General features: G+C 72.7%; 25 protein-coding genes (1 of these 25 only partly in view). 10 read left to right on the top strand and 15 right to left on the bottom strand.

Annotated elements, in window-relative coordinates; genetic code table 11:
- Positions 1 to 99: 99 nt before the first annotated feature.
- The gene (locus ACFVU7_RS17900; protein WP_074006051.1) at positions 100 to 579 is read left to right on the top strand and encodes a hypothetical protein; all 480 of its coding nucleotides are present in this window, start codon (positions 100 to 102) and stop codon (positions 577 to 579) included.
- 205 nt (positions 580 to 784) lie between these two features.
- On the opposite strand, the gene ACFVU7_RS17895 is transcribed toward ACFVU7_RS17900, so the two are convergent.
- On the bottom strand, positions 785 to 2,992 hold the full coding sequence (locus ACFVU7_RS17895) for a M4 family metallopeptidase (protein ID WP_388045906.1): 2,208 nt from the start codon (positions 2,990 to 2,992) through the stop codon (positions 785 to 787).
- 336 nt (positions 2,993 to 3,328) lie between these two features.
- On the opposite strand from ACFVU7_RS17895, the gene ACFVU7_RS17890 reads away from it, so the two are divergent.
- Positions 3,329 to 3,844: a DinB family protein gene (locus ACFVU7_RS17890; protein WP_074006049.1), complete on the top strand. Its 516-nt coding sequence runs from the start codon at positions 3,329 to 3,331 to the stop codon at positions 3,842 to 3,844.
- A 35-nt stretch (positions 3,845 to 3,879) separates the two neighbouring features.
- Here ACFVU7_RS17890 and ACFVU7_RS17885 read toward each other — a convergent pair whose 3' ends face one another.
- Positions 3,880 to 4,473 carry a DUF4291 domain-containing protein gene (locus ACFVU7_RS17885; RefSeq protein WP_388045893.1) on the bottom strand — a complete coding sequence of 198 codons (594 nt, stop codon included), beginning with the start codon at positions 4,471 to 4,473 and terminating at the stop codon, positions 3,880 to 3,882.
- A 147-nt stretch (positions 4,474 to 4,620) separates the two neighbouring features.
- Between ACFVU7_RS17885 and ACFVU7_RS17880 the strand changes: the two genes are divergently transcribed.
- Positions 4,621 to 5,319: a hypothetical protein gene (locus tag ACFVU7_RS17880; protein ID WP_388045891.1), complete on the top strand. Its 699-nt coding sequence runs from the start codon at positions 4,621 to 4,623 to the stop codon at positions 5,317 to 5,319.
- Positions 5,316 to 5,690, top strand: a complete 375-nt coding sequence (locus ACFVU7_RS17875) for a winged helix-turn-helix domain-containing protein (RefSeq protein ID WP_388045890.1) — start codon at positions 5,316 to 5,318, stop codon at positions 5,688 to 5,690. The genes ACFVU7_RS17880 and ACFVU7_RS17875 overlap by 4 nt, the downstream gene beginning before the upstream one ends.
- Before the next feature lie 85 nt (positions 5,691 to 5,775).
- Here the strand turns inward: ACFVU7_RS17875 and ACFVU7_RS17870 are convergent, their stop codons facing one another.
- From ACFVU7_RS17870 to ACFVU7_RS17835, 8 genes are all read right to left on the bottom strand, one after another.
- Complete coding sequence (locus tag ACFVU7_RS17870) at positions 5,776 to 6,549, bottom strand: hypothetical protein (protein WP_388045889.1); 774 nt, start codon at positions 6,547 to 6,549, stop codon at positions 5,776 to 5,778.
- A gap of 3 nt (positions 6,550 to 6,552) precedes the next feature.
- Positions 6,553 to 13,077, bottom strand: coding sequence for an RHS repeat domain-containing protein (locus ACFVU7_RS17865; protein ID WP_388045887.1), 6,525 nt, complete (start codon positions 13,075 to 13,077; stop codon positions 6,553 to 6,555).
- An 88-nt stretch (positions 13,078 to 13,165) separates the two neighbouring features.
- Entirely contained in the window at positions 13,166 to 17,563 is a 4,398-nt protein-coding gene (locus ACFVU7_RS17860) for a LamG-like jellyroll fold domain-containing protein (RefSeq protein WP_388045885.1), read from the bottom strand.
- A gap of 644 nt (positions 17,564 to 18,207) precedes the next feature.
- Positions 18,208 to 18,900 (bottom strand): formyltransferase family protein, encoded by a 693-nt coding sequence (locus tag ACFVU7_RS17855; RefSeq protein ID WP_049651695.1) that lies wholly within the window; start codon positions 18,898 to 18,900, stop codon positions 18,208 to 18,210.
- Positions 18,897 to 20,129: a cytochrome P450 gene (locus ACFVU7_RS17850; protein WP_388045883.1), complete on the bottom strand. Its 1,233-nt coding sequence runs from the start codon at positions 20,127 to 20,129 to the stop codon at positions 18,897 to 18,899. The genes ACFVU7_RS17855 and ACFVU7_RS17850 overlap by 4 nt, the downstream gene beginning before the upstream one ends.
- 2 nt (positions 20,130 to 20,131) lie before the next feature.
- The gene (locus ACFVU7_RS17845) at positions 20,132 to 21,913 is read right to left on the bottom strand and encodes a beta-ketoacyl synthase N-terminal-like domain-containing protein (RefSeq protein ID WP_388045881.1); all 1,782 of its coding nucleotides are present in this window, start codon (positions 21,911 to 21,913) and stop codon (positions 20,132 to 20,134) included.
- A gap of 51 nt (positions 21,914 to 21,964) precedes the next feature.
- On the bottom strand, positions 21,965 to 23,794 hold the full coding sequence (locus ACFVU7_RS17840; RefSeq protein ID WP_388045880.1) for an amino acid adenylation domain-containing protein: 1,830 nt from the start codon (positions 23,792 to 23,794) through the stop codon (positions 21,965 to 21,967).
- Positions 23,791 to 29,817 (bottom strand): acyltransferase domain-containing protein, encoded by a 6,027-nt coding sequence (locus tag ACFVU7_RS17835; protein ID WP_388045878.1) that lies wholly within the window; start codon positions 29,815 to 29,817, stop codon positions 23,791 to 23,793. Before ACFVU7_RS17835 ends, ACFVU7_RS17840 begins: the two co-directional genes overlap by 4 nt.
- A gap of 954 nt (positions 29,818 to 30,771) precedes the next feature.
- On the opposite strand from ACFVU7_RS17835, the gene ACFVU7_RS17830 reads away from it, so the two are divergent.
- The gene (locus ACFVU7_RS17830; RefSeq protein ID WP_049651517.1) at positions 30,772 to 32,118 is read left to right on the top strand and encodes an MFS transporter; all 1,347 of its coding nucleotides are present in this window, start codon (positions 30,772 to 30,774) and stop codon (positions 32,116 to 32,118) included.
- Positions 32,119 to 32,205: 87 nt separating this feature from the next.
- Here the strand turns inward: ACFVU7_RS17830 and ACFVU7_RS17825 are convergent, their stop codons facing one another.
- Positions 32,206 to 33,198 carry a LacI family DNA-binding transcriptional regulator gene (locus tag ACFVU7_RS17825; protein WP_049651518.1) on the bottom strand — a complete coding sequence of 331 codons (993 nt, stop codon included), beginning with the start codon at positions 33,196 to 33,198 and terminating at the stop codon, positions 32,206 to 32,208.
- Positions 33,199 to 33,323: 125 nt separating this feature from the next.
- Between ACFVU7_RS17825 and ACFVU7_RS17820 the strand changes: the two genes are divergently transcribed.
- The 5 genes from ACFVU7_RS17820 to ACFVU7_RS17800 all read left to right on the top strand — a co-directional run bounded on the left by ACFVU7_RS17820 (position 33,324) and on the right by ACFVU7_RS17800 (position 37,700).
- The gene (locus tag ACFVU7_RS17820; protein ID WP_082345694.1) at positions 33,324 to 34,304 is read left to right on the top strand and encodes a ribokinase; all 981 of its coding nucleotides are present in this window, start codon (positions 33,324 to 33,326) and stop codon (positions 34,302 to 34,304) included.
- A gap of 75 nt (positions 34,305 to 34,379) precedes the next feature.
- Complete coding sequence (locus ACFVU7_RS17815) at positions 34,380 to 35,726, top strand: NtaA/DmoA family FMN-dependent monooxygenase (RefSeq protein ID WP_074006037.1); 1,347 nt, start codon at positions 34,380 to 34,382, stop codon at positions 35,724 to 35,726.
- 37 nt (positions 35,727 to 35,763) lie between these two features.
- Positions 35,764 to 36,309, top strand: a complete 546-nt coding sequence (locus ACFVU7_RS17810; RefSeq protein ID WP_388045876.1) for a flavin reductase family protein — start codon at positions 35,764 to 35,766, stop codon at positions 36,307 to 36,309.
- A complete protein-coding gene (locus ACFVU7_RS17805; protein WP_074006036.1) occupies positions 36,302 to 36,727 on the top strand; it encodes a riboflavin kinase in 426 nt (141 codons plus the stop codon). Before ACFVU7_RS17810 ends, ACFVU7_RS17805 begins: the two co-directional genes overlap by 8 nt.
- Before the next feature lie 244 nt (positions 36,728 to 36,971).
- Positions 36,972 to 37,700, top strand: coding sequence for a nicotinamide riboside transporter PnuC (locus tag ACFVU7_RS17800; RefSeq protein ID WP_388045874.1), 729 nt, complete (start codon positions 36,972 to 36,974; stop codon positions 37,698 to 37,700).
- A gap of 80 nt (positions 37,701 to 37,780) precedes the next feature.
- Here ACFVU7_RS17800 and ACFVU7_RS17795 read toward each other — a convergent pair whose 3' ends face one another.
- The 4 genes from ACFVU7_RS17795 to ACFVU7_RS17780 all read right to left on the bottom strand — a co-directional run.
- Positions 37,781 to 39,478, bottom strand: coding sequence for an ABC transporter ATP-binding protein (locus ACFVU7_RS17795; RefSeq protein ID WP_388045904.1), 1,698 nt, complete (start codon positions 39,476 to 39,478; stop codon positions 37,781 to 37,783).
- A 71-nt stretch (positions 39,479 to 39,549) separates the two neighbouring features.
- Positions 39,550 to 40,539 (bottom strand): ABC transporter permease, encoded by a 990-nt coding sequence (locus tag ACFVU7_RS17790; protein ID WP_049651523.1) that lies wholly within the window; start codon positions 40,537 to 40,539, stop codon positions 39,550 to 39,552.
- Positions 40,536 to 41,600 (bottom strand): ABC transporter permease, encoded by a 1,065-nt coding sequence (locus ACFVU7_RS17785; RefSeq protein ID WP_387823752.1) that lies wholly within the window; start codon positions 41,598 to 41,600, stop codon positions 40,536 to 40,538. The genes ACFVU7_RS17790 and ACFVU7_RS17785 overlap by 4 nt, the downstream gene beginning before the upstream one ends.
- A 32-nt stretch (positions 41,601 to 41,632) precedes the next feature.
- Positions 41,633 to 42,159: the final stretch of an ABC transporter substrate-binding protein gene (locus ACFVU7_RS17780; RefSeq protein ID WP_388045872.1), read on the bottom strand. The gene runs 1,195 nt beyond the window's last position; 527 of the gene's 1,722 nt are visible here — the last part of the coding sequence; its start codon lies beyond the right edge, outside the window; the stop codon is at positions 41,633 to 41,635.

The raw sequence follows: 42,159 nt of genomic DNA, 5'->3' as shown, positions 1-42,159 counted from the left end.
CACGGACGCGGCAATGACATGACAGCCACACCCGGCATCCCTGGGTGCCCTGATCTTACGAATGACCAGAACGATCCCACGAAGAAAGGTATGGAAGACATGTCCGTCGCACGAACCGTACGTACCGCACGCACCGCGCTGCTCGCCGCCTTCGCCGCGCTCACCCTGCTGCTCAGCGGGGCCGTCACCGCGGCACCGGCCACCGCCGCCACCACGGGGCTCGACGACACCTGGGCCTGCTCCGTCCCCTCCGGCTACGTCTACGAGGGGGTCGTCTTCAGCCGGACGTGTAGCGGCGGCGGCAGCTGGAACTCGCCGCAGTACCACCTGCGCACGCCCGTCGACGGCCTCACCGCCTGCTCGACCGCCCCGGGCTTCACCTACGACGCCGCCGGCTCGTCCACCACGTGCAGCCTGACCCAGGGCGTCCCGTCCACCACCTTCCACCTGCGCGTCCCGGTCAGCGGCATGTGGGCGTGCAGCGTCCCGAGCGGCTTCACCTACAGCGCCACCACGTCGAACCTGGACTGCGCCACCGTCCGCAACGTGCCGACCACCAAGTTCCTCCTGGCCCGCTGACCCCAGGCCCGCCGACCGGCTGACCGGCTGACCCGCTGACCCGCTGACCCGGACCGTCCGTGGGTGGCGGTCCGTGCCGCACGTGCAAGAGGTGATCCGGTCGGCGAGGACGTGCTCTCGCCGACCGGATCACCTCAGGGGTCCGTGCTCAGGGGGCCGTGCTCAGTGGTCCGTGCTCAGTGGTCCGTGCTCAGTGCGGGGGCGGTCAGAAGATGAGCTTCCAGCCGTCGAGGTGGCCGGAGTCGCCGCGGTACGTGTCCTGCATGCGGAGGCGCCAGGTGCCCTTGGCGGGCTGGGCGGAGGCGTCCACCGTGTAGGTCTCGATGACGTTCTCGCCCGAGTCGCTGAAGCTGCCCTTCTTCAGCGAGTACACCGTGCCGTCCGGGCCGACCAGGTCGATGACCAGGTCGCCGCGCCAGGTGTGCTTGATGTCCACGCTCACCTTGAGGTCGCTCGGCGCCTGGCCCTGGAGCCGGTCGACGACGATGTCGGAGAAGACCGCCGGGCCGCCGTCCGGGATCGGCAGGGAGGTGCTGTTCGCGAAGATGCCCGGGGAGACCCGCCAGGTGAACGTCGTCGACGTCCTGCCGCGGTGGGAGCTCTGGGCGGTCACGGTGACCGTGTAGGTGCCCGGGAGGGCCGGGACGCCGGTGACGCGGCCGGTGACCGGGTGGAGCGTCAGGCCCAGCGGGAGGCCGGTCGCGTGGTAGGTGACGATGCCGGGGTTGAGGTTCGAGGCCTCGATCCCGAGGTCGGCGGAGGTGCCGATCGCGGTGATCTGGTTGGTGACGGGCTCCAGCAGGAGGCCGTCGACGACGCGCGGGCCGACGTTGATGGCCGCCCAGGCGTTGGCGGTGTTCTGGTACGTCGTGCTGTTCTTCCCGTACAGGTCGGCGGCGGCCTGGAGGGTGGCGGTGCGGGCGGCCGCGTAGTTGGTCGACGAGGTCATATAGGTGGTGAGCGCCCGGTACCAGATCTTGGCCGCCGCGTCCCGGCCGATGCCGGTCACCGGCAGGCCGTCGGAGGTCGGGGAGTCGTAGGCCACGCCGTTGACGGTCTTGGCGCCGCTGCCCTCGGAGGCCAGGTAGAACCAGTGGTTGGCCGGGCCGGAGGAGTAGTGGACGTCGACGGAGCCGACGTCGGCCGACCAGTAGTCCCTGGAGCGGCCGTCCTTGGAGGGCTTGTCCATGTAGCGCAGCGGGCTGCCGTCGCCCCGGATGTCGATCTTCTCGCCGACCAGGTAGTCGCCCTTGTCCTCGGGGTTGTCGGCCCAGAACTCGATCGCGGCGGCCATGATGTCGGAGGTGGCCTCGTTCAGGCCGCCGGACTCGCCGCTGTAGACCAGCTTCGCGGTGGCGGAGGTGACGCCGTGGGTCATCTCGTGGGCGCCGACGTCGATCGAGGTCAGCGGCTTGACGTTGCCCGCGCCGTCGCCGTAGGTCATGCAGAAGCAGGCGTCGGACCAGAACGCGTTGACGTAGTTCTTGCCGTAGTGGACCCGGGTGTAGGCGCCTACGCCGTCGTCCTTGATGCCGTTGCGGCCGTGGACGTTCTTGTAGTAGTCCCAGGTGAGTTGGGCGCCGTAGGCGGCGTCGACGGCCGCGGTCTGCCGGTTGGCGACGGTGCCGTCGCCCCAGGTGTCGGTCGGGTTGGTGAACAGCGTCCTGGTGCCGCTGGTGCCGTTCAGGTCGTAGGTGCTGTGGCCGCCGCGGGTGTTGTCGGTCATCGCGAAGCCGCCGGCGACCGCCGAGGTGCCGATGGTGACCTGGCCCGAGTACTTGCTGGTGCCGACGCCGGTCTCGATGCCCTGGTACTCGAAGATCTTCTTGCCCGTGTCGGCGTCGGTGATGACGTGCAGTTCGGACGGCGTGCCGTCCTCCTGCGTACCGGTGACCACCGTCTCCCAGGCGAGCCGCGGGGTGCCGGACGCGGCCCAGACCACCTTGCGGGCGTCGTCGGCCGCGGCCTCCGTGACCTTCGCGCTCCCGGCGCTGTCGAGCGCGAGGCCCTTCGCCGCGTCAGCGCTCTCCTTGGGGGTGGTGTCGACGGCGATGTCCGCCTCGGTGGCCTTGATGACGCCCCTGGTGGTGCCGTCGGGGGCGGTGTGGACGACCAGGTCGCCGCCGAGCACCGGGAGTCCGTCGAAGGTCCGCTCGTAGCGGGTGTGCAGGCTGCCGTCCGCGTCCTTGGTGACGCCCTTGACGACCAGTGCCTCCTTCGCGTCCAGGTTCAGCGACCTCGCGGTCTTCGCCAGGGACGCGTCCGCGGAGGCCAGCAGCTCGCCGCGCTGCTCGGGCGACAGCTGCACCGGCATCGCGCCGGCGAAGGCCTGGACCCCGGCGGGGGCCTCGGCGGGAGTCCCGGCAGGAGTGTCGGCGGCGGCGACGCCGGGCGTCAGGGCGGCCACGACCATCGCGGCGCCGACTAGCAACGCGCCCGCGGCGGTGGACTTTCGGGGGGATCGAGTCACACGGAACTCCTTCTGCGACGGCCCGGGTTCGGGGGCCGGAGTCAGCCGGGCGGCCTGGGGTGACGCCGCCCGGTAGAGCTGGTGGTTCGAATGAGATGGGAAGGAACAGTGTCATTTTTGGTCTGAACGCGTCACCCTTTGTGCAACAAGTTGGCCGAATACCTTCGCCAATGACGTAATGGGGAGGTAATTCTTCGCCAGAAGGCGAGCAATGCGGGGGGAAAACCGGTGCACCGCGCTGTCGTGGGTACCGGCACGGCGCCGTGGCAGACTCGGCCCATGACGATCTCCCTGCCCGAGCCCGACCAGCAACTCTCCGACCCCAGCGAGCTGTTGCTCGACTACCTCGACTACTACCGCTCCGTGATCGGCGCCAAGACCGAGGGGATGTCCGACGCGGAGCTGCGCGCCAGCCGGCTCCCCTCCGGATGGACCATGCTCGAACTGCTGAAGCACCTCGTCCACATGGAGCAGCGCTGGCTGCGCTGGGGCTTCCGCGCCGAGCAGGTCCCGGCGCCCTGGGGCGACCGGGGCCCGGAGGACCGCTGGTACGTCGGACCGGAGGAAACGGCCGCCGAACTCCTCGCCGCGCTGCACGCGGGCGGCGAGCACACCCGGGCCGTCGTGTCGGGCACGCCCCTGTCCACCGTCGCCGCACCCGGCGGCCGCTTCCCCGACGACGGCACCCCGCGGCCCACCCTGGGCTGGATCCTGTTCCACGTCCTCCAGGAGTACGCCCGCCACGCGGGGCACCTGGACATCGTCCGCGAGCTCACCGACGGCGCCACCGGCTGACGCCCGGAGCCGGCGGGCGGGGTGCGCCCGCCGGCTCACCCGGCCAGGTGGGCGAGCAGCGCGTCGCCCGCCGGGTAGGGGCGTTCGGCGGGGAGGAGCTGCCGGGCGGCCTCCAACTCCCCGTCCCGCACCCGGTCGTGGACCGCGTGCGCGAGCGCGGTGACGTCCTCGACTGCGACGATCCACTCCTCCGCGTAGCGCGCGGCCGCCTCCCCGGCCAGGCCGAGTTGCAGCGACCGGTGGGGCAGTGGCTGAAGGTGCAGATCGCGCTCCGGATCCCACTGCACCCGCGCCGGGGACCTCTTCAACCGGCGCTGCCAGGAGGCCCGGTCGGGGTGCAGCCCGCGCTCGTAGTGGGACAGGCAGCTGTTCCGCAGCGCCCATTCGAAGCCCTCGCGGGTGATCTCGACCGCCAGGACGGTCTCTTGGCCCTCCTTCCTCGCCCACCCGCAGCGGTACATCATCCAGAGGAACGACGGCTTGATCCACGTCATCCGGTCCCGCTTCCACGCCGCCGGGAAGCGGCCGTCCCGAGCGCTGGGCAGCCCGATCTCCGGCGCGTACGCCTGGTAGACGGTCACCGTCGAGTCGGTGTGGAGGGCACGGATCTGGTGCTTCGGTTCTGACACGGTGACCAGGGTCGGCCTTCAACGCACCTCGCGCCAGCGATTTTCCCAGCTCGGCGGGGGTGTGTGCCCGTCAACCGCCCGCCGCGTACGGCCAGTTCGCAAACTGATCTCTGGACACAATTAGTTTGTCATGCAAACCTGGTCCTCATGGCGACTCAACCCGTTCAGCCCTCAAGCGACCCCCGGCACCTCCTGGCAGCGACCGGCGCCGTGATCCAGCGCGTCCGCCGTGAGCAACGCGGCGCGTGGTTCCCGCTCCTGGCCTTCGCCGCCGTGAGGTTCGGCGCGATACCGATCGTGCGGTACGGCCAGGGCCCCTGCGACGCGCCCCGCTACGGCCTGGGTGGAGTCTGCGTCAACTCCCTTCCCCCCGCCATGTGGTACTGGCCGGTGGCGCTGCTGCTCTCCTACGCCGCGATCAGCTGGTTCTACCTCCGCCGGTCCGCCCGGCTCGGCCTGGGCACCCGGATCCGGCCGTACCTCGTGCTGGGCGTCGTCCTCGCCCTGCTCATGACCGCCGACCAGGTGTGGACGGTGTCCCACCCGGGCTTCCTCGCCGACCTCTACGGGCAGCCGGGACCGCTCTCCGCGGTCGCCGACACGCTGATGAGCCCGGCCGGCACGATCGGTCTGGCGCTGCTGCTGCTCGCCTGGATCGAGCGCAGCTGGCCGCTCCTCGCCGTGACCTGCGGATACCTGATCGCCATGCTTTCCTCCGACGACCTTCCCAGCTTGTCCCCGTGGTCCTTCCTCCCCGGCGTGCTGCTGGAAGGCGGCGTGCTGCTGCTCGGCGGGATCGCCCTCGCCCTGCTGCACCACCGGGCCCAGGGACGGTCGGCCGCATGACCGAGCACCCCACCAGCGGCCTCGACGACGTCGTCCACCAGCGCGTCCGCCTGGGCATCCTCGCGGTCGCCAAGGAGGCCCGGCGGGTGGAGTTCACCTTCCTGCGCACCACCCTCGGCCTCACCGCCGGCAACCTCTCCCAGCACCTCGGCGTTCTGGAGAAGGCCGGCCTGGTCACGATCGACAAGGGCTACGAGGGCAAGCGCGCCCGCACCTGGATCCAGCTCACCAGGGCCGGCAAGAAGGCCCTGCACGACGAGATCGCGGCACTCCGGAGCCTGATCCACCGCCTCGAAGGAGCCGAGGAACCCGACGGGGGAGCCACCGGGACGACCGACCCCGGCCCCGCGGCCGCCCCGGCGCCCCACTGAGATCACTCCGGGAGGCCCCCGGACGTGCCGCAGGGCGGCAGCACCGGTTCGGCCGGTGCTGCCGCCCTGCGTGTTTCCCGTCCGGTCAGCCGAGCGGGGTCAGCTCCACCTCGTAGCGGTAGAGCCGGTCGTTCACCCAGCACGCCAGGTCGGCGCCGGCGGTGTGCCGGGCGAGTTCGGCGAGCAGGCGCTCGGTGAACCCGTCCAGCTGCCGGGCGTCGACCGGGGCGGCGCCGGAGCGGGCCCCGGCGGCGAAGGGGAGTTCCTCCGCACGGGACGACACGGTGTAGGTCACCGAGTCACCCGCGTCCTCCGACGGGGCGAGGTGCCGGCCGGGCTCGTCCTCGGTGAAGACCAGTCCGGTGCCCGAGGCGGCGCGGTTGGCCGCCTCGACCAGGGAGAAGCCCGGTGCGGTCAGTGGAGCCTCGCTCCCGAGCCGCAGGTCGACGACACCTTCCGACAGCTCCGGGAGGATCCGGTAGCTGTAGGCGTCATCGACCTCGAACGCCGATTCCGCCTCCGGCCACGCGCCGTGCAGTTCGGCGACGAGGGACCGGCAGAACGCCCGCAGGGAACCGAGGCTGTCGTCGGTGTCCTCGGTCGTCCAGTAGATGGAGACGTGGATGAAGCAGTCGTAGTCACGCTGCCCGTCGCCGGGAGGCCCGGCGACGGCGGGCCCGGCGAGGTCACCGGGATCGGCGCTCAGCCGGATCCGGAACTTCGATCCGTCCGTGCCCACGCGGTGGTGCCACGGTGCCGTGAGCGGGTCGCTGACCGGCACCAGGACGTCGGCGATCTCCTGGGCGGTGAGAGCGGGACCGGACGGTCGTCTCACCAGGATGGCGGCATCAGTCGACACGGCTCAGCACCCGTGGCCCTTGCACTTGTAGTCGCCGCCGATCCTGCCGTCGATGTGCCAGCCCCCCGGGTCTCCGGCCGCCCAGATGTGGTACTCCTGGAAGTCCGAACTCCGTCTCCGCAGGTAGTCGTCCAGGCTTGCCATGGCCGTCTTGGCGGAGTAGTCGTCCGGCATCTTGATGTAGGTGCGTACGGCGCCCTTCCCGTTGGACTTCCTCATGTTGTCGTGGACCGCGGTCGGTCCGGGCTTGGTCTCCTTGAACTCGGACGGCACCCCGTCGACCCAGGCGTCGAAGCCCTTGCCGGACTTTCCGCCGTCGTCCAGCGTCGCCTTGACATGGGAGCCGCCTCGGGCCAGTTCGAAGGCTATCGCGTACTCGCTGTTGCTGAGCGACCAGGTGGTGAGGTTGCTCCCCTTCTTGGTCAGCGTCTTGAACCGCTGCTCGTCGAAGGGGGTTTCGGACTCGTCGATCCGGCCGGCGATGTCCTCGACGTAGTTCTTGTCGACGATGTCCTGGGCCAGGTTGGCCCACTGGCAGCCGTCCCGGGCCGAGCGGTGGCAGTACTTCTTGTTGATCTCCCGGATCTTCTCCAGGTACTCGCCGATGATCGGGTTGTCCGGCTGCATCAGCCAGGCCACCCGGGCCTCGTGCCACTTCTTGCGGTTCTCCGGGCTGCCCGAAGTGGTCTTGCTCGGGGACGTCGATCCACCGCCGCCACCGCCGCCGCCACCGCCGCCACGGGTACTGGGAGCCTCGTCGTCGTCACCGCCGTCGGTGCAGTTGGTGACGCACTGGTCGCCCATGGTCGGCTCGTGGAACGTGCCGTTCATGCCGACCCAGCCGTGCAGCGCCATGTCGTTGCCGGAGCAGTCGTCGGCGCACATCTTGCGGCCGTCGGGGTCGCTGGTGCTGGTCGGGTTGCCGCCCGAGTAGGCGTACCCGTTCAGCTCCTTGGGGCTGGCCGGGTCGAACACCGGGTCGATGCTGAGGAACCGGCCCAGGGACGGGTCGTAGTCACGCGCTCCGAGGTGGACCAGCCCGGTGGGCTCGGTGACACCGCCCAGGAAGCCGTGGCTGCCCGACCAGGTGGCCGGTGCCGCGCCGCGCTGCTCGCCGTACGGCGTGGTCCGCTTCTGGGCGACCGCGCCGGTCGACGCGTCGACGTTCAGCTCGGCGGTGGAGTGGTGGTCGGCGACCTGGAAGGCGACCTTGTTGTCGTCGGTCCGGACGGCCGAGGCCTGCCCCAGCGAGTAGTACCTGGTGGCGACGGGCTTGGCCGCGCCCTTGGTCAGGGTCAGCTCGGTGGTGCCGAGGTAGAGCGTCCAGTTCTCGGCGCCCGGGTTGGCGCTGTCCAGGACGTGCGAGGTCAGCCGGCTGCCGCTGGGGTCGTAGAGGTACTCCGTCGTCCTCGTGCTGGTGACGGGCCCGTTCTTGACGGTGTCGACGACCTTGCCGAGCTTGCCCTCCGCGTCCCAGGTCAGCGCCTGGTCGCTGGTGGCTCCGGCGGCGAGGTCCCGGTGGCGGGCGATGGTGTTGCCCGCCGGGTCGTAGCCGGCGGTCTCGGCGAGGACGCCGGCGCCGCTGGTGCCCTTCAGGGTGTGCGGCTGGGCGGCCGTCGCGCCGGGGTAGTTGTACTTGGTGGTGACGTCCTTGGCGGGGTCTCCGGTGGTGTCGTGCCGGGTCTGGGTGTCCCGGGTGCTGTCGGGGTTGAACTGCCAGCTGGTCCAGTACGGGGCCGGGCCGCCGAGCGCCTTGGCGTCGGGCGTGGCCGGGCAGCCGGTGCCGCTCGGGGTGAACGCCTCGGTGAGCCGGGCCAGGTAGTCGTACTGGAAGCACTGCCGGTCGGTGCCGGCGCGCGAGGTGTCGCTGATCGACGTGACGTTGCCGACCTGGTCGTAGGTGTAGGCGGCAGCGCGCAGCGGGCTCGCCACGCCGTACTGGTCGGTGCGGCTGGACGCCAGCCGCTGGGTGCCCCACTCGTAGGCGTTGGTGAGGTAGAGCTGCTTGTTCGCCGTCCCGTCGGACAGCGTGCTCTGCAGCGGCTTGCTGGTCAGGCTGTAGGTCTGGCCGGTGAGGTAGCTGCTCAGACCCTGGGCCGTGGTCATCCGGGTGAGGGCGTCGTAGCCGTAGGCCACCGACTCGGCGGCGAGGTTGCCGGCCGCCGGGTAGCTGACGCTCTGCTGCTTGCCGTCGAGCCGGTAGATCGTGCCGCTGACGTAGCTCCCGGCGAGGGCCTCCTGGCCGGGGACGGACGGAACGCTGAGCGTGGTCCGGGTCGGGCGGCCCAGCGCGTCGTACAGCGACCAGGTGGTCGTGTACGGGTAGGTGGTGCCGCCGACGGTGGAGTACCGGGTCGCCGAGGAGATCAGGCCCTTGTTGCCGGACGGGTCCCAGGTCTGCGAGGTGAGCAGCGGACCCGACACGGAGCCGGAGTGCAGCTCGGTCTGCCGGTCGAGGTTGTCGTAGGCGTACGCCAGGGTCTGGTTGTTGCCGTCCCGGCTGGTGGCCAGCCGGCCGCGGTCGTCGTAGGTCTTGACCGAGGTGCCGGAGTCGGGGTCAACGGTCTTGACCTGACGGCCCTGCTGGTCGTACGTCCAGTTCCACTGCGTCCCGTACTGGTCCGTCAGCTGGGTGGTGTGTCCGGCCGGGTCGTAGCCGTACCGGATGGTGTCGTAGGCGCCGCTGGGGGAGCCCCCGCGGTACTGGCGGATCTCGCTGGTCCGGCCGCGGGCGTCGGTGACGGTCGTCGCCGGCGTGCCGCCGGTGGGCGGGGTGACGGTGACCCGGTCGCCGCCGTACTCGGTGAGCGTGGTGGCGATCGGGGTGCCGACGCCGTTGCCCGCCAGGGTGGTGGACTTGACGACGCGGCCGAGGCCGTCGAAGGCGACGGCGGTCTGGGTCTCGACGCCGGTGGCGTCCTCGACCTTGAACAGGGTGCCGGAGGCCGCGCCGGTCGCGTAGTAGCCGGCGTAGGCGAGCGCGGCCTGCCCCTGCTCGTCGTAGAAGGTGTCGGTCAGGACCCGGCCGCCGTTGTCCCCGGGGGACTGGGTCTGACGGGCCCGGCCGAGACCGTCGTACAGGGTGTACGCGGTGGCCTGGGAGCCGTCGGCGTTGAGAGCCTTGGTGGAGACGACCCGGATCTGGCCGTCGTTGTCGGTGTAGCCGAACTCGTGGTTCGGGGTCTGGCCGGTCCCCTTGGACCGGTTCGGCAGCCAGATCTTGAGGGTGCGGCCGAGCGCGTCGTACTGGGAGTCGGTGCGGCGGTTGTTGGCGTCGACGGTGTCGACGGCCTGGCCGCGCAGCAGGTCGAGGTCGGTGACGGAGACCATGGCGGTGGCGGGGGTGCCCGCGACCACCGGAGGCCCGGTCGTGGTGACCTTGGTCGGCCGGCCGTTCGCCGGGGCGAAGCCGGTGGTGGTGGTCTGCGCCAGCGGGCTGGCGGTGGTCACCGGTCCCGTGGCGCCCGTGGTGTCGAACACCGTGGTGGACGCCAGCTTGGTGGTGCTGTCGGCACGGCCGTAGGCGTCGTAGTGGGTCGTCCCGTCCAGGTAGGTGGCGCGGTTGCCGGAGCGGGACTTCAGGGCGTGCACGGTGGTGGCGTCGCCCTTGACGGGAGCCGCGCCGTAGGCCTGGCCGTCGTAGCGGGTGCGGATGTCCGACAGCACCGCGGAGGTGCCGTCCGCCTGGGTGTCGCGGTTCACGGCCGCCGAGCAGTTGGCGGCGACCATCTCGATCTGGATGCTGCCGGTGAGGATCCAGGCCGCGGTGTTGTCCGCGTACGTCGTGCGGGTGCAGGTGTCGTCGGTGCCGACCGCGACGTCGCCCAGGTCCTCGGTCTGCGTCGTACGGCCGTAGCCGTCGAACGAGGTCGCGGTGCGGGTCTCGCGCCAGGAGGCTCCGGCGCCCTTGTCGAGGGAGGTGAAGGACCGGGTCGCCTGGGTGCCGGTGAGGTTGGCGGTGGTGGTGCCCCAGTCGTTGGAGCGCTTGGCGGTCTCCTTCTTCCACGGGGTGCTGACGGACTTGGAGAGGATCACGCCGCCGGGCTTGTCGTACTGCTCGCTGCGGTACTCGTAGCCGGCCCAGGCCTGGTCGTCGGTCAGGACGGTGCCCTGGCCGTCGTCCACGGTGACGCCGCGCTTGCTGTTCTTGTCACCGGGGTTGTCGCGGTCCTGGTCCATGCCGCGCAGGAAGTAGTGGTCGGCCTGCGTGGTCATGCCGGTCACGCCGCCGGTCTCGACCCGGGCGTGGGCGTAGCCGCGCCACTGGGACCAGGTCTTGAGCTTGGCCGGGGTCAGGCCGTCCTCGTCGTCGAAGTGCCAGGCGGCGTCGCCGAGGTAGCTGTAGTGGGTGACCATGTCGGGCGCGCCGCCGGTGCGGTCGGTGGCGATGACCGCTTCGACGACGTACTTGTTGAACCACTCCGTGGTCACCGGCACGTCGTTGGACGGCTGGTACATCTGCGGGAAGCAGCGGGTGGTGTTGGTCTGCGGCGTGGGCAGGGCGTTCCAGTCGCAGGCCGCGGCCGAGTAGTTGACGTCGAGCTGGCCGCCCTGCTCGTCGGTGATGGTGCCCAGGCGCTGCTTGATGAACGGCATGCGGCCGTCACCGACCCTGTCGAGCCGGTTCGCCAGCTGCTTGTAGGCGAAGCCGGTCTTCGGCAGGGTGAGCGCCGGGGTGGCGGACGACCCGGTGTGCTGGATGGAGTCCAGCAGCAGCTGGTAGTCGAAGTCGGCGGTGCCCCACTTGTGGTTCAGGGTCCACGTGTCGACCGCGGCGTAGTTCCCGTCGGCCTGGAGCGTCCTGGCGGTGACGGAGGTCAGCCGGGTCCGGGTGAAGTAGGTCGGCGAGGACTGGCCGGTGCAGTCGGTGCCGTCCTTGCAGTTCTGGTCCCACGGGGTGTCGTACCAGTACTGCCGGTTGGCGTCGATCTTCGCCGGGTCGCAGAGCGCGGCGTTGGTCTCCAGGCAGCGTTCGGCGGTGCCGAAGTCGACCCGGCCCATCGGCTTGACGGTGGCCGAGTAGACGTCCTGCTGCTGGCCGTACTCGATGTGGTCCAGACGGCCGCCCCGGATGTAGGGGGTGCGGTCGGAGGCCTTCAGGTTGCGGCCGTAGTTGTTGGTCTCGGGGGTGTACCAGTAGGTGATGTCGTTGCCGTGGGCGTCGACCACCAGGTCCAGGTTCCACCGCCAGCCCTGCTGGCACCAGGAGGACGCGAAGTCGGCGCCGTTGCACGGCTCGCCCGCGTTGTTGCCGTACACCGGCACGGTGTAGACGGACTTGGTCTCCGGCTTGCCGGCGCCCCAGTTGGGCAGGCGGTTGTAGCCGAAGTAGTAGTTCGTGCCGTCGGCGGTGGTGGCGCGGAAGTACTCGCCGTCGTTGTCGCCGTTGCCCCGGCCGGTGTCGCGCAGGCGGGTGACCTTGGTGTTGTCGTCGCCCTTGATCCGCCACTCGTCGCCGGAGACCGGGATCAGCTCGCCGGAGTGGCCGCCGAAGCTGATGGTGCCGTTGTCGGTGCCCCAGCACAGGTCGCCCGGGCTGTTGGTGCCGGTCTTGGGCGCCCCGTCGTCCGCGCAGGCCTTGTAGCTGCGCTCGACGAAGCCGGGGGAGAGCTCGAAGCCGTCACCGGCCCAGGAGGCCTGGTTGTTGCTGTTGGCCGTCCGGCCGTCGATCGCGCCGGAGTTGTAGGACAGGCCGATCTTCGGGGTCAGCCCGCCGGGCATCGTGGTCAGCGGCATGTCGTACGACCAGCTGAACGACCCGCTGTTCAGCGAGGTCGACCAGGAGGACGCCGGGGTCAGCGGCGTGGCCTTGTAGTCGCCGCTCGGACCGGCGCTGCCGGCCGTGGCGGCCAGCACCATCGCGCCCGGCGCGGACGCCAGCCGCATCGACCCGGCCGGGGCCGTGGTCAGGGCGTCGGCGGCGACGGTCTGCTTCGCCACGTCGTTGCCGCCCGGCAGCGGGGTCTGCACCCGGCACTCGGGCAGGTCGGGCGTGGTCAGCGCGCACTCGGGCAGGCGGACCAGCTTCAGCCGGGAGCCGAAGCCGGAGCCGGCGGCCTGGGCGAAGGACGAGTAGTCGACGGCCAGGCCGCTGTTCTCGTCGGCGCCGGAGACGGTCAGCAGCAGGCCGTTGATCCCGGCCTTGGCGGCGGCGTCCTGGCCGAGCAGCTCGACCTTCGCCTTGCCCGCCGCGCCGGCGGAGGAGAGGGCGACGGGCAGTTTGTCGGCCTTGACCGCCTTGCCCTTCTCGCCGGGGACGTCGACGGTGGCGCTGCCCGCGCCGGGCAGGGCGCCGTGCTTGCCGTCGACCGTGCTGACGGTGGTGTCGGCCTTGCGGCCCTTGGTCTTCGCGTCCGAGCCCTTGACGGGCTTCTCGGGCGAGACCGCCGAGGGCTTGGTGTACGGTTCCGCGGCCGCCGCGACGGCGGCCAGCGGCAGTGCCGGCAGCAGCGACCCGACCAGCGTGCCCGCGATGATCGCGGACACTCTGGTGCGGGTCGGCCTCGGCACCGACCTCTTCCTGCTCATGTGGGGAACAACTCCTCAGGGGAAAACGGGTGTGACGGACCGTGGGCCGGGCGGCAGGAAGCCGCCCGGCCCACGGAAGGTTGGGGAATCAGACGCCGGTGGAGGTGCCCAGCTCGACGTTGTAGTCGGCCAGCTTGGCGATCTGCGCGGGGCTCAGCACGCCCTGGTACAGCCAGACGTCGTCCAGCTCACCGGAGAAGTACTCGCCCCAGGCGCCGGACGCCCTGGTACGGCCGAACTGCACGCCGCCGCCCGCCTCGTAGGGCTGCGGAGCGCCCGTCCAGGAGATGTGCGGGGTGCAGGACTTGTCACCGTCCGCGCAGCCCTGGTTCTCGACCTGGCCGTTGACGTACAGGGCGAGCCGGTCCGCGAAGGCGTCGTAGCTGACCGCCAGGTGCGTCCAGTTCTCCATGACGGAGGTGGCCGGAGTGTGGGTCGTCAGGGTGCGCGCCGCGCCGTTGGCGTCGGAGTCGCGGACCTCGGCCTGCCACTGACCGGTCGGCTGGCCGTTGGCGTCGTTGCCCAGCGGGTGCCAGCGCAGGGTGACCGCGCTGTTGTTGGCGCCGGCCACGGACAGCACCGTCATGTCCCGGGTCGGGACGCCCGCCGTGTTCGCCCAGCCGGCCAGGGTGAAGCTCTGGCCGGTGTGCAGCGGGACGGAGCCGGTGGCCGCGTAGCCGGTGGAGCCGTTCAGCAGCAGGGTGCCGGGGGTCTGGAACAGGCCGCCGTCGGCCTTGATCGAGGCGCCGCCGCCGAGCTGGGCGCCGGCCTTGGCCGGGCCCTCGTCGGGGGTGACGGCCGGGGCATCGGCCGGGGTGCTGGTGGCGGTGTTGAGCTTCCAGCGGCCGGCCAGCTGCGGGCGCTGCTGGACCATGGCGCCGGCCTCGGGGCCGGTGACGACGCGGTCGTAGATCCGCACGTCGTCGATCTCGCCGCCGAAGAACTCGCCGTTGGCGCCCTCGCGGTTGACGGCGCCGATCTGGATCGGGCCGGGGTTGGCCCACGGCGCGTTCTGGGTGTAGTCGGACTGGCCGACCAGGAAGCCGTTGATGTAGAAGCGCAGCTTCTTCGCGGCGGTGTCGGAGACGCCCAGGAGGTGGGTCCACTCACCGGTGGTGCCGGTGAAGCACGGTACGCCGTTGATCTGGCTGCCCGCGGTGCAGGCGTCCTGCCAGGTGCGGACCAGGGTGTCGGCGGAGCTGTCCTCCTTGTAGCGCCCGAAGATCCAGCGGCCCCAGTAGGGCGAGTAGTACAGCGAGAACTCGTTGTTGTGCTGGCCGATCTGGGTGACCGCCATCTTCGGGGTGGTGTCACCCGGCGTCGGTGCGGGCAGCTTCACCCAGGCGGAGACCGAGAAGTCCCGGCTGCCGTCGACCTGCGGACGGGTGCCGCGCAGGTAGTCGTCGACGCCGTCCAGGTGGATCGCCTTGTCGGCGATGCCGGGGCGGCCGAGCGCGACGCCGTTGTAGGCGGTCAGGTTGTCGGTCTCGGTGGTGCCGACGGGCTTGGCGGAGCTGCCGTCCAGGTGCCAGACCGCCTTCGCGGGGCGGCCGGTGGCGAGCTGCTTGTCGGCGGCCACGTCGGCGGCCTCGGCCTTGCTCAGGGAGCGGTCCCAGAGCCGGACCTCGTCGACCGAGCCCGTCCACGGGTCGGTCCAGTTGCCGTGCCACTTGGAGCGGCCGAACTCCAGCGGGCCGCGCGCGTCCCAGGTGGCGGTGACGGCCACCGGGGTGCCGGGCACGCCGTTGACGTACAGGGTGCTGGTCCTGGCGGTCGGGTCGTAGACGCCGACCAGGTGGGTCCACTGGCCGAGCACGACCGGGGTGTCCGAGCTCGCGGGCTCCAGGGTGTAGACGGCGTTGGTGTCCTGGGTGGAGGTCCACATCGTCCACTTGCCGTTCATCAGCCCGAGGGCGAAGCGGGCGGCCCAGTTGCCGTTCTCACTGAGCGCGACCCGGTTGCGGCTGGTGTCGCCGGTGAGGTTGACCCAGGCGGAGACGGCGAAGCCGCGGGTGGTGTCCAGCACGTTGCCCTGGGTCTCGGCGTAGCCGTTGGCGGTGCCGTCGAGGGCGAGGCCCTCGGCGAGGTGGCCGGGGGCCCCCGCGGTGGCGCCGGAGCCGAGGGTCGCCTCGAAGCCGCCGCCGGTGCCGGTGACGCTGGTGCCGCTCGGGTCGTCCATCGACCAGCCGGTGCGCTGGGCCTGCCCGGTGAGCACGTTGAAGTAGTACGTCTCGGGCTGGGAGGCGTTGCCCGCGCCGTCGACGGCCCGGGCGGAGATGAAGTGGACGCCGGCGGTCTGCGGCTGGATGCGGACGGTCTGGCCGGCGCCGCCGCTGGTGGCGACCTCGTTCGCCGCGGACGGTGAGGTGTCCAGGCCCCACTGGTACTTGACCACGTCGGTGGCGGCGGACTTCAGGGTGAACTGGCCGCTCTTGCCGACGCCGTCGGTCCACGGGAGCGCCGCGGTGGCGTCCTTGGAGCCGGGGTAGGCGTCCGAGGTGATCGCCGGGCCGTCCGGTGCGGAGGTGTCGACGATGAAGTAGCAGCCGGTCGGGTCACCGTCGGAGGACCACGGCCCCCACTGCGCGCCGTCCCAGGCGCGGGCCTCCCAGTCGAGCTGGAGGTTCTTCGGCAGGTCGGTCGGCAGCGGCCAGGAGAAGATCGAGCCGGAGGCCTTGAAGGTGTTGCCCCCCGGTGCGGCGTCCTCGGAGCCGGTGGACCACCAGCGCCGGCGCAGGCCGGTGCCGTCGTCCCAGCCGACCGCGAACTGCACGCCGATGGCCTCGCCGTCCGGGTCGGTGGCCCGGGTGGTGACCTGCGGCATCTTGTTGATCTTGATGCCCGGGTACTGGCAGACCGAGCCCGGCGACATCGTCATGTCGGACATCGGGATCTGGTTCGGCCGCAGGTTGTAGTACACCGACAGGTAGGCGTCGTCGGTGAAGCGCTTCCAGGCGAGGGTGTCGCCCTCGTTCTGGGCCTTCAGGCCGAAGGTGATGGTCGGCCAGCCCCAGTTGGCGGCGTCCTGGACGAGGTTCTTCACCGCGCCGGTCTCGCCGTACTCCAGCCAGCCGCCGGGGCAGTTGCCGCTCCAGCCCTTGGCGGTGTTGATGGTCTGCAGGTAGCGGCTCCAGAACCCGGAGGCGTTCTGGGCGTTCCAGTTCAGGCCGGGGGAGATGTAGCCGGTGCTCCACAGCTCGACGGGCCGGGCGTCGCAGGAGTACGACCAGCTCTCGTAGGTGCCGAAGGTGGCGCCGAGGATCTGCTTGCCGACGAACGGGTTGGACACCTGGAAGAAGGCGCGCTTCACGTCGGTCGGCGCGCAGCGGGAGGTGTCGCCGCAGTAGCCGACGCCCCAGTCGTGGACGTAGCTGCTGTTGTACGTGAAGTGCCAGTACGCCTGGCTCGGGTAGGTGCGCGAGACGCCCGCCCAGTCGCCGGCGTGCGGGGTGTTCCACGCCGGGTCGATCATCACCGGGTAGACCGTGTCCGGGGCGTCCAGCATCGCCTGGTCGGGCGAGAGCAGCAGGGCGTCCTTGGGCAGCTCGACCTTGAGGCGGGTCATCTTGGCGCCCTCGCCGGGCAGGTCGCCGTAGCCGGCGACGGCCGGGTCGGTCGGCGCGGGGGCGGCGGGAGCGGCGGGAGCGGCGGGGGCGGCGGGGGCCGCGGCCTCGGCTTGCGGTGCCGCCTGCGGGGCGGCCTTGAACGCCTTCGGCGCGGCGGGCGCGGCAGGTGCGGCGGGCGCGGCGGCCGGGGCACTCGGAGCGGGCGCGGCGCCGGCCGGCTTGGAGGAGTCCCACATCACCGGGACGGGCGCCTCGAAGACGGTGCCGCCGCCGGAGGGGTCCTTGGCCTTGAGGGTGCCGTCCGCCTCCTGGCTGACCGTCAGGCCGTTGCCCTGGAGGCCGAGCCGGAGCTGGTCCAGCTCGGGGTTCTTGGCGGCCTCGGCGGTGTGCACCACGATGACCTGGGTGAACCCGGTCTTGGTGGCGGACAGCTTCAGGTCGACGTCCGGCAGGATCGACGCGTACTCGGCGGTGGCGCCGTTGACGGTCGGCTTGGGCAGCGGCTTGGGCCAGCTGAGCTTCAGCTCCTTGCCGGCCCGGGCCATGGTGACCAGCGGTGCGGTGCCGCCGCCGGAGAACGTCAGGTCGGCGGTGGAGCCCTTGGGGGCGATCGCGCCGCCGGGCAGCGTCCGGAGGGTGGGGTCGAGGTCGACCCAGGCGCCGTTCTTGCGCACCCGCTTGGGCTGGACGTAGGTGGTGGTCTTCAGCTTGCCGTCGGGCTGGGCGACGGTGTCGCTGGTCTCGCCGCGCTTGGCGAGCACCTCGACCGGCTGGCCGGTGCGGGCGGCCTCCTGGACGGCCAGGGTCTCGGCGGTGTCCTGGGGCTCCGTCACGCCGGGGGGAGGTGTCCCTCCGGCGGCTGCGGCGGGCACCACCGCGGTCGCGGCGAGCGCGACCGCGGCGAGTGCCGCGGCGAGCATGCTGCCCGACCGTCTTGCTGCTGTTCTCACTGTGCGTAAGCTCCGACTTCCGGAATGTGGGCGAAGTTTGAGCGGATCTTTATGGACACCTAAAAGAGCTGTCAACGCTTCATCAGAAATGCATGAGAAAAGAGCCCTTGCTGCGGCCCTGTCAGACGGGGGGCAGCTCGGGTGAAAACGGATGAACCGACCACTCGGGTGTGAGGTAAATCACGCCCCGAAGGGCGGTCGCCGGCCTGCCTCCGAGGCACGTCCGGCGGTCGCGAACGGTGACGCACGGCACCGGGGCGCCGCTCCGGCCGCCGGATCGACGACGCTCCGTCGGGCAATCTCCGCTGGTCACCACGGGTCTCAAGGCGGGATCCGGGGGGCGGGCGCGAGGTGAGACGCTCGGCAGGGCCGTACGGTTCCCGGGATCCGAAAGGTCGTTCTTGCGAGGTTCGGCGCGGGAAATCCGATTCCTGCTGGCTGGCCGTCAGGTCGGATAACCAGGCTTTACCGCAGTGGAGTTGTCGGAGAAATGGGCAGCAGAATTGCCAACTCCGGCTTTCCGAAAGCACAGAGGTGCCCCCGGAGTATCGAACACCCGGGGGCACCTGAGGAGTTGATCGCGGCAATTCGGCCGTCGCGGCGCTACACGGCTCTCACTCGTGCAGCGCCCGCGCGCTGCCGTCGACCCGGACGCTGCCCGGCAGGGCGATGAGTTCGGGCTTGAACAGCGGCTGGGTGTCCATCGCGGGCTCCCAGGTCGCCAGCTTCTCGTCCTGGGGCACCTCGATCCGCCGGTCGGCGGCGAGGTCGTCGACCACCTTGAGCAGCAGTCGCACGCCGAGCGGCGCCAGATGGTCGCGCCACAGGCTCTGCGCGGTCGAGCCCGGGGGCACGAGCAGGTGCTCCTGGGCGGCGAGCGGGCCGCCGTCGGTGCGCTCGGTGAGGTGGTAGACGCTCCCGCCCGTCACCTTGTCGCCGTCGCGGATGGTCCACCGGATCGCGTCCCGGCCGCGGTGCAGCGGCAGCAGGCTGGGGTGGTAGCCGATGGTGGCGAGGCCGGCCCGGGCGCGGGTCCGCCGGCCGAGGAAGGCGTGCGAGTGCGCGGCGAGGATGACGTCCACCCCGTCCGGGATGTGCATCGCCCGCAGTTCGAGCGAGTCCGTCCAGGGGATGTCCCGGGGGAACGCCCAGGCGCGCAGGCGGTCCCAGGACATCGCGTCGCTCTCGTCGGTCCTGCCCTTGCGCAGCCGGGGCGCGGCCGCGCCGACGATCTTGTGCCCCTTGTCCAGGAGGGCTTCCGCGACCTGGACCGCGAACGCCCCCTGCCCTGACATGTAGATGTTCATCCGCACTCTCTCAGTCCGGAGTGGTCGGGCGTGAAGCGCACCGGCATGGTGGAGAACCCGGTCAGGAAGTTGGACCGGATCGGCAGCGCCTCCTCGGTCTGCTCGAACCCGAGGGTGAAGTCCCGCAGGGCCTTCAGCAGTTCGGCGATCTCCACCTTGGCCAGGTACGAGCCGACGCAGAAGTGCGGGCCGTACCCGAAGGCCAGGTGCTTGTTGGGGGTGCGGCCGAGGTCGAACTCCCCGGGCCGGGCGAAGACCCGTTCGTCCCGGTTGCCGGAGGCGTGCCAGAGCGTGACGATGTCCCCCGGCCGCAGCCGTACGCCGTGCAGTTCGGTCTCCCGCTCGACGCTGCGCCCGAAGTGCATGGTGGGCGACGCCCAGCGCAGCACCTCGTCCACGGCCGTCTCGATCGCGACCTCGCCCCGCTTGAGCCGGCGCCACTGCTCGGGGTGGGCCGCGAGGGTGCGGACGCAGTCGATCATCGTCAGCCGGCTGGTCTCGTCGCCCCCGATGATCAGGCTGTAGCAGTTGAGCACGACGTCCTCGTCGGACAGCGGCACACCGTCGACGGCGCTGCCGATCAGCATGCTGATCACGTCGTCGCCGGGTGCCTCGCGCCGCTCCTCGACGATGTCCATGAAGTACATCAGGATCTCGTTGCGGGCCATCTCGGAGTCCACCTCGTCGACGTCCTCGTCGTCCGCGGACAGCGCCGTCTTGGTGAGGCTGAGCAGGTAGTCCCGGTCCCGCTCGGGGACGCCGAGCAGGTTGGAGATGGTGGTCATCGGGATCCGCGAGGCGATCCGCTCCGCGAAGTCGCAGCCGCCGGAGCCGACCGCCTCGCGGATCCACTGCCGGGTGTTGACCCGGACGGTCCCCGCGACCTCGTCGAGCACGCGGGGCGAGAGCACGCGCTGGAGGATCTTGCGCAGCTCCAGGTGCCGGGGCCCGTCGGTGACGGCCAGCATCCGGCCGGCCCCGGCGTCGCCGCCCTCCAGGAGGGTGACGAGCACGTTGCCGCGCTGGGACGTGAAGTTCACGTTGTCCCGGTAGGTGGCCATGATGTCGTCGTAGCGGGAGAGCACCCAGAACCCCCGGCGGCCGTCGACCGGCGGGTTCCAGTGCATCGGCGCGGTGTCCCGCAGGGTGCGCCAGAACCCGTCGAGGTCGTGGTCGGCGAAGGTGGCCGGGTCGCCCAGGTCCACGGTGTCCAGTGCCGGTGTGCTCATGCCTACCAGTCCGTCCGCCAGAACCGGCGGGGCTGGAAGGGGTAGGCGGGCAGCGGTGCGCGGCGGCCGGTCCCGTCCCGGTGCAGGGCGTCGAAGTCCACCTGCTGCCCGGTCACCCAGGCGGCGGCCAGGTCGGTCAGGGCGGGCGCGTCCTGGCCGGACGGCACGATCCCGCCGTCGGCGCGGGAGAAGGAGCCCGGGTCCGTGCGCGGGGCGGCGGCGGTCGAGGCGACCGGGCCGCGGGCGTCGTCGGACAGCGCGGCGATCAGCTCCTCGCGGCTGCGGACCACGGCCGCCCACCGGCGGCCCATCACCTTGCGGCCGAGGTTGAGGGTGAAGCAGACGTCGTCCAGGCGCAGTTCCGGGCGGGCCTCCAGCCACTCCCGGAGCCGGGTGCGCTGACGGGCCAGCGCGTCGTCGTCCATCGCGGACAGGGTGGCCAGCCGCGGGCGGCCCGCCTCCTCGGGGGCGCGTCCGGCGGGTGCCGGCGGCTCCTCCAGCACCAGGTGGGCGTTGTAGCCGCCGCCGCCGAGGGAGGTGATGCCCGCGCGGCGGATGCCGGCCTCCGGCTCCCAGGCCGCGCCCTCGATCTGCGGCACGAAGGGGGTGCTGGGGAAGTCGAGGTCCTGGTTGACCTCGGTCAGGTTGATGGTGGCCGGGAGCGTCCGGTGGTACAGCGCCAGCGCGGCCTTGACCGCGCCGAAGCCGCCGGACACCACGCCGCCGTGGCCGACGTTGCCCTTGACCCCGCCGATCGAGGCGGTCGCGGTCCGCTTCCCGAACGCCATGGTCGCCGCGTGGACTTCGAGCTCGTCGGTCACCGGCAGGCCGAGGCCGTTGGCCTCGTACATGGACACGGTGTCCGGGCTGACGCCGCCCACCTCCATCGCCGCGGCGATGCACGCGCTCAGCCGCTCGGGCTGGGCCAGGCCGTACGCCATCGCGCTGACGCCGTTGTTGTTGACGGCCGAGCCCCGGACGACGGCGTAGACGTGGTCGCGGTCGGCGACGGCCCGGCCGAGCGGCTTCAGCAGCAGGGTGACGACACCGCTGGACAGCGCGCTGCCGGTGCCGTTGGCGTCGAACGGGCGGCAGTGGCCGTCCTTCGACAGGATGCGGTTCTCCTCCCACAGGTGCCCGCGCGGGTGCGGCAGGCGGACCATCGCGCCGCCGGCGATCGCCATGTCGCTCTGGCCGAGCAGCAGTGACTGGCAGGCCAGGTGCACCGCGTAGTGGAAGCCCGCGCAGACGGCGGCGACCGTGACGGCCTCGCCGGTGAGCCCCATGTAGTACAGGGCGTTGGAGGTCATGCTGTCCGGCGACCACGCCAGGCTGGCCTCGATCGCCTCGGGGCCGACCGACGCCCGGTCCGGCGGGGAGCTGTAGAGCGCGGCGGTCTGCGGGTTGTTGGCGCCGTACATGCCGATCTCGGCGGTGAGCCGGTCCGGGTCGTAGCCGCCGTCCTCCAGGGACTCCCAGGCGCTCTCCAGGTAGAGCCGGTTCTCCGGGGTCATCGCGGCGGCCATCCGGTCGCTGATGCCGAACACCGACGGGTCGAACCTGTCGTACGTGTCGAGGACGCCGCAGGCCCGGACGTAGGACGGGTTGTGGATCAGGGTCTCGTCGACGTGGATGTCCTCCTTGGCCAGGAACGACACGGTCTCCCGGCCGTGGACGAGGACGTCCCAGAACTGCTCCTTGGTGCGGGCGCCGGGCGCCCGCAGGGACATGCCGATGACGGCCACGTCACCCGGGTCGTACTCCTGCTCGGGGCTGTCGGTCATGGAAGGCTCCTGCTTCGTGTGCTTCGTGTCGGGTGGAGGTGACGCGGGTGGCTATCGGCCGGTGCCGCCGGCGCCGCGGCCGCGCAGGGCGGCGCGGCGGGCGCCGGCGCGCTGGCGGGCCGACTCGACCACCTCGGGGGTGGCGCCGCTGTCGTCGTCGAGCCAGCGGGCGAGGGAGGCGATGTCGCGGAAGCTGAAGAGGTCGGGCACCCGGACGCGGCGGTCGAAGCGACGGGTCATCAGCCGGGCGAGACGGATCAGCAGCAGCGAGTCGCCGCCGAGGTCGTAGAAGGCGGACTGCACGTCGATGCCCGACGGATCGAGGTCGAGCAGCTCGCCCCAGATCTCCGCCAGCGCCACCTCGGTCGGCGTGCCGGCGGCCGACCGCGGCCCGTCGGTGCCGGCGGCCGGCGGCTCGGGCAGCGCGTCGCGGTCGAGCTTCCCGCCCGGGCCCAGCGGGAGGGCGGGCAGGAAGACGAGCGTCGCGGGCACCAGGTAGTCGGGCACCTCGGCGGCGAGCCGGCCGGTGATCGCGCCCTGCAGGGCCGGGTCCAGCCGGGGGCCGTCCTGCGGCGCGCCCTCGCCGGCGGGGACGACGTAGCCGACCAGCCGGTTGCCCCGGACGGCGGCGGCGGCCTCCCGGACCTCGGGGCAGCCGGTCAGCCGGGCCTCGACCTCCTCCAGCTCGATCCGGTAGCCGCGCAGCTTGACCTGGTGGTCGGAGCGGCCGAGGAACCGGAGTTCGCCGTCCTCGGTGAACCTGACGACGTCCCCGGTGCGGTACATCCGCTCGCCGTCGCGGAACGGGTCCGGCACGAACCGCTCGGCGGTGGTGCCGGGCCGGTTGACGTAGCCGTGCGCGAGGCCGACGCCGCCGAGGTAGAGCTCGCCGGACTCGCCGGCCGGGAGCGGCCGCAGCTCGTCGTCGAGCACGTAGACCAGGTCGGTGGTGGTCGGCGGGCCGATGGTCGGCTCGTCCGTCCCGTCCTCGGGCACCAGCCCGAACGAGCAGAAGACGGTGCCCTCGGTGGGGCCGTAGGCGTTGAACACCCGGGTGGCGCCCGTCTCCCGGTAGGCCCGGTCGGCCAGCTTGCGGCGCAGCGCCTCGCCGCCGAAGACGATCGACCGCACGTTCGGGGGCAGGGCGCCGGCGTCGAGCAGGCCGTTCATGACCGACGGGACGACGGACAGGTGGGTGATCCGGTCCGCGTACCGGCTCTCCGTCAGGTGGACGGCGCTCTCGACGAGCACGACGGCGCCGCCGCGGCACAGCGCGTTGAAGACCTCCATCACGGACAGGTCGAAGCAGACCGAGCTGGCCGCCGAGACGCCGCTCAGGTCGCAGCCCTCCAGGACCCGGTCCATCTCGGCGAGCATCGCCACGGCGCCGGCGTGCCGGACGGCCACGCCCTTGGGCGTGCCGGTGGAGCCCGAGGTGTAGATGACGTACGCGGTGTCCTCGGGCACGACCGCCACGGGCTCGGCGCCGGGCTCGGTGATCGTGGTCCCGCCGAGCACGACCACGGTCGGGCCGGGCGGGCAACTGGCCCGGGACGCGGGCGTGGTGAGCAGCAGCCGGGTCCCGCTGTCCTCGACCATGAAGGCCAGCCGGTCGGCGGGGTAGTTCGGGTCCAGCGGCAGGTAGCAGGAGCCGGTGCGCAGGGCCGCCAGGACGGCGACGAGCAGGTCGGGGGTGCGCTCGACGCAGATGCCGACCGGGACGCCCGGGCCCGCGCCGTCGGCGAGGAGCCGCTCGGCCAGCTCGCGGGACCGCTCGTTCAGCTCGCCGTAGGTCAGCACGCCGGCGTCGGAGTAGACCGCGGTCGCGTCGGGGTTCTTGACCGCCTGGGCGATGAACTCGGAGTGCAGGGTTTCGGTCACTGCTCTGTCTCCTTGGGGAGGCCGGCCGGCGCGATGTCGCCGAGGGCCTGGTCGGGTCGGGCGATCGAGTCGAAGAGCACGGTGCGGTACAGCGCGAGCAGGGCCGTCACGGTCTGCCTCTCCAGGTAGCCCGGTTTGAACTGGACGTGGCCGGCCACCCGGCCGTCGATGTCGGCCATCGAGATCTCCAGGTCGAACTTGGCGAGGTGCCTGCGCACCTGGAGCGGCTCGAGCGGCAGCGCGGCGTCCGGGGAGAGCGTCTCGCCGACGCCGTGGAAGAGCTTGACGGAGCGGGGGAAGGCGTCCGAGGAGAGCCAGTTCACCACCACGTCGAACCATGGGGAGCGGCCCTCGGCGCGCGGCGGCTTGAGCTGGGCGGCCAGCAGGTCGAGGGGGTAGTTCATGTGCTCCAGGAGGCCGAGCGAGAAGGCGTGGACCTCGCGCAGCAGCTCGCGGAAGCTGCGGTCCCCGGCGGGGTTCGCCCGGACCAGCACGGTGTTGAGGTAGTAGCCGATCGCGGACTCCCAGCCGGGCTCGGCCCGTTGGGCGATCGCGGTGGCCAGCACCGAGTCCTCCGTCCCGGCCGCGCGGTTGAGCGTGGCGAAGAACCCGGCCAGCACGACGGTGCTGATCGACACGCCCTCGCGCACCGCGAACTCCCGCAGCAGGCGGGTCTCCTCGGCGCTCCAGCGGAACGCGAGGTCGCGGCCCTCGTAGGTGACGCCCGGCGGCCGCTCCTTGCTGGACAGGTCCAGGTGGGCGGGCGGGTCGGCGAGCTTCTCCGACCACCAGTCCAGCGCCGCCTCCGCGGCCGGCCCGGCCAGCCACTGCCGCTCCCACTCGACGAACTCGGTGTACGGGGCGACCGGAGCGCGGCCGGCCGGGTCGGCGCCCTCGTAGAACTCCTGGAGCTCGCGGATCATGATGTCGGCCGAGGCCGCGTCCGAGGCGATGTGGTGGACCAGCACCATCAGGAAGTGGTCGGACGGGCCGCGCCGCATCAGGACGACCCGCACCAGCGGACCGTTGTCCATGTCCAGCGGCTCGTGCCCGTACCGGGCCAGTTCCTCGCGGGCCTCCTCGTCGTCCAGGTCGGCGGTGTCCACCACGAGGAACTCGTACACCGGCTCGTCCAGGACGACCTGGTACGGGCGGCCGCCCGCCTCCACGTAGAGGGTGCGCAGCGCGGGGTGCCGGTCGAGCACGGCCAGGACGGCGCGCTCCAGGGCGTCCTCGTCGACCGCCGTCCGGATCCGGGCGGTCACCATGTAGTTGTAGGGCACGGCGTCCGGCGCGATCATCTGCATGAACCAGAGCGAGGCCTGGCCGTGCGAGGCCGGCGCCAGTTCGAGGCCGAGGCCTTCGGCGCGCAGCTGCTCCGACGCCGGCGTGTCGGTGGCCTCCAGCAGGCCGCGCGCGTCCAGCTCCTCCAGCAGCTCCTCGGCGTCCAGTTCGGACAGGTCCTCCAGGAAGGACCGCGCAGGCTCGGGCGTGGGCGTGGGCGTGGGCGTGGGCGCCTGGACCGCCTGGGGCGGCTGCGGGGCGGGGGCGGGAGCGGCCGGTCCGTCGGCGAGCCCGACGAAGTGGCCGACCACCTCGGCGATGGAGCGCCCGTCCAGGAACACCACCGGCGAGACCCGGTGCCCGAGGACCGCCTGCATCCGGTTGACGAGGCGGATCGCGAGCATCGAGTCGAGGCCGAAGTCGCGCAGGCCGGCGCCGGCGTCGAACCGGCCCGCCGGTACGCCCAGCGCGTCGGCGAGTTCGGCGAGGACGACCTCCGCCACCGGCCGCTCCGCCACGGGGGCCTGCGCCGGGTGTGCCGCGACCGGTTCGGCGACGGCGGCGACGGCGGCGGCCGGGGCCGGGGCGGGCTCGCGGCGGGGCTCGGAGTCGATCCAGTAGCGCTCCTTCTGCCACTGGACGAGCGGGGTCTCCACCACCTCGACGTCGTCGCCGAACAGTGGGTCGAAGGTCAGCGGCAGGCCCCTGACGAACAGTTCGGCGGCGGCGCCCAGCAGGCAGCGGAGGTCGCTCTCCCCGCGCCGCATCGAGTTGACCGCGTGCACCCGGACGCCCCGGGACAGTCCGGTCTCCTCGACCGCGCCGCGCAGCGTCTCGTGCGGGCCGATCTCGATGAAGGTGGAGACGCCCCGGTCGACGAGCGCGGCGGTCGCCTCGGCGAACCGGACCCGGTCGCGCAGGTTGCGCACCCAGTAGTCGGCGTCGACGACCGGGTTCACCGCGCCGGCCAGGGCGGTGGAGTGGAAGTCGATGCCGGGCGTCAGCGGGGTGACGGACTCGAGGCGCTCACGCAGCGGGCCGGTCAGCGCGTCCATGCCGGGGCTGTGCATCGGCCGTTCGACCCGGAGCCTCCTGGCCGTGATCCCGTCCCGGCCGAGGTCGGCCGCCAAGGCGTCGAGGGCCTCGCGCGGGCCGGAGACCACCGTGCTGGTGGGGCTGTTGACGGCCGCGACGGCCGCCTGCCCGGCGTAGGCGGCGAGCCGGGGCAGCAGCTCCGCCTCCGGCAGGTCGACCGAGAGCATCGCACCCGCGGCGGCCTCGTGTTCGAGCAGTTGTGAGCGGGCGACCACGACCTTGGCGGCGTCCTCCAGGGACAGCGCGCCGGCCACGCAGGCGGCCGCGACCTCGCCCAGGCTGTGCCCGACCACGGCGGCCGGCTCGACGCCGAGTCCGAGCCAGACCTTCGCCAGCGAGACCTGGAGGGCGAACAGCACCGGCTGCTGGACGTCCAGTTCCTCGTACCGGGCCTGCCCGTCCGGGGCGGTGAGCCGGTCGAGCACCGAGCCGCCGCCGGCCGCGCGCACGGCGTCGTCGCAGGCGTGCATCCACCGCCGGAAGCCGGCGTGCGAGCGCAGCAGTTCGCGGCCCATGCCGGCCCAGTGGGTGCCGGTGCCGGAGAACACCAGCGCCACCCGCCGGTCGGCGGTGCCGGAGACCGTGCCGGTGACGGCGTCGGGGTGCGGCCGGCCGTCGGCGATCCGGGCGAGCCCGTCCAGGACGTCCTGCCGGTCGCGGGCGAACAGGGCGATCCGGTGGGCGTGGTGGGTGCGCCGGGCGGCGAGGGTGTAGGCGAGGTCGGAGACCCGCAGGGCCGGGTCGCGTTCGACGTGGTTGGACAGCGCGCGGCAGGTGTCGGCCAGCGCGTCCGCGGTCCGGGCCGTGACGGGGACCAGGTGCACCCGGTCGGCCGCCGCGGCCTCGCCGCCGCCCGGTACGGCGTGCCGTCCGCGGTCGCCCGCGAGGAAGGGGTGGGCGGCGACGGGGAGTCCGGCCGCGTAGAGGGCGCCGAGCGAGCCGAGCAGGGTGGCGGCCTCGTCGGCGCCGCGCCGCAGCGAGGGCAGGGTGGTGACGGCCGGCAGGATCTCCGACACCGACTTGAGCAGCAGGGGGTGGGGGCTGAGCTCGACCACCGCGTCGACGTCGTGGTCGCGCAGCCTGGTCAGGGCGTCGACCACCCGGATCTCCCGGCGCAGGTTGTCCGCCCAGTAGTCCGGCCCGAGCTCCGCGCCGTCGACCGGCTCGCCGGTGACCGTCGAGATCATCGGGACGCGGGCGGTGCGCGGCCTGATGCCGTCCAGCTCGGCCTTCAGCGGGGCGAGGACGTGGTCGACCAGCGGCGAGTGCGGGGCGTGGCCCATCCGCACCCGGTGGTTGACGACGCCGGCGTCGGTCAGCCGCCGGACGAGGTCGTCGATCTCCTGCGGGGTGCCGGTGACCAGGGTGGAGCTCAGGCCGTTGTGGCCGGAGAGGGTGAGCCCGCCGGTCAGGTGCGGCCGGACCTCGTCCGCGGGGGTCATCACCACGATGCCCTCGCCGCGGCCGACGGCCAGCTGCTGGAGGAGCCGGCCGTGGTGGGCGGCCAGCCGGGAGGCGTCCTCGAAGTCGAGCGCGCCGGCGATGTGCGCGGCGGCGAACTCGCCGACGCTCTGCCCCACCACGACGTCCGGCTCCACGCCCAGCGAGCGCCAGGTCTCGGCCAGCGCGACCTGGAGGGAGAACAGCAGCGGCTGGAAGACGTCCATGTCGTCGAGGCGGCCGTCCGGGTCCATCAGCTGCTCCACGAGCGAGAAGCCCAGCAGCTCCCGCATCCGCTGGTCGGACCTCGTCATGGAGCGGCGGAACTCGGGCCGGCCGGCGAGCAGTTGGCGGCCCATGCCGACCCACTGCGAGCCGTTGCCGGAGAACAGGAACGCCACCCGCGGCCGGCCGGGCCGCTCCCCGACCTCCCCGACGCTCAGGCCGGGGGCCGTGGTGCCGGCGGCGAAGGCGTCCAGGCCGGTGCGGAGTTCGGCCATGTCGCGGGCGGTGGCCGCGAGCCGGAACCGGCCGTCGCCGGGCGTGCGGCGGCAGAGCGCGCGCAGGTCGGTCGCGTCCCGCGACTCCAGGGCCCGCTCGGCCAGCTCCGCGGGGGAGTCCGCGGCCAGCAGCAGCAGCGAGGCCTCGGGGCGCGGCAGTTCCTCGACGGCGATGTGGCAGATCGCGCCGCCGAAGCCGAAGGAGCTGACGCCGCCCCGGCGGGCGTCGGAGCGGCGCGGCCACGGCGTCAGCCGGTCCTGGACGGTGAGGTTGTACGCGTCGAACAGGATCTGCGGGTTGGGTGCGCTGTAGTGCAGGCTCGGCGGCAGGACGCCGTTGCGCATCGACAGCGCGAGCTTGGCCAGGCCGACGATGCCGGCCGCCGCCTCCAGGTGCCCGACGTTGGACTTGACGGAGCCGATCCTCAGCGGCGCCGCGCGGTCGGCGCCGCCCAGGACCGCGCCGACGGCGTTGGCCTCGATCGGGTCGCCGAGGGGCGTCGCGGTGCCGTGGCACTCGATGTAGTCCACGAGGTCCGGCGCGATGCCCGCCCGCTGGTACGCGGTGCGGAGCATCTTCTCCTGTGCCTGCGGGTTGGGCGCCGTCATCCCGTTGCTGGGACCGTCGTTGTTGGAGGAGCTGCCCTTGATGAGGCAGTACACCGGCAGGTCGCGCTCCAGTGCCACGCTCAGCGGGGCGAGCACGACGACGCCGGCGCCCTCGCCGCGGGTGGTGCCGTTGGCCCGGGCGTCGAAGGTCTTGCAGCGGCCGTCGGGGGAGATCGCGCCGAGCTGGTCCATGGCGGTGTAGTAGTCGGGGACGAAGCTGAGGTTGACGCCGCCGGCCAGCACCAGGTCGCTCTCGCCCAGCTGGATCGACTGGCACCCGACGTGCACCGAGACCAGGGATCCGGCGCAGGCGGCGTCGATCGCCATGCTGGGGCCCTGGAGGCCGAGGACGTAGGAGACGCGGTTGGCGATGATGCCGTCGTGGATGCCGGTCGCGGTGTGCGGGGTGATCTGGGCGTCGGGGCCGCGGTAGTGCGCCAGCGCGGCGTAGTCGTTCCAGCAGGAGGCCATGAACACGCCGGTGTCGGTGCCGACGAGGCTGTCCGGCGCGATGCCCGCGTCCTCCAGCGCCTCCCAGCACAGCTCCAGGACGAGGCGCTGCTGCGGGTCCATCTGGACGGCCTCGCGGGGCGAGATGCCGAAGAACAGCGGGTCGAACCGGTCGATGCCGTCGATGAACCCGCCCCAGCGCACCCGGTCGCCCAGCAGCTCGCGGCGGGCGGCCGGCACCGGTCCGACGGCGTCGCCGCCCTCGACCAGCAGCCGCCAGAACGAGGACGGGTCCGGTCCGCCGGGGAAGCGGCAGCCGATGCCCACGACCGCGACCGGCTCGTGCGCGGGCTTGCGGCGCTCGGCGCCGGGGGCGGGCCCGGCGGCGCGCGGACCGTCGACGAGGGCACGGGCCAGTCCGTCCAGGGTCGGGTACTGCCACATCCAGGTGGCCGGGACCTGCCAGCCGAGGTACTCGGACAGGGAGGCCGCGAGGTTCACCGACTTCAACGAGTCCAGCCCGTACCGGTGCATGGGCGCCCGGAGGTCCACCGAGGCCGCGGACACGTCCGACAGCTCGGCGAAGCGGGACAGCAGGAAATCCGTGACGTCGGTGATGTCTCGCGCTGCGCGCTCGTGGGGCATGGCGACTCCCTCAGCAGGGCGGATGGAATGGAGGACGGGGCTTCGCGGCCGGCCGGTCGGGGGGGACGCCGATTTCAGGGCAGCCGGGAGCAGGGGGGCGGGGCACGGCGGGATCCGTCCTCCGCGCCGGGGGCCGTCGCGGAATCGGCGGGGCGGCGTGCGGACGGTGCCGGTGTTTCCGGAGTTCGCGCTCGACGTGAACGGGAAGTCCGGTGAAGTGAACGGGAAATCCGGTGGAGCGAACGAAAAGCGGGGCGGGGCGGAGTGGAGGGTGGGCGGCGTCGGGGCAGCGCCGGTCAGCCTGCCGGCACGGCAGTAGGTCTGTACATGACATGCATGGACGTGCGGTCGGGCAGCGCTGCTCCTCTCGCGACAGGAGGAAGGACTCGGGGTGCCGACCGCGCGGCGCGGCGGGACGGGGTGAGGGTCGGGTCTTCGGGGGTGCTTGAGTGGTCGCCGTTCAGCGGCTCACTGATCAGCGGCACACTGTGGAATTCTGGCCGACGCGTTCGGCTCCTGCCGGTCGGGCTGCCGGCCACTTCCGCTGCTGAGAATTCCGCAGCGCGGGTATGTTCATCCGCCCTCGGGGTGCGGAGAGATGTGTCGACTACGCGTTCATCGATTCAAGGATCGCGTATTTCGACGGCCGGATGAAGCGCTGGCGGGATTTGATCGACAAAGTGTCCGATTCGATCTCCTCGATGCAACAGATGTACGAATGTGTGATGGGTGCCGCCGTCGGGTAGAGGTCGACGGAAATCGAATGACCTGGGGAAGGGCCGACTGCCGGTACCATGCGCGCCGGGCGGGGTGGACAGCGGATGAGCGATCAATGCAAGCTGACCGCATGGCAGTTGAGAATCTTGATGCATCGTCAGCCAGTGCCGACAGCTCCTTAGTAAGGTCCCTCCCGCGGCGCCGTGCGCTCGGCCGCGAGCTCCCGGGCGGGCCCGCATGACCGCCACCGTGGTCGAGTCGGCCCGCCGGCCGGGGCTGGCGCTCGGCGTGCTGGCCGGGGCGTTCGCCCTGGACGTGAGCGGTCTCGGCGTGCTCAACGCCGCCCTGCCGTCCGTCGGAGAGCGCTTCGACCTGGGGGAGACCACGCTCCAGTGGGTGATGACCGCCTACGCCGTCACCTTCGCCGGCTTCCTGCTGGTGGGCGGCCGGCTGGCCGACGTCCTCGGGCGGCGGCGGGTGTTCGAGGTCGGCGTCGCCCTGTTCACCGTGTCCGCACTGGTCGGGGCGGTGGCCCCGAACACCGTCACGCTGCTGGGCGCGCGCGCCGTCCAGGGGATCGGCGCCGCCCTGTCGGGGCCGGCCGCGCTGGGCCTGCTCACCGCGCTCTTCCCGGTCGGCCCGGCCCGCAACCGGGCGATCAGCGTGTACACGGCCGTCGGCGCCGTGAGCTTCAGCGGCGGAGTGCTGCTGGGCGGCGTCCTGACCCAGTTCTTCGGCTGGCGTTCGGTGCTCTGGTTCTCGGTGCTGATCGGGGTCGGCGTGCTGGCCGCGACCCGCGTCGGACTGCCCGACGGCGCCGGTCACCGCGGCCGGCTGGACTTGCCCGGCGCGATCACCGGCACCCTCGGCCTCACCCTGCTCGTGGTCGGCGTGAGCAGCAGCGGCGCGACGGCGTGGACCGTCCTGGCCGCCGCGGCGGTCTCCCTGGTGCTGTTCGTCGTCCGGGAGCACCGCACCGCCGACCCGGTGCTCCCGCTCGGCCTCTTCCGGATCGCCTCGGTGCGGGACGCGAGCCTGTCGGCGTTCCTCCAGTACACGGGCTCGATCGGGATGCTGTTCTTCGCCCCGCTGTACCTCCAGGGGATGCTGCACTACTCGCCCTCCGAGTCCGGCCTGGCGCTGGTGCCGATGTCCCTGGCGGTGTTCCTCACCGCCAACTTCGTCACCGGCCGGCTGCTGGCCACGTACTCCCCGCGGACGCTGATGGCCGTCGGCCTGGTCCTGATCGGCGTCGGCACCGGGCTGTGGCTGGGCACGCCGCAGGACGGGAACTACGTGCTGCACGTGCTGCCCGGCCTGGTGGTCAGCGGCATCGGCCAGGGGCTGAACTTCCCCTCGATGACCACGGCCGGGCTCTCCGGTGTCCCGGAGCAGCAGCACGCCGTCGCGGGCGCGGTGAACGTCGTGACGCAGCAGATCGGCGCCAGCGCGGGCGTGGCGGTGATGGTCCTGGTCGCGGGGACCAGTTCGGACCAGCTCGGCGGCTACCACCTCGCCTACGTCACCGCCGCCGTCGCCTGCGTGCTGGGCGCGGCCGTCATCGCGGTGCGGCGGAAGGCCTGAGGGGTCCCGCCCGGTCGAAGGCCGGAGCGGCCCGCCGAGAGGCGGCCCCGGGGTGCGCGCCGCACACCGGGGCCGCCTCTCGCCCGCTCAGGCGTCGGCGTCCGTGGAGGAGCGCACCACCAGCTGCGGCGCGAAGCGCTCCACCCGCTCCGACCGTTCACGGGCCGGGGACTGAAGGAGGGTCAGGGCGCGCTCGGCCATGGCGGTCAGCGGGTGGCGGATCGAGGTGATGGGCGGGTCGAGGAGTTCGAGCATCTCGGTGTCGTCGAAGCCGGTGACGGCGATCCGGCCGGGGACGGGGATCGCCGAGCGCTGCAGGGTGCTGACCAGCCCCACCGCGAGGACGTCCGCCCCGCAGACCACGGCGTCGATCCCGGCGTGCTGTTCGGCGATCCGGCGGCCCGCGGTGCGCCCGGCGTCGGTGGTGAAGCTGGGCAGCAGGACGGTGGTGGCGTCGGCGCCGCGGGCCCCGGTGAAGGCGGCGAGGCGCTCCGCGCCGGAGGAGGACGCCTGGTCGGCGGCGACCAGGGCGATCCGGTGGCGGCCGAGGCCTTCGAGGTGGTCGAGGAGCAGCCGCATCGCGGCGGTGTTGTCGAGGGTGACGGCCACGGTGCCGGAGCCGGTGGCCCAGCGGTCGAACAGGACGACCGGGGTGCGCTGGGCGGCGGCCCGGACGGCGGGGCCGGACGCGCCGGCGGAGACCGGGACGACGAGCAGCCCGTCGACCCGGCCGCCGAGCAGGGTCTCGATCTGCTCGGCCTCGACGGCGGTGTCGTTGGCGGCGTCGGAGACCACCAACTGCCCTCCGGCGGCGCGGACTTGCTGGGCGAGGGCGTCGGCGAGCTGGACGAAGTACGGGTTGGCGAGCGAGGGGACGACCACGCCGATGGTGCCCGTGGTGCCGGTGCGCAGCGCCCGGGCGGAGTGGTTGGTGCGGTAGCCGAGGTGCCGGGCGGCCTCCTCGACGCGGCGGGCGAGTTCGGGGTCGACGTTGCGCTGGGTGCCGGCCAGGACGCGTGAGGCGGTCGCGCGGGAGACACCGGCGGCCGCGGCCACGTCGAGGAGTCGGGGCGCTGTCACGTAGGGCGGTCCTTCGCGGTCGGGAACGGGCTCGGCTGAGCTCGCGGAATACGCAGCACGAGGGTACTTGACGGTTCCGGGGGCCTGGTCCACAGTGTGGGAGATCGATCTCCCAAGGAGTGCAGATGCCGCCCATCACCGTCGTCGGTTCGATCAACCGCGACCTCGTCCTGACCGTCGAGGACCTGCCGCGACCCGGCGAGACCGTGCTCGCGCGGGGCTTCGTGGAGGGCGTCGGCGGCAAGGGCGCCAACCAGGCCGTCGCGGCGGCCCGGCTCGGCTCGCGGGTGCGGATGGTCGCCCGGGTCGGGCCGGACGCCGACGCCATCCTGCGGGCGCTCGCCGCCGAAGGGGTGGACGTCGGGGCCGTGCGTCCGGCACCCGAGAGCACCACCGGGATCGCCTCGGTGGTGGTCGACCGGGCCGGCGAGAACACCATCGTGGTCAACCCGGGCGCCAACGCCGAACTGTCCGTCGCGGACCTGCCGCAGCGGCTGGCCCGGTCCGCGGGCGAGGTGGTCCTGGTGCAGCACGAGATCACCGCCGAGGTGGTCGCCGCCGCCGTGCTGCGGGCCCGGGAGCAGGGCGGCACCGTCGTCCTCAACCCGGCCCCGGCCCGCCCGGTCGCCCCGGAGGTGCTCGCCGCCGTCGACGTCCTCGTCCCCAACCTCGGCGAACTCGCCGCCCTGCTCGGCGCGGAGCCGCCCGCCGGCCCCGACGGGGCGCGCGAACTGCTGGAGCGGGCCGCCCTGCCCTGCCGGGCGGTCGTGGTGACGCTCGGCGCGGACGGGGCGCTGGTCAAACAGCCCGGCCGTCCCGCCGTGCACCTGCCGGCCCCCGTCGTGGACGCCGTCGACACCGTCGGCGCCGGCGACACCTTCTGCGGAGCCCTCGCCGACTCCCTCGCCCGCGGCGCCGACCTGCTCGCCGCCGCCGAACGGGCCGTCCGCGCGGCCTCGTTGGCCGTCACCGGGCTCGGCGCCCAGTCCGCCATGCCCTCCGCGGCGCAGCTCGACGCGGCCGCCGGCCCCCTCGGCGCACCCGCCCCGCTCCCCGACGCGACCAGCGCGGTCCTCGACGCCCCCGCCGTTCCCGTAGCACCCTGACGGTCCCCGGCCCCCACGCCCGGTCCGCTCAGCACCCAGGTTCCCCCGCACCACCAGTTCAACGGAGAACACCCCATGCGCAACCTCAAGCTCGGACTGTTCGAGAACGCCCAGACCAACGCGAGCGGCACCGCCACCTGGCGCCACCCCGACAGCCGCCGGCACCTGTTCGACACCCTCGGGTACTGGCGCGACATCGCGCGGATCTGCGAGGACGCCAAGCTTGACTTCCTGTTCCTGGCCGACGCCTGGGGCTGGTCGGAGATCGGCGGGGTGCGCCCGCCGATCGCCACCGAGGAGACCCTCGACCTGCCGCGCCTGGACCCGTTCGTGATCGCCTCGGCCCTGCTCGCGAGCACCACCGACCTCGGCCTGGTGGTGACCGGCTCGGTGCTGGTCGAGCCGCCGTACGCCTTCGCCCGCCGACTCGCCACCCTGGACCAGCTCTCCGGCGGCCGGCTCGGCTGGAACATCGTCACCACCGGCACCGCCGACACCGCCGTCAAGGCCTTCGGGATGGACATGGTGGCGCACGACGACCGGTACCGGATGGCCGAGGACTTCCTCGACCTGGTCTACAAGTACTGGGAGGGCTCCTGGGAGCCCGACGCCCTGGAGAAGGACAAGGCCGGCCGCTTCGCCGACCCGGCCAAGGTCCACCTGGTCGAGCACGACGGCCCGTACTTCCGCTCGCAGGGCTACGGCAACACCGCCCGCTCCCCGCAGGGCACCCCGGTGCTGTTCCAGGCCGGCGCCTCCCCGGCCGGGCGCCGCGTCGGCGGGCGGCACGGCGAGTGCATGTTCGTCGGCAGCGGCACCGTCCAACAGCTCGCCGGGCACACCGCGGCGATCCGCGAGGAGGCCGTCCGGGCCGGCCGCGGCGCCGACGAGGTCAAGGTGATGTCGGCCTTCTCCTGCGTGATCGGTGCCACCACCGCCGACGCCGAACGCCGCTGGCAGCGCGTCCTGGACGCCCAGCGCCCGGAGGTCACCGTCGCCAGCTACGCCATGTTCACCGGCCTCGACCTGTCCTCGTACGCGCCGGACACCCCGATGGCGGAGCTGTCCACCGAGATGTCGCAGACCCAGGTCGCCCGGTTCGCCGACAAGACCGTCGGCGACGTGCTCGCCGACTGGCACACCCACGGCGTCGGCGCCCGCCCGGTGGTCGGCACCGCCGAGGAGATCGCCGACGAGATCTGCGCCCTGGCGGAGGGCGCCGACCTGGACGGCTTCCTGCTCTCGCCGACCGTCCAGCCCGCGTCCACCGTCGAGTTCGTCGAGTCGGTGCTGCCGATCCTGCGCGCCCGCGGCGTCTTCCGCGGCGAGTACGCGGAGGGCGAGTCGCTGCGCGAGCGGCTGACCGGCGCGTCCGACCGGGCGCTGCCGGCCAGCCACCCGGCCGCGCGGTACCGGCACTGACCCCCCCCGCACCGGCGACGAGAGGACGGCGACGACCATGGTCACTCCCGCCCACCACCCGACCGAGGCCGCGGCGAGCGCCGCGGAGCAGCCGAACAGTACGGAGCTGGACGGCGCGGCGCTGCGCCAGGCGTTCGGGGCCTACCCCACCGGGGTGGTCGCGCTCGGCGCGCTGCGCGACGGCGAACCGGTCGGGCTCGCGGTCAGCTCCTTCGTGTCGATCTCGCTGGAGCCGCCGATGGTCGCGGTCAGCGTGGCCCGCACCTCCACCACCTGGCCCCGGCTGAGGGAGGCTCCGGAGCTGGGGCTGAGCGTGCTCAGCCGCGGCCAGGGCGCGCTCTGCCGGCGGCTCGCCTCCCGCGCGGGCGACCGCTTCGACGGCACCGGCTGGCAGGCCACGCCGGACGGCGCGGTGCTGATCCACGACGCGGCGCTCTGGCTGACCGCCCGGGTGCACGCGGTGTACGACGGCGGCGACCACGAGATCGTCCTGCTGGAACTGCTCACCGTCGAGCTGTTCCCCGGAGTGGAGCCGCTGGTCTTCCACACCAGCCAGTTCCGTGAGCTCACCCCCCATGGCTGACACCCCGACGGCCCCCCTGTCCGGCACCGTGGTGCACGGTGCCGGCCGAGGGAGGGGGCTGGGCTTCCCCACCGCCAACATCGCCCCCGACCCCGGCACCCCCGCCCCGCCGCCCGCGATCTACAGCGGCTGGCTGGCCCGCCGCGCGAGCGGCACCGTGCACCGCGCGACGATCAGCGTCGGCACCAACCCCACCTTCTGCGACACCTCCGAGATCCACACCGAGGTGTACTGCCACGACACCCCGGGCGACCTGTACGGCGAGCGCGTCGAGCTCTGGTTCGTCGCCCGTATCCGGGGCACCGAGCGGTTCGCCTCCGTCGACGAGCTGCTGCTCGCCGCCCGGGAGGACGTCCGCCGCTCCGAGGCCCTGCTGGACTCCGAGCACGGACGGCACGTGCTCGCCGTCCTCTCCTGAAGCGCCTCTCCGGAACCGTTCTCTCCGGAACCGTTCTCTCCGGAACCGTTCTCTCCTGAACCGTTCTCTTCTGATCCGCCCGCACCACCTCTTCGCACCGTCCTTCACCTGCCCGGCGCGCGCCCCCGCTTCCCCCGCGACCCCGCGTCCCGCGCCACGAGCCCGGTCGGCCCCGCACCCCCCGCTTCGGCGGGGCCGACCGCCCCTTCCCCCACCTCGCTCCGCACGAACAAAGGTGTGAGTCATGAGCGCGTTCCACTGGTTGAACGAGCAGTTCGACTTCTTCGGCCTCCCCGTCTACTGGTCCGACTTCCTGGGCAACATCCTGGCGCTCGCCACCGTCTGGCTCGCCCTGCGGCGCTCGCTGGTGGCCTGGCCGGTGCAGATCCTCGGCTCGGTGCTGCTGCTGATCGCCAGCCTGAACGTGCACCTCGGCGGCAACGCCGCCCGGCAGATCGTCATCATCGTCTCGGCCTCCTGGGGCTGGGCGACTTGGAAGCGCAGCCGCGAGCAGGAAGGCACCATCAACGTCCGCTGGGCGTCGTGGCAGGAACGCGCCGTGCTGGCGGCCGCGATGGTGGCGGGGACGGCCGCGTTCGGCGCGGTGCTGAAGGGGACGGACGCCTCGTTCTACCCCGGGGCGCCGTGGTGGATGGTCCTCGCGGACGCCTGGATCTTCGTCGGCTCGATCCTCGCCATGTACAGCCAGGCCCGCCGCTACGTGGAGTTCTGGTTCGTCTGGCTGGCCGTCGACCTGGTGGGCGTGCCGCTCGCGGTCCACTCCGAGCTGTACTTCTCCGGCATCGTCTACGGGATCTTCTTCGTGATGGTGGTGCTCGGCATCCGCGACTGGGCGTCCCGCAGCGGGCCGCAGGAGATCGCCTCGCCGCTGGAGCCCGCCGTCCTGGTCGAGGGCCGGGACGAAGGCCGCGCGGGTGAAGGTGCCAACTCCAGGGTCACCAAGACCAACTGATGGTTCGTCATGAACCTGTACGCGACCGCCCGGCCCGGGTCGCACCCCGCGAGGTGCGACCCGGGCCGGGCGGTCGGCGGTCAGGCGCCGGCGGAGGCCAGGCGGGCGTGGCGGCGGGCGGTCGCCTCGGCCGGGTCCAGGACCGGGACGGCGGTCAACAGGCCCTTGGTGTAGGCGTGCTGGGGGGAGTCGTACACCGTGTCGGCGTCGCCCTGTTCCACGATCCGCCCGGCCCGCATCACCGCGACCCGGTCGCTCACCTGCCGGACCACGGCGAGGTCGTGGGCGATGAAGACCAGCGCGAGGCCGAGGTCGCGCTGCAACTCGCCGAGCAGCTCGACCACCTGGGCCTGGGTGGTGACGTCCAGCGCGGAGACCGGTTCGTCGCAGACGATCAGCCGCGGTCGGGGCGCCAGCGCGCGGGCGATGCCGACCCGCTGTCGCTGCCCGCCGGAGAACTCGTGCGGGTAGCGGTGGTACCAGTCGGCGTCGAGCCCCACGCGTTCGAGGAGTTCGCCGACCTGGCTGCGGATGCGGCGCTCGTCGCTCTCCCCGGCGATGCGCAGCGGGTCGGCGATGGACTCGCCGATGCTGCGGCGCGGGTTGAGCGAGGACACCGGGTCCTGGAAGACCATCTGCAACTCCCGCCGGATCGGGCGCAGTTCCTTCTCCCCGAGCGCTCCGATGTCCCGGCCGCGGTAGTGCAGCCGGCCGCCGGTCGGCTCCAGCAGCCGGACGAGCATCCGCCCGAGCGTGGTCTTCCCGGAGCCGGACTCGCCGACCACGCCCAGCGTCTCGCCGGCCCGTACGGTGAGCGAGACGCCGTCCACGGCGGTCACCGGGCCGGTGCGCCGGGTGAGGCCGCCGCGGGTGGCGAACTCCCGGCGCAGGTCGACGGCTTCGAGCAGGACCTCGTCCCCGGCGGGCCCAGCCGGCTTGGCCGACCTGGCCGGCTCGGCCGGCTCGGCGGGCGCGTCGACCCGGGGCACCGCCGACAGCAGCGCGCGGGTGTACGGCTCGCGCGGAGCGCCGAGCACCTCGGCGACCGGCCCGTGCTCCACGGCCCGGCCGTCCTTCATCACCAGCACCCGGTCGACGCTCCCGGCGACCACGCCCAGGTCGTGGGTGACCAGGACCAGCCCGGCGCCGGTCTCGGCCCGCAACTCGTGCAGCAGGTCGAGGATCTGGGCCTGGACGGTGACGTCCAGCGCGGTCGTCGGCTCGTCGGCGACCAGCAGCCGCGGCTCGCAGGCCAGGGCCATCGCGATCAGCACCCGCTGGCGCATGCCGCCGCTGAACTCGTGCGGACGCGACCGCGAGCGCCGCGCGGCGTCGGCGATGCCCACGCGGTCGAGCACCTCGACGGCCCGGGCCCGGGCGGCCCGGCGGGAGACGTCCCGGTGCACCCGTACGACCTCGGCGATCTGGTCGCCCACCGCGTAGTACGGGTCGAGGGCGGAGAGCGGGTCCTGGAACACCATGGCGGCCAACCCGCCGCGCAGGCACCGGAGTTCGTCGCCCTCGGCGGTGACGGCGTCGACGCCGGCGACCCGCACCGAGCCGCCGATCCGGGCGCCGGTGCCGCGGTGCAGGCCGAGCAGCCCGTAGGCGACGGTGCTCTTGCCGGAGCCGGACTCGCCGACGATGCCGAGCGCCTGCCCGGCCTCCATGGTGAAGCCCACGCCGTCGACGGCGCGGACGTGGCCGTCGCCGACCGGGAAGTCGACGACCAGGTCCCGGACGTCGACCAGGGCCTCGCCCCGGGCTTCGGCGGCCAGGGGCTCGGGGCCCCGGGGGCCGGGGCTCGGGGGTTCCGGGTTCAGGGGCTCCGGGCTCAGGGTTCCGGCGCTCACGTCAGGACCACCCTTCGGTCGGTCACCGCGTAGAGCACGTCCGCGATGACGTTGGCGAGGACCACGAAGAACCCGGTGACGAGGGTGAGGCCGACGACGGTCGGCAGGTCGATCAGGCCGACCGAGGTGACCAGCAGCTTGCCGAGCCCCGGGAGGCCGAAGAGCGACTCGGTCAGCACGGCGGACCCGAACATCGTCCCGAGGTCGATGGCCGTCAGCGCGATCACCGGGGTGAGCGCGCCGCGCAGCGCGTGCCTGGTCACCAGGTGCCGCTCGCTGACGCCGTACGCCCGGAAGGTCCGGATGTGGTCGTCGGCGAGGGTCTCCAGCATGGAGGAGCGGGTCAGCCGGGCGTACTTCGCGGACTCGATGAGCGCCAGCGAGACCCAGGGCAGCAGCAGTCCCCAGAACCACTGCTGCGGGTCCTCGGTGAGGGGCACGTAGCTCGGGAACGGCAGCCACTGGAGCTGGGCGCACAGGACGATGAGCAGCACCAGGCCGATGACGAAGACCGGGATGGAGCTGCCGGCCAGCGTCAGCGCGGTCAGCAGCCGCTCGCTGAGCCGGCCCCGGCGCAGCGCGGAGACCAGCCCGGTGCCGACCCCGAGGACCAGCCAGAGCACCATCGCGCCGAGCGCCAGCGAGGCCGTCACCGGGAGCCGGGCGGTGATCATGTCGGTGACCTGCTCGCCGCTGCGGTAGGAGATGCCCAGGCAGGGCGCCTGGCAGTGCAGCAGGCCCGTCCCGGCGCTGAAGTCGCGGCCGGCGACGACGCCCTGGAGGAAGTGGGCGTACTGGAGGTAGACGGGCGCGTCGAGGCCCAGCCGTTCGCGCACCTGGGCGACCTGGGCGGGGCTGCACTTCTCGCCGCAGGCGAGCTGGGCCGGGTCGCCGGGGGCGATGTAGAAGACCGCGTAGACGACCAGGGAGAGGACGAGCAGGACGCCGAGCATGCCGACGGCCTTGCGGAGCAGGAAGCGGGTCATGCGGTGGCCTCCTCGGAGGGGCCCCGGCCCGTGCTCGACGGACCGGCGCTCGACGGAACGGCACCCGAGGGGCCGGCCTTCGACGGACCGGAGCCGCCGCGCGCCGTACCGACCCGCAGCCGGGAGGCCGCACGGGGGTCGAGCTCGGTGCGGACGGCGTCGCCGAGCACGGTGAAGGCGAGCACGGTGGTGAACAGCAGCGCGGAGGGGAGCAGCACGTACATCGGGTCCGCGCGGAACCAGGTGGTCGCCCCGGAGAGCATCTGGCCCCACGAGGAGGTCGGCGGCTTGACGCCCACCCCGAGGAAGGACAGCCCGGCCTCGGCGACCACGTTGGACGGCAGCAGCACCGCCGCGTAGGTGATGACCGGCGCGGCCAGGGACGGCAGCAGCTCCCGGCGGGCGATCCGCCACCGGGTGGCGCCGGCCAGCCGGGCCGCGGCCACGTAGTCGAGCTGCCGGAGGCTGAGCGTCTGCGCCCGGACTACCCGTGCGGTGCCGGCCCAGCCCAGCAGCCCGATGACCAGGGTCAGCAGCAGCGGGCGGGGGAAGCCGGGGGGCACGACCGCCATCAGCGAGATGGCGAAGACCAGCGTGGGCAGCGCGAGCATCACCTCGGTGGTGTTGCCGATCAGCTGGTCGAGCCACCGGTTGCCGAGGCCCGCGGCGAGGCCGAGCAGGACGCCGATCGCGACCTGGACGAGGGTGGCGCCGACGGCGACGAGCAGCGAGATCCGGGCGCCGTGCACCAGTCGGGCGAACACGTCCCGTCCGGTGCCGGGTTCGACGCCGAGCCAGTGCTCGGCGCTGACGCCGCCGAAGGAGCCGGTGGGCACCCCGCCGGCCGCCGAGTCGAGCAGGTCGTTGTGGTAGCTGGTGGGGTCCTGGCCCTCGATCGCGCTGAGCAGCGGTGCCGCCGCGGCGATCAGGACGAGCAGGACGATGACGAGGCCGGCGGTGAGGGCGGCGCGCCGCGCGAGCAGCCGCCGCCACACCTGTGGTCCCCCGGCGGCCGGGGAGGCCGCGGGGGCCTCCCCGGCTCGGGGTTGCTGTGGAGCCATGGTTGTCCGATCGATCCGTCCGGTCCCGTCCGCTACTTGACCGCGACCTGGGAGATGTCGAGGACGCCGGTCCAGTCGCTGATGACGATGTTGCGGACGTCCTTGCCGGACAGCCGCTTGTAGACGGGGTGGAACAGCGGGACGGTGAGGGCCTGGTCGCCGATCCGCTTGTCCAGGGCGCCCCAGCGCTTGGCGGCCTCGGCGTGATCGGTGATCTTGTTGATCTGGTCGATCTCGTCGTTCACCGAAGGGTCGTCCAGCTGCGCGGAGTTGAAGTTGTAGCCGTCGGTGACGATCTGCCGGCCGTCGAAGATCGGGGCCAGGAACGGGCCGCCGGACGGCCAGTCGGCGCCCCAGCCGGAGAGGAAGAGGCCGGGCTCGGTGCCGACGGTGTGGATCGTCTTGGAGTACCGGGTGGAGTCCAGGGCCTCCAGCTGGACGGTGATCCCGGCGGCCTTCAGGCCGTCCTGGACGGCGGCGGCCAGGTCCGGGCCGTAGCCCTTGCCGGTGGCGCTGGAGTGGGTGAGCGTGATGGTCAGGCCGTCCGGGTAGCCGGCCT

The sequence above is a fragment of the Kitasatospora sp. NPDC058046 genome, from assembly GCF_042885595.1.
In the GTDB taxonomy this organism is placed as follows: Bacteria; Actinomycetota; Actinomycetes; order Streptomycetales; family Streptomycetaceae; genus Kitasatospora.
This window is presented reverse-complemented; position numbering and strand designations above follow the sequence as displayed.

Bases quoted from the DNA above. Each gene is read 5' to 3' on its own strand.
- ACFVU7_RS17810 (WP_388045876.1), top strand. From the start codon at position 35,764: ATGGTCACTCCCGCCCACCACCCGACCGAGGCCGCGGCGAGCGCCGCG.
- ACFVU7_RS17875 (WP_388045890.1), top strand. From the start codon at position 5,316: ATGACCGAGCACCCCACCAGCGGCCTCGACGACGTCGTCCACCAGCGC.
- ACFVU7_RS17850 (WP_388045883.1), bottom strand. From the start codon at position 20,129: ATGAGCACACCGGCACTGGACACCGTGGACCTGGGCGACCCGGCCACC.
- ACFVU7_RS17785 (WP_387823752.1), bottom strand. From the start codon at position 41,600: ATGGCTCCACAGCAACCCCGAGCCGGGGAGGCCCCCGCGGCCTCCCCG.
- ACFVU7_RS17890 (WP_074006049.1), top strand. From the start codon at position 3,329: ATGACGATCTCCCTGCCCGAGCCCGACCAGCAACTCTCCGACCCCAGC.
- ACFVU7_RS17830 (WP_049651517.1), top strand. From the start codon at position 30,772: ATGACCGCCACCGTGGTCGAGTCGGCCCGCCGGCCGGGGCTGGCGCTC.
- ACFVU7_RS17805 (WP_074006036.1), top strand. From the start codon at position 36,302: ATGGCTGACACCCCGACGGCCCCCCTGTCCGGCACCGTGGTGCACGGT.
- ACFVU7_RS17860 (WP_388045885.1), bottom strand. From the start codon at position 17,563: ATGCTCGCCGCGGCACTCGCCGCGGTCGCGCTCGCCGCGACCGCGGTG.
- ACFVU7_RS17835 (WP_388045878.1), bottom strand. From the start codon at position 29,817: ATGCCCCACGAGCGCGCAGCGCGAGACATCACCGACGTCACGGATTTC.
- ACFVU7_RS17790 (WP_049651523.1), bottom strand. From the start codon at position 40,539: ATGACCCGCTTCCTGCTCCGCAAGGCCGTCGGCATGCTCGGCGTCCTG.
- ACFVU7_RS17820 (WP_082345694.1), top strand. From the start codon at position 33,324: ATGCCGCCCATCACCGTCGTCGGTTCGATCAACCGCGACCTCGTCCTG.
- ACFVU7_RS17815 (WP_074006037.1), top strand. From the start codon at position 34,380: ATGCGCAACCTCAAGCTCGGACTGTTCGAGAACGCCCAGACCAACGCG.
- ACFVU7_RS17880 (WP_388045891.1), top strand. From the start codon at position 4,621: ATGGCGACTCAACCCGTTCAGCCCTCAAGCGACCCCCGGCACCTCCTG.
- ACFVU7_RS17845 (WP_388045881.1), bottom strand. From the start codon at position 21,913: ATGACCGACAGCCCCGAGCAGGAGTACGACCCGGGTGACGTGGCCGTC.
- ACFVU7_RS17855 (WP_049651695.1), bottom strand. From the start codon at position 18,900: ATGAACATCTACATGTCAGGGCAGGGGGCGTTCGCGGTCCAGGTCGCG.
- ACFVU7_RS17895 (WP_388045906.1), bottom strand. From the start codon at position 2,992: ATGGTCGTGGCCGCCCTGACGCCCGGCGTCGCCGCCGCCGACACTCCT.
- ACFVU7_RS17865 (WP_388045887.1), bottom strand. From the start codon at position 13,077: ATGAGCAGGAAGAGGTCGGTGCCGAGGCCGACCCGCACCAGAGTGTCC.
- ACFVU7_RS17800 (WP_388045874.1), top strand. From the start codon at position 36,972: ATGAGCGCGTTCCACTGGTTGAACGAGCAGTTCGACTTCTTCGGCCTC.
- ACFVU7_RS17900 (WP_074006051.1), top strand. From the start codon at position 100: ATGTCCGTCGCACGAACCGTACGTACCGCACGCACCGCGCTGCTCGCC.